Annotated in this window: 32 protein-coding genes; 17 read left to right on the top strand and 15 right to left on the bottom strand. The window is 72.6% G+C overall.

Going from position 1 to position 49,554, the window contains the following annotated elements:
- Positions 1–134 precede the first annotated feature (134 nt).
- On the bottom strand, positions 135–911 hold the full coding sequence (locus ACFCY7_RS20215) for a DUF4253 domain-containing protein (RefSeq protein ID WP_376486929.1): 777 nt from the start codon (positions 909–911) through the stop codon (positions 135–137).
- Between the two features lie 29 nt (positions 912–940).
- Positions 941–7,120: an RHS repeat domain-containing protein gene (locus tag ACFCY7_RS20220; protein ID WP_376486998.1), complete on the bottom strand. Its 6,180-nt coding sequence runs from the start codon at positions 7,118–7,120 to the stop codon at positions 941–943.
- Positions 7,121–7,691: 571 nt separating this feature from the next.
- Here ACFCY7_RS20220 and ACFCY7_RS20225 point away from each other — a divergent pair.
- Entirely contained in the window at positions 7,692–8,357 is a 666-nt protein-coding gene (locus ACFCY7_RS20225) for a response regulator (RefSeq protein WP_376486932.1), read from the top strand.
- Positions 8,344–9,885 carry a sensor histidine kinase gene (locus ACFCY7_RS20230; RefSeq protein ID WP_376486935.1) on the top strand — a complete coding sequence of 514 codons (1,542 nt, stop codon included), beginning with the start codon at positions 8,344–8,346 and terminating at the stop codon, positions 9,883–9,885. The genes ACFCY7_RS20225 and ACFCY7_RS20230 overlap by 14 nt, the downstream gene beginning before the upstream one ends.
- Positions 9,886–9,936: 51 nt before the next feature.
- Here the strand turns inward: ACFCY7_RS20230 and glgP are convergent, their stop codons facing one another.
- From glgP to ACFCY7_RS20260, 6 genes are all read right to left on the bottom strand, one after another.
- Positions 9,937–12,501 carry an alpha-glucan family phosphorylase gene (gene glgP / locus ACFCY7_RS20235; RefSeq protein ID WP_376486937.1) on the bottom strand — a complete coding sequence of 855 codons (2,565 nt, stop codon included), beginning with the start codon at positions 12,499–12,501 and terminating at the stop codon, positions 9,937–9,939.
- A gap of 113 nt (positions 12,502–12,614) precedes the next feature.
- Positions 12,615–13,967, bottom strand: coding sequence for an FAD-dependent monooxygenase (locus ACFCY7_RS20240; RefSeq protein ID WP_376486939.1), 1,353 nt, complete (start codon positions 13,965–13,967; stop codon positions 12,615–12,617).
- A gap of 11 nt (positions 13,968–13,978) precedes the next feature.
- On the bottom strand, positions 13,979–15,085 hold the full coding sequence (locus ACFCY7_RS20245) for a monodechloroaminopyrrolnitrin synthase PrnB family protein (protein WP_376486941.1): 1,107 nt from the start codon (positions 15,083–15,085) through the stop codon (positions 13,979–13,981).
- Positions 15,086–15,109: 24 nt separating this feature from the next.
- On the bottom strand, positions 15,110–16,534 hold the full coding sequence (locus ACFCY7_RS20250) for an MFS transporter (protein ID WP_376486943.1): 1,425 nt from the start codon (positions 16,532–16,534) through the stop codon (positions 15,110–15,112).
- On the bottom strand, positions 16,531–17,961 hold the full coding sequence (locus ACFCY7_RS20255; RefSeq protein ID WP_376486946.1) for a 4-hydroxyphenylacetate 3-hydroxylase family protein: 1,431 nt from the start codon (positions 17,959–17,961) through the stop codon (positions 16,531–16,533). Before ACFCY7_RS20255 ends, ACFCY7_RS20250 begins: the two co-directional genes overlap by 4 nt.
- 139 nt (positions 17,962–18,100) lie before the next feature.
- On the bottom strand, positions 18,101–19,066 hold the full coding sequence (locus ACFCY7_RS20260; protein WP_376486949.1) for an AraC family transcriptional regulator: 966 nt from the start codon (positions 19,064–19,066) through the stop codon (positions 18,101–18,103).
- Between the two features lie 118 nt (positions 19,067–19,184).
- On the opposite strand from ACFCY7_RS20260, the gene ACFCY7_RS20265 reads away from it, so the two are divergent.
- The 5 genes from ACFCY7_RS20265 to glgB all read left to right on the top strand — a co-directional run bounded on the left by ACFCY7_RS20265 (position 19,185) and on the right by glgB (position 28,170).
- Positions 19,185–20,126 (top strand): SDR family oxidoreductase, encoded by a 942-nt coding sequence (locus ACFCY7_RS20265; protein ID WP_376486951.1) that lies wholly within the window; start codon positions 19,185–19,187, stop codon positions 20,124–20,126.
- Between the two features lie 332 nt (positions 20,127–20,458).
- Positions 20,459–22,444: an alpha-1,4-glucan--maltose-1-phosphate maltosyltransferase gene (locus ACFCY7_RS20270; RefSeq protein ID WP_376486952.1), complete on the top strand. Its 1,986-nt coding sequence runs from the start codon at positions 20,459–20,461 to the stop codon at positions 22,442–22,444.
- Entirely contained in the window at positions 22,441–24,135 is a 1,695-nt protein-coding gene (gene treS / locus ACFCY7_RS20275; RefSeq protein ID WP_376486955.1) for a maltose alpha-D-glucosyltransferase, read from the top strand. Before ACFCY7_RS20270 ends, treS begins: the two co-directional genes overlap by 4 nt.
- Before the next feature lie 233 nt (positions 24,136–24,368).
- Positions 24,369–25,712: a maltokinase gene (locus ACFCY7_RS20280; protein ID WP_376486957.1), complete on the top strand. Its 1,344-nt coding sequence runs from the start codon at positions 24,369–24,371 to the stop codon at positions 25,710–25,712.
- A gap of 190 nt (positions 25,713–25,902) precedes the next feature.
- Positions 25,903–28,170 (top strand): 1,4-alpha-glucan branching enzyme, encoded by a 2,268-nt coding sequence (glgB, locus tag ACFCY7_RS20285; protein ID WP_376486960.1) that lies wholly within the window; start codon positions 25,903–25,905, stop codon positions 28,168–28,170.
- Here glgB and ACFCY7_RS20290 read toward each other — a convergent pair.
- The 4 genes from ACFCY7_RS20290 to ACFCY7_RS20305 all read right to left on the bottom strand — a co-directional run bounded on the left by ACFCY7_RS20290 (position 28,157) and on the right by ACFCY7_RS20305 (position 32,046).
- Positions 28,157–30,454, bottom strand: coding sequence for a HelD family protein (locus tag ACFCY7_RS20290; RefSeq protein WP_376486963.1), 2,298 nt, complete (start codon positions 30,452–30,454; stop codon positions 28,157–28,159). The two genes, glgB and ACFCY7_RS20290, sit on opposite strands and share 14 nt — an antisense overlap.
- A gap of 147 nt (positions 30,455–30,601) precedes the next feature.
- Positions 30,602–30,949, bottom strand: a complete 348-nt coding sequence (locus ACFCY7_RS20295; RefSeq protein ID WP_376486965.1) for a thioredoxin family protein — start codon at positions 30,947–30,949, stop codon at positions 30,602–30,604.
- A 5-nt stretch (positions 30,950–30,954) separates the two neighbouring features.
- On the bottom strand, positions 30,955–31,383 hold the full coding sequence (locus ACFCY7_RS20300; protein WP_376486967.1) for a MerR family transcriptional regulator: 429 nt from the start codon (positions 31,381–31,383) through the stop codon (positions 30,955–30,957).
- A gap of 144 nt (positions 31,384–31,527) precedes the next feature.
- Positions 31,528–32,046 carry an Lrp/AsnC family transcriptional regulator gene (locus ACFCY7_RS20305; protein ID WP_376486968.1) on the bottom strand — a complete coding sequence of 173 codons (519 nt, stop codon included), beginning with the start codon at positions 32,044–32,046 and terminating at the stop codon, positions 31,528–31,530.
- Positions 32,047–32,113: 67 nt separating this feature from the next.
- Between ACFCY7_RS20305 and ACFCY7_RS20310 the strand changes: the two genes are divergently transcribed.
- Positions 32,114–33,136, top strand: a complete 1,023-nt coding sequence (locus ACFCY7_RS20310; protein WP_376486971.1) for an NAD-dependent epimerase/dehydratase family protein — start codon at positions 32,114–32,116, stop codon at positions 33,134–33,136.
- Positions 33,136–34,035: an aldo/keto reductase gene (locus tag ACFCY7_RS20315; protein WP_376486974.1), complete on the top strand. Its 900-nt coding sequence runs from the start codon at positions 33,136–33,138 to the stop codon at positions 34,033–34,035. The genes ACFCY7_RS20310 and ACFCY7_RS20315 overlap by 1 nt, the downstream gene beginning before the upstream one ends.
- 140 nt (positions 34,036–34,175) lie before the next feature.
- Here the strand turns inward: ACFCY7_RS20315 and ACFCY7_RS20320 are convergent, their stop codons facing one another.
- Positions 34,176–35,534 (bottom strand): cation:dicarboxylate symporter family transporter, encoded by a 1,359-nt coding sequence (locus ACFCY7_RS20320; protein WP_376486976.1) that lies wholly within the window; start codon positions 35,532–35,534, stop codon positions 34,176–34,178.
- 197 nt (positions 35,535–35,731) lie between these two features.
- On the opposite strand from ACFCY7_RS20320, the gene ACFCY7_RS20325 reads away from it, so the two are divergent.
- The 5 genes from ACFCY7_RS20325 to ACFCY7_RS20345 all read left to right on the top strand — a co-directional run bounded on the left by ACFCY7_RS20325 (position 35,732) and on the right by ACFCY7_RS20345 (position 41,723).
- Positions 35,732–37,450 carry an ATP-binding protein gene (locus ACFCY7_RS20325; protein ID WP_376486978.1) on the top strand — a complete coding sequence of 573 codons (1,719 nt, stop codon included), beginning with the start codon at positions 35,732–35,734 and terminating at the stop codon, positions 37,448–37,450.
- Positions 37,447–38,142, top strand: coding sequence for a response regulator (locus ACFCY7_RS20330; protein ID WP_376486980.1), 696 nt, complete (start codon positions 37,447–37,449; stop codon positions 38,140–38,142). Before ACFCY7_RS20325 ends, ACFCY7_RS20330 begins: the two co-directional genes overlap by 4 nt.
- A 145-nt stretch (positions 38,143–38,287) precedes the next feature.
- Positions 38,288–38,896 carry a helix-turn-helix transcriptional regulator gene (locus ACFCY7_RS20335; protein WP_376487001.1) on the top strand — a complete coding sequence of 203 codons (609 nt, stop codon included), beginning with the start codon at positions 38,288–38,290 and terminating at the stop codon, positions 38,894–38,896.
- A gap of 197 nt (positions 38,897–39,093) precedes the next feature.
- Positions 39,094–39,834 (top strand): tyrosine-protein phosphatase, encoded by a 741-nt coding sequence (locus tag ACFCY7_RS20340; RefSeq protein WP_376486982.1) that lies wholly within the window; start codon positions 39,094–39,096, stop codon positions 39,832–39,834.
- A 116-nt stretch (positions 39,835–39,950) separates the two neighbouring features.
- Positions 39,951–41,723, top strand: a complete 1,773-nt coding sequence (locus tag ACFCY7_RS20345) for a protein kinase (protein WP_376486985.1) — start codon at positions 39,951–39,953, stop codon at positions 41,721–41,723.
- 156 nt (positions 41,724–41,879) lie between these two features.
- On the opposite strand, the gene ACFCY7_RS20350 is transcribed toward ACFCY7_RS20345, so the two are convergent.
- Entirely contained in the window at positions 41,880–43,061 is a 1,182-nt protein-coding gene (locus tag ACFCY7_RS20350; RefSeq protein ID WP_376486988.1) for a helix-turn-helix domain-containing protein, read from the bottom strand.
- Positions 43,062–43,334: 273 nt separating this feature from the next.
- Entirely contained in the window at positions 43,335–44,360 is a 1,026-nt protein-coding gene (locus ACFCY7_RS20355; RefSeq protein ID WP_367821924.1) for an ATP-dependent 6-phosphofructokinase, read from the bottom strand.
- Between the two features lie 312 nt (positions 44,361–44,672).
- On the opposite strand from ACFCY7_RS20355, the gene pta reads away from it, so the two are divergent.
- The 3 genes from pta to pyk all read left to right on the top strand — a co-directional run bounded on the left by pta (position 44,673) and on the right by pyk (position 49,520).
- Positions 44,673–46,763, top strand: coding sequence for a phosphate acetyltransferase (gene pta, locus ACFCY7_RS20360; RefSeq protein WP_376486991.1), 2,091 nt, complete (start codon positions 44,673–44,675; stop codon positions 46,761–46,763).
- The gene (locus ACFCY7_RS20365) at positions 46,760–48,010 is read left to right on the top strand and encodes an acetate kinase (RefSeq protein WP_376486994.1); all 1,251 of its coding nucleotides are present in this window, start codon (positions 46,760–46,762) and stop codon (positions 48,008–48,010) included. The genes pta and ACFCY7_RS20365 overlap by 4 nt, the downstream gene beginning before the upstream one ends.
- Positions 48,011–48,092: 82 nt before the next feature.
- Positions 48,093–49,520, top strand: a complete 1,428-nt coding sequence (gene pyk / locus ACFCY7_RS20370; RefSeq protein ID WP_376486996.1) for a pyruvate kinase — start codon at positions 48,093–48,095, stop codon at positions 49,518–49,520.
- Positions 49,521–49,554: the final 34 nt, after the last annotated feature.

The raw sequence follows: 49,554 nt of genomic DNA on the forward strand, positions 1-49,554 counted from the left end.
ACCGGCTACAACAACAACATCACCCTGACCTCCCCGAAACCGGGACCGCCCACACCCCCAACACAACCACGGCCGCCCGGAGGGATCTCTCCCTCCGGGCGCCCGCCCTTTTCATGTCCGCCTACGCGGACCGCTCAGTCCCACCAGAAGCGCCATGTCCCTCCACGAACCTGCCGGTTCGCCAACTGAGGGGCATCGGTTTCGTCGGGGGCGTACACGTACTGTTCGATCGCGGCTTCGGCCACCGCCAGCGGTTCCTGAGGCGGCCGTGCGACATCGAGGATCACGATGGAACCGGACAGGTAGAGGAGTTCCGCCCCGAACCGGTCGTACCAGGTGTGCAGGAATGCCACATGGTCCGACGTAAGCATCGGACGACCGCCCGGTCCGTCCCAGTTGCGGCCACGTGCGCGGTCAGGCAGGAGACCCGGTACGTGGTAGCCCCTGGAGGTCTCCACCAGGCACAGCCAAGACGGCCTGAAGTCACTCCATGCATCGGACTTCTTGGGGACGGGCGAGACGGACCGTGCCAGGCGCTCGGGGTCGAACTCGTCCCGCCATTCATCCGCTTCCGACTCGTCACCCGCCCCCTTGAGGTGGTCCTCCAGAGCGGCGTCCCTGATCTCGGCGACGAGCGTACGAGGTGCCGTGATCGCCCGGTCGTCGAAGGGCTCCCCCTCCAGAGGGGCCCGATCCACCCAGGCCGAGGGAGATCGGGGGGACAGCACGGGATGGCATCCGGTGCTGTCCCGCAGAGCCAGCAGCCGACGCCACGCTTCCACAGCACCGTCTCCGGCGATCCGGATCCCCAGCACCCGCGAACCGGCACGCGTGACCGCGTCCTGGAGCTCGGGTTCGGGGCCGGCGTGCCCTTCGGCACGCAGGATCTCCGCGAGCTGCTCTCTCTCCATCGTCTTCTCCCTCGGCCTTTCGCTCGATGCTACTGAAGCGACTCGGTGAAGCCCCACCCGTCACCGATGAATCGGACGGTGGTCGCCGTCAGGGGCGTCTTCGAGGTGAATGCCGCCCTCTTGGCGCTTCTGACGGCCGCCTCCGCGTGTTCCTTGCTGCCTTCGGGCATGTGGATGATGACGGCGTCGGCGCCCTGATCGGCCGCCTTCCCGATCCACCGGCCGATGTGCTTCGCCGACGTGTCGGGGCCTACGGTCTTGAACTCCGTGCGCACTCCATCGACCCAGGCATCGAAGCTCTTCCTGCCGTTCACGGAACCCGGGGCGCCTTCGTTATCGGACCGGGCCACCACCGTCTTCCCCTCCATGGCGAGGATGAACGCGATCTCGAACTCCTTGTTGAGGAAGCCGAACTCCGTCGGGTCGTCCCCGTCTTCCACGTCCTCCTTGCCTTCCGACAACGCCGACTCGTCGATGCGCTCAAGCGCCTCCTCGACCATGCCTTCGAGACCCTTGTACTCCAGGCCGAAGAGCTTGACGCCGTAGAGGTTCGCGTACCTGTTGAAGTTGCAGCCCGCCCTCTCGGGGCCCGGCGTCATCCGGCAGGCCAGCTTGTTGGCGTCATCGATCTCGTCGATGTACTTGCCGATGTAGAACTTGTGCTCCTCCATGATCTGTTCGAGCCGCTTCCTGCGCTGCTCCTTGGCCCGCTGCTTGTTCGTCGTGGCGGCGCGGTAGTCCGAGTCCTGGTTCTGGTACGTGGTCGTCTTCGGGGCGGGAGAGTTGTTGTGCCCCTTGACCTCGCCGACTTCCCAGCCGTTGGACGTGTAGGTGCAGTTGGCGACGAGGCAGTCGTCGGGCTTGAGGCCCGTCGGGTCCGACAGCGTCACGGGGTTGTTGTTGGAGTACGTGTACCCGTGGGTCTGCTGCGGGTCCGTGACGTCCATGATCGGGTCGACGGAGACGAAGCGGCCGATGGAGGGGTCGTACTCGCGGGCGCCGAGGTGGGTGAGGCCGGTGTCGGCGTCGTTGGTGCCGCCGACGAAGCCCTTGTCGCCGCGCCAGGTGGCGGGCTGGGTGCCGCGGGTCTCGCCGAAGAGGCCGGTCTTGCGGCGGACGACGGTCTGGACGGCGTCGGCCGAGACCTGGGTGGAGCCGGTGCCGTGGTGGTCGTTGAAGAGGAAGGTGAGCTTGCCGGCGCTGCGCATCGCGACGGCTTGGCCGCCGACGCTGTAGTAGCGGGTGCCGGTGACGGTGCCGGTGGTCTTGTCGAGCTTGAGCTCGTTGCCGCCGGGCAGGTAGAGCGTGGTGCCGGTCGAGTCCGTGCGGAGGAGCCGGGCGCCCTCGGCGTCGTAGACGTAGCTGCTGGTCTTGGTGCCCTGGACGGCCGACGCGAGGCGGCCTTCGTCGTTCCAGACCAGGGTCTGCAGAGCGGCGGCGCCGATCTTGCGGGTCTCGGTGTTGCCCGAGGCGTCGTAGGTGAAGGTCTCCTCGTGGGGGTCGGTGCCGGTCTGGGTGACCTTGGGCAGGTTGTGCTTGCCGGCGGCCGGGGCGGCGTAGGTGCGGAGGGTGTCCGCGGTGGGGCCGGAGGCCGTCTTGTGGTCGGTCTCGGTCTTGCGGTTGCCGACGGCGTCGTAGGTGTACGACGTCCAGTAGGCGTCCGGGCCGCCCACGACCGAGGTCGAGGGAGCCGCGGCGCAGGTCTCACCGGTGTTGGTCCAGGCCTCGGTGATGCGGCGCAGCGCGTCCGTCGTGAAGCACTGGGTGTCGGTGGTGCGTGCGGCGTCCTGGCCGAAGGCCGAGGCGATGGAGGTGATGGCGCCGGAGGGGTCGTAGGAGTACTTCACGTCCTCGATGCGCTGCGGTGCCACCTCCCGGTCGAGGTAGGAGCGGGTGAGCTGGCCGGTGTGCTCGTCGAACTGCCGGGACGACCAGAGGTGCTGGCCGAAGGCCCCGTACTCCTGCTTGACGTTGCGGCCGTAGTGGTCGTACGTGTTCGCGGAGACGATCGCGTCGCTGCCGGCACCGACGGTGTTCAGCAGTCCGGCGCCCGCCGAGTAGGTGTTGGCGAGCTTCTCCGAGGGCAGTCCGCCGGCGGCGGGCTGCATGACCCACATGACCTGGCCGGTGTTGGCGTTGTACGAGTTGGTCCACTTGTAGATGCCCGCCAGTGCCGTCTGGCCCGTGACGGACGGGATGGTCACCTGCTGCAGGACCGGCTGGTAGAAGGCGTTGTAGGAGGTGGTGGCGGACTCGTACGCCTGGCCGTTGACCCAGCGGATCGACTTGGCGGGCTGGCCCTTGCCGCTGGTGGCGGTGTCGTAGGTCCACTCCGCGAGGAGGGTGGTGCCCTTCTTGAGGGCGGTCTTGCGGCCCAGCGCGTCGAAGTCGGTGTGCAGGGTGGTTCCGCGGCCGACGTCGGTGATGTCGGTGACGCGGTTCGCGGCGTCGTAGGTGAGCTTGGAGGTGCCCTTGTCGGGGTCGTTGATCTCGGTCTCGCGGCCGCGGACGTCGTACTTGTACGTCCACGCGGCGCCGGCGGCGTCGGTGACCCCGCTGAGGCGGCCCTGCTTGTCGTAGGTGTAGCGGGTGGTCTCCGACGTGCTGCGGTCCGCCGCGGTGTACGAGACGAGGGCGGTGGGACGTCCGATGCCGTCGACGACCTTGGTGGTGGCGATGCCGCCCTGCGGGGGGATCACCGTGGTGCTGTCACCGTTGTGGAGCGTGGTCGTGCGCTTGGTCTCGTCGCCGAACCGCTTCGAGATCACGGCGGTGACCCGGCCCGCGCCGTCGTACTCGGTGTCCGCGGACGCCGGGTAGTTCAGGTCCTGGCCGGTGACGAGGGCGGGCTCGGCCGCTCCGGTGGCGAAGAACTTTCCGGAGTCGCGCCAGACCTGGCCGCGGGTGTCGTAGAACTTCTCGGTGACGAGCCGGCCGGCGCCGTCCGGGGACGGCTCCTGCGTCTGGCGTTCGCGCAGCAGGCCGTCCTGGAAGGAGTAGGCCGCGCGGTAGGTCGAGTCGTGGGCGAGCACCTTCGTCGTGGTGACGACCGGCCCGTCCTTGCGGACCAGGTAGTCGAAGACGTAGTTCGGCGAGTCGGGGTAGGTGACGGCCGAGCGGGTCGGCTGCCACACCTTGGTGACGCGGCCCAGCGGGTCGTACCCGGTGGTCGTGACCCTGTTGTTGGCGTCGGTGACCTGGGTCGGCTGGCTGCGCAGCGGGTCGTACGCGGTGGTGGTGACGTGGCCGAGCGGGTTCGTCGCCACCATGCCGGTGGGCGCCTCGCCGGTGGCCGGCGTGAACGTCGTGGTGGTCACCTTGCCGAACGGGTCGGCGATGGACAGCGACCGGCCGTAGACGTCGGCGCAGGACTGGTCCAGCGTCACACCGCAGTTCTTCGGGATCGAGGACTGGACGTCGTAGCCGTCGCCCTTGCCGTTGATCTTCTCGGTGCGGGTGAGGAGGCCGGAGCCCGGGACGGTGCCGAGGGTTCCGTGGTCGTAGTAGTTGCGGACGTCGTCGATGACGTCGCCCGGACGGCTGACCGTGCCGCCGCAGAGGACGGAGACGCTCTCGACCCGGCTGACCGCGTCGAGGATGTGGGCCGCGGTGTTGCGGGCGTAGCCGGTCGTCGTGCACTGCTCGTCACCGGGCACGTCGACGTCGCCGGTGTACGACTCGGTGGAGAGCATGCCGTACGCGTCGAAGTCGCGGGTCCGCTCGGTGGTGCGGGTGCCGCCCGTGACGGTCGTGCGGGTGACGTCCTTCTCGACGTTCGTCTTGTACGACACCAGCGCCGGCAGACCGGGCCGGACGCGGGTGGCCACCGCGGCGGAGCGCCACGGGGTGTACGAGGTCGAGGAGACGAGCTTCGACGTGTCGTCGCCGTTGTACGTCAGGCTCTGCCGGACCATGCCCGCGAACTCGGGGCGGTCGGTGACGGAGTCGCCGAAGGTGTCCTTGACGGCCTGGCCGTCGCGGCCGCGGAAGTAGCGGGTCTCGGTCAGGGTGCGGGGGTCGTCGGCGGCGCCCTTGCGGGTCTGGACCCGCTCGTAGCCGCGCGGGACGGAGTGCACCCGGTCCTCGGCCTTGGCGAACTCGTCCTCGCTCTTGGCGTAGGCGGCCCCACCGAGGTAGCCGTACGAGGTCACCGTGTCCGGGGACTCGACCAGGTTGTCGCCCTCGACGACCTGGGTGACGACGTACGAGTTGAACCAGTCGAGCTGGGCGGTGTCCCCCTCCCAGGCCCATTTGACGGGGTAGCAGCGCGTGGTGTTGGTCGCGTCCGGCTCCGGCAGGGTCGCCGGGGTGCAGTCCTGCGGAGAGTAGGAGACCCCGATGGTGCCGCCGGTCTCGGTGTTGATCTGCGACATGCGCAGCCGGACGTAGGGCGCGAGGCCGTCACCCGTCCTGTCGACGCGGTTGGCCAGCTGCTCGCCGGTGAAGGTGACGGCCGGCAGCGCGAGGGTGCCGCCTGCCTTGCCGGTGCGCTGGACGGACTTCAGCCACATCGGGGTGGAGATTCCGTCGCCGGAGGGCGGGAAGTTCTGGTCCAGCGTCCAGGTGTCGACCTCCTTGAGCGCACCGCCGGTGCGCAGCTTGGTGGTGATGCCGGTCAGGCGCTTGCGGGTCCAGAAGCTCGGCGAGTACTGGCCCTTGCACTCGGTCGCCCCGTCCTTGCAGTACAGGTCGAAGGGAACGTCCGGCCAGTTCTTGGCGTTCGTCTCGTCGAAGGTGCCGCAGCCGGTCAGGCACCGCTCGTCGACGCTGAACTGCACCTGGCCCATGGGCTTGCCGGCGTAGACGGCGTCGTCGCGCAGGCCGTAGTCGATGTGGTCGAGCCAGCCGCCCCGGATGTAGGGGGTGACGGTCGCCTTGCCGGTGGTCTCGGAGACGTTGAGGCCGTAGTTGTTCTTCTCGGTGTTCCAGTAGTACGCCATGGCGTTGCCGCGCGGGTCGACGACGTAGTCGAGCTGCCAGCGCCAGGCCTGCTTGCACGAGGCGTCGGCGAACGTGGCGTCGTGGCAGGGCTCACCCGAGTGGTTGCCGAAGACCGGGACCGTCCAGGTGGAGTTGGTGACCGGGCTGTCGTCCGCGGGCGTGATGGTGCCGCCGTCGGTCCAGCCGGGCAGCCGGTTCCGGCCGAAGAAGTACTGGGTCCCGTCGGTGCCGGTGACCTTCCAGTGCTCGCCCTTGCCGTCGACGCCGTCGGTGCCGGCGTCGCCGTTCTCCGCGCCGGTCAGCTTCTCGACGGACTCTCCGGCGTCACCCTGCGGGTGCCAGCCCTTGTCCTTCTCGTAGACGAGTTCCGTCGTACGGCCGTTCAGCGAAAGCGTCGCGTTGTCGTTGAACCAGCACAGGTCGCCCACCTTCGTGGTGTTCGTCCCGCCGGTCTTGTCGTCCTCGCACGACTTGTACTTGCGCTCGATGAAGCCGGGCTCCCAGTCCCAGCCGTCGCCGATCCAGGACGCCTGGGAGTTGGTGGCTCCCGTACGGCCGTCGACCGCCTGGGAGTTGTAGCCCAGGCTGATGCTCGGAGCGGCACCGCCCGGGACGCCCGGGACCTCGATCGGGTAGGTCCAGGTGAAGGCACCGGTCGATCCACCCGCGCTCCAGGCACCCGAGGCCTGCAGGGACGTCGCCTTGAACGTGCCGGTCGGGCCGTCGTCGGCGGCGGTCGCCGCCAGGGCCATGGGTGCCCCGGCCAGCGAGACGACGGCGGACAGCGTGCCCGTCGTCGGATCGTTCTCCGTCTTCAGCGGCTTCCGCGTGCCGCACTCGGGCCTCTCCGGCGTGGTCAGGGCACAGGCCGGCAGCTCCACCAGGCGGAGCCGTCCCGCCCAGTCACCGCCGTAGGCGCCGCGGAAGGAGTCGTAGGCGACCTCGATCCGCGTCGGGTCGGCCGCGGCGCCCTTGGCGCCGGTCCGGACGACGGACAGGACGATTCCCTCGATGCCCGCCTTGCGGGCGGCCCGGCGGTCGCCGAGGGTCACACGGACATCGCCGGCGGCGGGCCGGGCAGCCGCCGCGGCCTCGCCCCCGGCCTTGGCCTTCGGCCGCGGGGCGGCGGACTCCACCCGAACCGGGAGCGACCCGGCCCGACCCCCCTGTGCCAGCGGGACCGTGCCGGTCCCGGCGTCGGGCCACGTGGCCTTCGGCGTCAGGTTCCTCGCGGCCGCGTCGGGGCGCTTCTCGCCGCCCGAACGCATCTCGGTCACGGGAACGGCCTTCGGCTGCCGTACCTCGGGCAGCGCCGGGCCCCCCTCCGCCGCAACGGCCGCCGTCGGCAGTACGCCGCCGAGGACCGCTGCGGCCAATGCGACCGAGAGCCCTCTCCAACTTCTGTGCTTCAACACCCACCCCTTGGATATTCCATATGGAAATTTTCGGGCCAGGCTAGCAGCAGAAATAGGCCATCTCCATTTCACCCAACGCCCCGAAAAAGCCACTCGATGCGTAAAATCAAGGCAAAGTTGATCTTCATGCACAGAGCAGGGCGAACTTCCCAGCAGGCACAAACCTTGCTGCTCAGCAGGCACATACCACGTGCCGTCCGACCGCGAACCAGAGTCGCGCACCGCGGATCCACGCAGCGGACAAGGGCGACTCGAATGGATTCACCGCAGGAATCCCGCGGCAGACGGAAATTCCCGATCGCGAGAAAGCAGGAGAGCCCGGAAAACATCCCCGGAAAACGCGAATAACTCTGTCAGGTCGCCCGTTCGGAACGACCGTGCGGGGCTCCCTCCGCGAGGCGGGGCGTGAACATAGGCTGGCCGCATGATCAGGGTGCTGCTGGCCGACGACGAGACGATGATCAGGGCCGGGGTGCGGGCGATCCTGGCGGCCGACCGCGGGATCGAGGTGGTCGCGGAGGCGGGGGACGGCCGTGAGGCGGTCGAACTCGCGCGGGAGCACCGGCCGGACGTGGTGCTGCTCGACATCCGGATGCCGCGGCTCGACGGGCTGGGGGCGGCGGAGGAGCTGCGCGCGGTGCTGCCCGGGGCGGCGGTGGTGATGCTGACGACGTTCTCCGAGGACGCGTACATCGCGCGGGCGCTGGGGAGCGGGGTGAGCGGGTTCCTGCTGAAGTCCGGGGATCCGCGCGAACTCATCGCGGGGGTGCGGGCGGTGGCCGGAGGCGGGGCCGCGCTGTCGCCCGGGGTCGCCCGGCGGGTCATCGACACGCTCGGGGGCGAGCGGTTCACCCGGGCCGCCGAGGCGCGGGCGCGCCTCGAACCGCTCACGGGGCGGGAGCGGGAGGTCGTCGCCCTGCTCGGGGCGGGGCTGTCCAACCAGGAGATCGCCGACCGGATGTACGTCGTCGAGGGCACCGTCAAGGCGCATGTGAGCGCCGTCCTGGGCCGGCTCGGGCTGCGCAACCGGGTCCAGCTCGCGGTCCTCGCCCATGAGGCGGGGGTGGTCCCGGGGGATGCGGGTGCGTGAGCGTCTCCTCGACCTGGGGCTCTGGCTGCTGCTCTGCGTCCCCGTCCTGTTGAAGTCCGACCCGAACGACGGCGGGAGCTGGGGCCTGGTCGCCGTCGGCGTGACCGTCCTGGCCGGCTGCGTCGCGGTCGGCCGCAGGTGGCCGCTGGCACCGCTGGCGGTCACGGTCGCGGCGAGCCTGCCCGCCTCCCTCGAACTGTTCACCCCCTCGTACAGCCTGGCCCTGATCGCCTTCGGCTTCCTCGCCGGACGGCGGCAGGAGCACACCGCGGCGGCGCTGTGGCTGTTCGGGGCGGTGGCGGCGGTGGGGCTGCTCCTGACGGTGGTCACCCGCACGTCGCTGGGCCAGTGGTTCACGCTGCTGCTCGCGCTGGCGCTCGCCGTCGTCGCGCCCTGGCTGATCGGCCGTTACGTACGCCAGTACGACCGGCTGGTGCGCAGCGGCTGGGAGCTGGCCGACCGGATGGAGCGCGAGCAGGCCGCCGTCGCCGACCGGGAGCGGCTGCGGGAACGCTCCCGGATCGCGGGCGACATGCACGACTCCCTCGGCCACGACCTCGCGCTGATCGCGATCCGCGCCGGCGCCCTGGAGGTCGACCCGGGGCTCGGCCCCGCCCAGCAGCAGGCCGCCGGCGAGCTGCGCCGGGCGGCGGCGGACGCGACCGCCCGGCTGCGGGACATCATCGGCGTCCTCCGCGAGGACGGCGCCGCCGCCCCGACCACCCCGCCGGGCGAGACGGTCGAGGACCTCGTCGCCCGCGCCCGCTCCTCCGGCCTCGCGGTGGCCCTCGCGACGACCCCGGTCCCCGCCCTCCCGGGCATGCCCGGCCTCGCGCTCCACCGCGTCGTCCAGGAGGGCCTCACCAACGCGGCCAAGCACGCGCCCGGCACCGCCGTCACGGTCGAGGTCGCCGAGGACACCGGGACCGTCCTGGTCCGGGTGGCCAGCGGGCCGCCCGGCGCGACCGGCGCGACCGGCCCGGCAGGCCCGGCAGGCCCGGCAGGCCCCGCCTCCGGCGGGACCGGGCTCGTCGGGCTCGACGAGCGGGTGCGGCTCGCCGGCGGAACGCTGGCGCACCGGGTCGGCGGGGACGGCGGGTTCGTCCTGGAGGCCGTACTGCCGCGGAACCCGCCGGCCCCGGCGGCGGCGCCCGCCGCGCCCACCTCGGCACGGGAGCTGGACCGGGCCCGCCGGCAGGTGCGCAAGGGCCTGGCGCAGGCGATCTGGATCCCGCTCGCGCTGCTCGTGGCGCTGGGGGCGCTGATGGCGGGGGTCGCGCTGTGGACCCAGCACCAGTCGTACCTGGAGCCGGAGGACTACGCGGGGATGCGGGTCGGGCAGTCGCTCGGGCAGCTCGCGGACGACCTGCCCGACCGGCCGCTCGACGGCCCTCCGGAACGGCCGCCGGACGAGCCGCCGGGCATGGACGAATGCCGGTACTACCGGTCCACGATGCTCGCCGCGATCCCGGTGTACCGGCTGTGCTTCGTCGACGGGCACCTCGCCGGCAAGGCCGAGGTGCCGTAGGGGGGCCGGCCGGTCGGGCCGCCGGACTCCCCCGGACGCCGCCGGGGCGCGCTACCTCAGGAGCACGCCCGCGCCCTCGCCCTTCGACTCCTCCGGGAGGGCCACGAGGCCCGGTTCGGCGGGGTGCGCGAGGAGCGGGTGGGCGGGCAGGACGCGGACCGTGCAGCCGAAGGAGCCGGTGCGGTCGAGCTCCAGGGTCCCCGCGTAGGGCAGCCTGCCCTCCAGATCGGGGCCGCCCGCGGGCTTGAGGGTGACCGTACGGGTGGCGGCGAGGGTGTCGTCGGCGTCGACCCGGCCGGTGACGGCCTGTACCTCGACGTCGTCGGGGCCGAGCGCGCCGAGGGCCACCCGGACCCGGACGACGGGGGTGGCGCCGAGCTCCGCGTCCGCGAGGTCGTCGGCGAGGCCGTCGCCGACCTCGACGTGGTCGACGGTCACCCGCGGCCAGGCCTCCCTGACCCGCGCCTTCCAGGAGGCGAGGTCGCGCGCCCGGTCCGGGGTGAGGGCCCGGCGGGCGGCGGCGGCGGGGACGTAGAGCCGCTCGACGTACTCGCGGACCATCCGGTCGGCGAGGACCTTCGGGCCGAGGTCGGCGAGGGTGCGCCGGACCATGGCCGTCCAGGCGGCCGGTACGCCGTCGGCGCCCCGGTCGTAGAAGCGGGGCGCGACCCGGCGCTCGATCAGCTCGTAGAGCGCGGCGGCCTCCAGGTCGTCGCGGCGGTCCTCGTCGGCGGCGGCCGCGCCGTCCGCGGTGGGGATGGCCCAGCCGAAGTCGGGCTCGAACCACTCGTCCCACCAGCCGTCGAGGACGGACAGGTTGAGGCAGCCGTTCAGGGCGGCCTTCATGCCGCTGGTGCCGCAGGCCTCCAGGGGGCGGAGGGGGTTGTTGAGCCAGACGTCGCAGCCCGGGTAGAGGCCGCGGGCCATCTCCATGCCGTAGTCGGGCAGGAAGACGATCCGGTGCCGCACCCGGGGGTCGTCGGCGAACCGGACGAGTTCCTGGACGAGCCGCTTCCCGCCGTCGTCGGCGGGGTGCGCCTTGCCGGCGACGACGAGCTGCACGGGCCGCTCGGGGTGCAGGAGGAGCGCCCGGAGCCGGTCCTTGTCCCGCAGCATGAGGGTGAGCCGCTTGTACGAGGGGACCCGGCGGGCGAAGCCGATGGTGAGGACGTCGGGGTCGAGGACGGAGTCGGTCCAGCCGAGCTCGGCGGCGGCCGCGCCGCGCTGCCGCCAGGAGGCCCGCAGCCGTTCCCGTACGTCGGTCACGAGCCGTTCCCGGAGCGTGCGGCGCAGCTCCCAGAGGTCCCGGTCGGCGGGGTCGGGGCCGAGTCCGCCGACCTCGGGGGCGACCCAGGTGGGGGCGTGGACGCCGTTGGTGATCGAGCCGATCGGCACCTCGTCGGCGTCGAAGCCCGGCCAGAGCCCGGCGAACATGTCCCGGCTGACCGCGCCGTGGAGGGTGGAGACGCCGTTGGCGCGCTGGGCGAGCCGCAGGCCCATCGCGGCCATGTTGAAGACGCCGGGCTCGCCGCCGAGCGGCGTCTCGCCGCCGAGGGCGAGGACGCGCCCGGTGTCGACGCCGGGGAGCGCGCCGTCCTCGCCGAGGTGACGGGCGACCAGGCTCCGGTCGAAGCGGTCGATGCCGGCCGGGACGGGCGTGTGGGTGGTGAAGACGGTCCCGGCCCTGACCGTCTCCAGGGCGCTGTCGAAGTCCAGCCCCTCGCCCTGGAGTTCGCGGATGCGTTCGAGGCCGAGGAAACCGGCATGGCCCTCGTTGGTGTGGAAGACCTCGGGGTCGGGGGTGCCGGTGAGCCGGGTGTACGTGCGGACGGCGCGGACGCCGCCGATGCCGAGCAGCATCTCCTGGAGGAGCCGGTGCTCGCTGCCGCCGCCGTACAGCCGGTCGGTGACGCTCCGTTCGCCGGGGGCGTTCTCCTCGACGTCGGAGTCGAGCATCAGCAGCGGGACGCGGCCGACCCGCGCGATCCACAGGTGGGCGTGCAGGTTGCGGCCGCCGGGCAGCGCCAGGGTGATCCGGGCGGGTTCGCCGTCGGCCTCCCTCAGCAGCTGCACCGGCAGCTCTCCGGGGTCGAGGACCGGGTACTGCTCCTGCTGCCAGCCGTCGCGGTCGAGGGACTGGCGGAAGTAGCCGTGCCGGTAGAGCAGGCCGACGCCGATCAGCGGGACGCCGAGGTCGCTGGCCGCCTTGAGGTGGTCGCCGGCGAGGATGCCGAGTCCGCCGGAGTACTGGGGCAGGGCGGCGGCGACGCCGAACTCGGGCGAGAAGTAGGCGACGGCGGCCGGCGCGTGACCGGACCGGCCCTGGTACCAGCGGGGCGCGTGCAGATAGCTGTCGAGGTCCTCGGCCGCGGCGCGCAGCCGGTCCAGGAACTCCCGGTCGGCGGCGAGCGCGGCGAGCCGCGGGGCTTCGAGGGCGCCGAGGATCCGGACGGGGTCGATGCCGGTCCGCGGCTCCGCGGCACCGGGGTCGAGGGACGCGAAGAGCGCCCGGGTGGGCTCGTGCCAGGACCAGCGCAGGTTGTGCGCGAGGTCGGCGAGGGGTCGAAGGGTGTCGGGGAGGACGGGACGCACGGTGAATCGACGGATTGCCTTCACGTTGTCCACCTTCGCAGGCGAGTACGGAGCGGAGCGGTCGCACCACGCTGTGCGACCGGCGTGCCGCCCCGACGTTAGGCGCACCGCGACCGGCGGCGCCACGGCGCACGGGGTCACACGGCGGGCACGGCCACCTCGTACGGGGAGCCCTGGTTCACCGTCGCCGGGTCGAATCCGCCGGTGGCGGCGTACCGGCCGGCGACGGCGGCGAGTTCCTCGGCGGAGATGACGTCGTGGATGTCGGTGAAGCCGTGCGGGGCGCGCGCGTGGGCAAGGTCGATGACGACCTCGGGGCCGCGCTCGCGGTTGGCCCGCTGGAGCGCGGTGGTGACGGGCCGGCGTTCGCGCTCGTAGGCGGCGAGGCCCTCGGCGGGGTCGGCGTGGTGGGCCAGGGCGTGGGCGAGGGCCCGGGCGTCGACGATCGACTGGGTCGCCCCGTTGGACCCGATCGGGTACATGGCGTGGGCGGCGTCGCCGATGAGGGTGGTGCGGCCGTGGGTCCAGCGGTCGAGGGGGGCGCGGTCGACCATCGGGTACTCGTGCGCGGAGTCGGCGGCGCGCAGGATGTCGGGGACACTGACGCCGTCGAACTCCCAGCCCTCGTAGAAAGGAAGGAACGTCTCCACCGGCACGGCCCGGTTCCAGTCGCCCCGCAGCCGCTCCGCCGCGGACGCGCACGTGGCGTCCGCCGGGCGGGCCAGGGCCCAGTTCACGAGGACCTCCCGGCGTCGCCCGGTCGGCCGGCCCATCGGGTAGACCACGGCCTTCTGCCGGTCGTCGCCGGCGATCAACATGAACGCGCCCACCGCCCGCGCCGGCATCCGGGACACCCCGCGCCACACCAGCATGCCGTTCCACGGCGGCCCGCCCTCGCCCGGGTGCAGCGCGGCGCGGACCGCCGACCTGATGCCGTCCGCGCCCACCAGCACGTCCGGTTCGAGCGAGGCCCGGCCCCGCACGGCGCCCTCCCGGTGCTCCAGGAGCAGCCGGGTCCGGCCGTGCGGCAGCGGCTCCACGCCGCGCACCCGGACCCCGGTCACCAGCGCGCCCGGCCCGAGCCTGGCCCGTACCGCGCCGGCGAGCACCTGCTGGAGGTGGCCGCGGTGCACCGAGAGCTGCGGCCAGCGGTAGCCCGCGCCGAGGCCGCGCGGCTCGCGCGAGATGAGGCCGCCGGACCGGTGGTAGTAGCGCAGTTCGCGGGTGCGCAGGGCGCCCGCCTCCAGGGCGTCGAGCAGGCCGAGGGCGTCCAGTTCGCGGACCGCGTTCGGCATCAGGTTGAGCCCGGCGCCCAGCGGGCGGACCGCGAGCGCCGCCTCGACGACCGTCACCCGCTCGAACCCGGCGGCGTGCAGCGCGAGCGCGGCGGTGAGCCCGGCGACACCCCCGCCGGCGATCACGACGTGCGGGCTCTGCCCGTAGGGGTGCGCGTACGGGTGCCGGGCGGCGGACGGGGCGGTGGACGGCATCTCGGCTGCTCCTAGGCGGCGGTCGGACCGACGGGGGCCCCGGCGGGACGGCGTCGCACGGTCGCGCGGCGCACCATGGTCTCGTTCTCCCTGGTCAGGTCCAGGATCGAGCGCAGCAGCGCGACCGGGGCCCCGCCGCTGCCCTCCTCGTACAGGCGCACGTCGTCGTCGTACGCCTTGCGGGCGATGCCGATGTGGCGGGCCCGGAAGGTCTTGAGGATCCGCAGCACCCGGCCGAGGGCCTCCGCGGAGGCGGCGAGCCGCGGCGGGAGCCGGTCGGCGCCCTCCCAGCTCACGGCAGCCGACAGCTTGCTGACGGCCGACACCCCGCCCCGGTGGCGGGCGTGGAACTCCCGCCAGGCCGGCAGCGCGTAGGGCACCGACTCGGCGAGGAAGGCGTCGTACGCCGGGTCCGGGCGGTCGCACTGCCACAGCGTCAGGTCGATCGGCCAGAGCGGCACCTGCGCGGCGGCCGGGCCCAGGTAGTCGCGGCCCCCGACCTCGACCTCCTCGAAGTACGGGCGCAGCGTCAGCGCGAAGTACTCCGGCGACACCTCGGCGACCGTCAGGTCGATGGAGTCGACCATGGCCCGCACCCGGCGGGCGATCCGGTCGAGGACGGTGGCGAAGCCCGGGTCGTACGGTTCGAGGCCGGTGAGGCGGGCGCAGTCGTCGAGGGCCCCGGCCAGGGCGGGGAACACCATCCGTACCGCCTCCTGGAGCAGGGCCTCCGTCGGGTGGCCGGTGTACGAGCGGCGGCGCGGGCCCACCGGGTTCCAGGCCGTGTAGTGGTGGACGGTGTCCCGGGGCACCATGTCCGTGCGGCGGCCGAGGAGTTCGAGCACGGGCAGCGCCTCGGGCACCGCGGCCAGCGGCTGCACCCCGTGCCGCTTCAGCGATCCGAGGAGGATGCCGAGGTCGCGCATCGCCGCCGCCGCGCCGCCGACGCTCCACAGGGCCGCCCGGTCGGGGTCGGGCACGAGGGCGCGCAGCGCGACCGTCAGCGCGGCCGTGTCGCCCCGCTCGTTCATGGCGGGCACGGCGGCGAGCAGGGCGTCGGCGCCCAGCGGGTCGGCGGCGCGTATGTCCTCGGTACGGTGGCGCGGATCGCCGAGCACGTCCCGGCTCCTCTCTTCTTCGGCTCACTCGCCGGTGGTGGTGGACGACGGGACGGGCTTCGGGGACCGCACGGGCCGCAGGGAGAGCAGGGCGGCCAGGGCCGCGAAGGCGGCGCCGGTGAGGAGCGCGGCGCGGAAGCCCGCGGTCTCGGCGGCGGCGCGGGCGGTGTCCTGGGCCTCGGTGCGTGCGGTGGCGACGCCGACCAGGACGGCGAGGCCGAGGACGGAGCCGAACTGCTGGGCGGTGTTGACGAGTCCGGAGGCGAGGCCGGCCTCCTCGGGTGCGGCGTCGGCCGTGGCCGCCACGTTGGTGGCGACCATGACGAGCGGGAGGGCGGCGCCGAGCAGCAGGCTCGGCGCGAGGACCGTGGTCGCGAAGGACCCGTCGGCGGTGAGCGCGAGGCCGAGCCAGAGGGTGCCGGCGCAGAGCAGGGCGAAGCCCAGGGTCGTGGTGCGGTGGAGGCCGATCCGGAAGATGATCCGGCCGGTCTGCGGGGCGACCGCGACGACGACGAGCGAGAGCGGGAGGAGTCCGAGGCCGCCGCCGAGGGGCGCGTACCCGAGGACGCTCTGCAGGTAGAGGCCGACCAGGAAGAACATCGGGAACAGGGTCGTCTGGGCGAGGGCGGCGAGGACGTTGGCCAGGCGGAGCGCGGGGCGGGCGAGGACCTGCGGCGGGACGAGCGGCGCGGCGGCCCGGCTCTCGACGGCGGCGAAGGCGAGGAGCAGCGCCAGGCCGGCTCCCCCGGCGCCGAGGGTGCGGGCGGAGAGCCATCCGGCGCCGGCGCCGCCGACCAGCGCGAAGGCGACGAGGCCGAGTCCGGCGGTCGCGGTGAGCGCCCCGGCGATGTCGAAGCCGCCGCGGAGCGCCCGTGCGGCGCGGGGTTCGAGGACGCGCAGGGCGAGGGCGGCGAGCACCGCGGCGAGGAGCACGTTCAGCCAGAACGTGGCGCGCCAGCCGAGGAGGCCGGTGAGGACGCCGCCGAGGACCGTGCCGAGCACTCCGCCGAGGCCGCCCATCGCGGCGAACGCGCCGAGGGCCTTGTGCCGGGCGGGGCCGTCGGGGAAGAGCAGGAGCAGCAGGGCGAAGGCGGCGGCCGCGGCGAGGGCGGCGCCGGCGCCCTGGACGGCGCGGGCGGCGACGAGGACGCCCGCGTCGGGGGCGAGGGCGCCGAGGGCGGAGGCGGCGGCGAGCAGGGTGAGGCCGCCGAGGAAGACGCGGCGGTGGCCGAGGAGGTCGGCGACGCGTCCGCCGAGCAGGAGCAGCCCGCCGAAGGCGATCAGGTAGGCGTTGGCCACCCAGGACAGGCCGGTGGAGCCGGCTCCGAGGTCCGCGCCGACGGAGGGCAGGGCCACGTTGACGATCGCGGTGTCGGTGATCAGGAGGAGCTGGGTGGCGGCGAGCAGGGCGAGCGCCCCGCGCCGTGGCGCCGGTGGTGCGGCCGTCACCGGGTGGTCTCCAGGCCGTAGCCGTCGAGGCAGGCCTGGGCGAGGCTCTCGCACTCCCCGGCCGACCCGGCCCAGGTCTGCATGGTCAGGTAGACGTGCGGGGCGCCGTGGTAGAAGCGCTCGTACTGCTCGTGGCGGCCGGCGAACTCCGAACCGAGCGCGTCCCAGGCCAGTTTGAGGAGTTTCACGCGGTCCTCGGCGGGGTGGCCGGGCGCGGCGAAGTAGCGGTGGACCAGCGGCCCGAGTTCGGGGTGGAGGAGGTCGCGGCCGCTCGCGGGCAGCTGTACGAGGGCCCCGCCGGCGAGGAGCTTGATGTCCTGGATCGCCCGCGGGTACAGCTCGCCGGCCATGATCCGCTGGGCGAAGGAGATCTCCTGGCCGGGGCGGACGCCGCCGCGGCCGCCGTCGACCTCCTCGTACGAGGCCTCCGCGGCGAGGACGAACGCCTTGGCCTGGGCGACCATGCCGAGGAGCCGGCCGAGGGCCTGGGTGACGGGCGGCAGCTTCTCGGTGCCGTGGGAGCGGGCGACGAGGATCGCGAGGCCGGTGAGGAACGCGAGCTTGGTCCAGAAGCGGGTGGCGGACTGGTGGACGAGGTTCAGGTAGGCGGGGGTCTGCCACCAGACGGCCCCGGTGGTGGCCGGGTCGCGGTAGGTGAGGACCCGTTCCCAGGGCACGAGGACGTCCTCGCAGACCAGCATCGCGTCGTTCTCGTCGTACCGGGAGGACAGCGGGTGGTCGAAGACGGACCGGGACCGCTGCTCGTAGGAGGTGCGGGAGATCAGCTTGAGGCCGGGGGTGTCGAGCGGCACGGAGAAGGTGACGGCGTGGTCGGTGTCGTCGTCGGCGAGCGGTTCGATGGTGCCGACGAGGATTTCGTCGGCGAAGACCGCCCCGGTGCCGATCGTCTTCGCGCCGCGGACGACGATCCCGCCGTCGCGTTCCCCGACGACCCGCAGGGTGCGGTCGTCGTCGCCGCGCCCCTGCGACGGGTTGGTGAGGGTGAACGCGGTGTGCAGGTCGCCCTCCGCGAGCCGCCGGTGGAACGCGAGGGCGTTCTCGGCGCCGTCGAAGGCGGCGCCGGTGAACACGCCGGGCGCGGCCGCGAACCCGGCGGCCCCCGCGGCCATGTAGTCCGGGGTGCGGCCGAGGAAGCCGTAACTGGCCTCGGCCGTGGTGCGGAAGGCCCGGCGGCGGGCGACGAGGTCCTCGTAGGAGCGCGGCACGGTGCAGGCGCGGCGCACCCCGCCCTGGACGAGGACGGGGCGGTGGACGGGGTCGTCCGCGAGGTCGTACAGGCCGGCGAAGGAGGCCGCGGTGGTCCGGAAGGCGGGATGCGCGGTGACGTCCCCGACCCGCTCCCCGTCGAGCCAGATCGCCCGCCCGTCGCGCAGCCCCTCCAGATACTCCTGCCCGGACCTCGTCACCGGCGCCTCGCCTCTCCTCGGGTGTCACGGCACTGCCGGTCCCGAGACTGGACCGGTGCGGCCGGTCCGGACAATGAGCGTCCGTCCAGGGCTCCTTAAGAACCGTCCAGGGGCGCCCGAAGATGTCAGGTCGGGGGCGTCAGGCGGCGCTGGCCTCTCCCGCCCGGTACTCGCCGGGGGTCACGCCGAACCACTTGCGGAAGGCGAGGTGGAAGCCGACGGCGCTCTGGTAGCCGACGCGGGAGGGCACGGCCGACTGCGGGAGCGAGGTCTCGGCGAGCAGCCGGCCCGCCTCCTGCATGCGCCGGGCGGCGAGGTAGCGGGCGGGGGACTCGCCGACCAGGTCGCGGAAGGCGGCGGTGAACGCGGAGCGGGACATGCCGACCTCGCGGGCCACCGAGTCGATGGTCCAGGGTTCGGCGAAGCGGGTCGCCATGATGACGACGGCCCGGCTTATCCCGGGGTGGCGCAGCAGCGGCAGCGAGGTCGCGCTGTCGGCGAGTTCGCGCAGCAGGGGGCGGAGCGCGAGGACGAGCGCCATTTCGAAGGCGCGGAGGGTGATGAGTTGGTCGCCTGGCCCGACGGGCCGGTCCGGTGCGGCGAGCAGCCGGAGGGTGTCGCGGAGCAGGGGTTCCCGGTCGACCTGGGCGCCGTCGAGGACGAGGGCCCAGGGCAGTGAGGTGTAGAGGCCGGTGGCGGCGCTGGCGTCGTAGTGGAGTCCGGCGCACAGGAGGCGGCTCTCGGGCCCGGTGCCGTCGATGACGATCTCTCCGGAGGTGCCGGGCCGCCGTTCGGGCAGGACGGCCTTGAGCGGGAGGCCCTGGCGGTCGGGCCGGTCGGAGAGGCGGTGCGCGGTGCCGGTGGGGAAGACGACGAGGTCGCCGGCGTGCAGGGCGACGGGGGGTTCGTCGTCGGTGGTGATCCAGCAGTCGCCCTCGACGACGTAGTGGAGGACGGCGCAGCTGCTCTCGGCGTCGCCCTCGATGGCCCAGGGGGCCCGGACGTGCCAGCGGCTGTCGAAGACCCCGGTGAGCCGGAGGGGTTTCAGCAGTTCGCTGAGGAGGTCCTCGCGCTGCTCGTGACGGTCGGTTCCCACGGTTGCCATGGACGATCCTTCAACTTCCGCCCCGGTTTGTTAATTGAACGGCCGAAGCCGTCGCGGCGAGCCTGGAACGACGCCGACACGACAGCGGTGACAGCCTATCGAAGGGCCTTCGACACACATGTCCAGTGAGATTCCGATGCGGGTGGCGGTGGTGGGCGCGACCGGCTTCCAGGGTGCCGCGGTGGCCCGGCTGCTCGCCGAGCGGACGCACCGGGTGCGGGCGCTGACCCGGCGGCCCGAGGCGGACCGGCCGCCGCTGCCGGGCGCCGTCTTCGCCGGCGGCGATCTGGGGCGGCCGGCGGAGGTGCGGCGGTTCTTCGAGGGCACGACGCACGCGTTCGTGACGATGCCGCTGGTGTACGAGGCGGAGCGGGTGGAGGCGTACGCGCGGAACGTCGCGGAGGCGGCGCTGGCGGCGGGGACGCTCCGGCTGGTGTTCAACGCCAACACCCGCATCCCGCCGGGACCGACGGACTTCGCCGCCTTCGAGACGCGGCGCCTGGCCGAGCGGGTGCTGCGGGACAGCGGGGTGCCGCTGGTGGTGATCCGACCGCCGGTGTACCTGGACAACCTGTTCTCGCCATGGAACGGTCCCGCGCTCGTCGACGAGGGCGTGCTCGCGTATCCGCTGCCGGAGTCGGCGCGGACGGCGTGGCTCTCCCACCGCGGCCTGGCGGAGGCGGCGTTGGCCGCGCTGACCGTGGAGGGCCTGGAGGGCCGGACGTTCGACATCGGCGGCGAGCGGTCCCTGACGGGCGGCGAGCTGGCGGCCGCGTTCGGCCGCGGTCTCGGCCGCGCGGTGCGGTACGAGGAGCTGGATCCGGTCGCCTTCGAGGACGGCCTCGCGCAGCTCCTGGGCCGGGCGGCGGCCGCCGGAGTGGCCGGGATCTACCACTACATGGCGCGCGGCGCCGATCCGCTCCTGATGGCCGGCGACGACGGCGTCTCGGCCGAGGCGCTCGCCCTCGCCCCGCCCCCGGTGGAGGAGTGGGTGGCCCGCCAGCCCTGGCAGGTGTGGGCGACGGACCCGGTCGGACCGGACGCGCCGCCGCGGCACTGACGCCCGGCCGGAAACAGAGCCCCGCCCCACAGAAGGCGGGGCTCTTTTCTGTCCGGACCGCGTGCTTGCCGCCGCGGCTACGCCCGAGTAGTTAACAAAGCGCCGGATTGCCCGCCCGACGACCGTGGAAGGCTCCTCCGGTACACCCCCGAAACCGTCCCCCCGTGACCCCGTACTTCCCGTGGACCCCCGTACTCCCTGTGGACCCGCCATCCGAGTGAACGCGGACAGGAGCGGCCATGCCCTCAACCCGCCGGCCGTCGGCGGAGCTAGAAAGAGCGCACCACCACCCGCACCCCCGTAACCCGTCAGGTGATGCTGTGAATCCGCTCATGGGACGCATTCCCGTATTGGACGTACGCCCGCTGGTCGACTGCGGCCGCCGCCCCGCGAAGGCGGTCGCCGGAGAGACCTTCGAGGTGACGGCGACCGTCTTCCGCGAGGGCCACGACGCGGTCGCCGCCAACGTCGTGCTGCGCGGCCCGTCCGGCCGCCCCGGCCCATGGACCCCGATGCGCGAACTGGCCCCCGGTACCGACCGGTGGGGTGCCGAGGTCACCCCGGACGCCGAGGGCCTGTGGACGTACACCGTCGAGGCGTGGAGCGACCCGGTGGCGACCTGGCGCCACACGGCGAGGATCAAGATCCCGGCCGGGATCGACTCCGAACTGGTCCTCGCCGAGGGGGCCGAGCTGCACGAGCGCGCCGCGAAGGGCGTCCCGAAGAAGGGCGGCGGCCGGGAGGCGGTGCTCGCCGCCGCGGACGCGCTGCGCGACGTGTCGCGGCCGGCCGCCGTGCGGCTCGCGGCCTCGCTCGCGCCCCGCGTGGTCGAGTCCCTCGACCGCCACCCGCTGCGCGAACTCCTCTCCTCCTCCCCCGCGTTGCCCCTCCAGGTGGAGCGCGAGCGGGCCCTCTTCGGCTCCTGGTACGAGTTCTTCCCGCGCTCGGAGGGCGTACGGAAGGTCAAGGGCCGTACGGTCCCGGGGAACTTCCGCACCGCGGCCGAACGCCTCCCGGCGGTCGCGGCGATGGGCTTCGACGTGGTGTACCTGCCGCCGGTGCACCCGATCGGCGAGACCCACCGCAAGGGCCCGAACAACTCGCTGTCGGCGTCGCCGAACGACGTCGGCGTGCCGTGGGCGATCGGCTCGCCGGAGGGCGGGCACGACGCGCTCCACCCGGACCTCGGCACCTTCGAGGACTTCGACGCGTTCGTGGCGCGGGCCCGGGAGCTGCGGCTGGAGATCGCGCTGGACTTCGCGCTCCAGTGCTCTCCGGACCACCCATGGGTGGAGAAGCACCCGGAGTGGTTCCACCACCGCCCGGACGGCTCGATCGCGTACGCGGAGAACCCGCCGAAGAAGTACCAGGACATCTATCCCATCGCGTTCGACCGGGACATGGACGGGATCGTCGCCGAGACCGTGCGGGTGCTGCGGTTCTGGATGGACCACGGGATCCGGATCTTCCGCGTCGACAACCCGCACACCAAGCCGGTGGTGTTCTGGGAGCGGGTGATCGGCGAGGTCAACCGGGCCGATCCGGACGTGATCTTCCTGGCGGAGGCGTTCACCCGGCCGGCGATGATGCGGACGCTCGGCGCGATCGGCTTCCAGCAGTCGTACACGTACTTCACCTGGCGGAACACCAAGGAGGAGCTGACGGAGTACCTCACCGAGCTGTCCGGGGACACGGCCGCGCAGATGCGGCCGAACCTCTTCGTGAACACCCCCGACATCCTGCACGCCTACCTCCAGGAGGGCGGCCGGCCCGCGTTCGAGGCGCGCGCGGTGCTCGCCGCGACGCTGTCGCCGTCCTGGGGCATGTACGCCGGGTACGAGCTGTGCGAGAACACCGCGCTGCGGGACGGCAGCGAGGAGTACCTCGACTCGGAGAAGTACGAACTGCGGCCGAGGGACTGGGAGTCTGCGGAGCGGTCCGGGGCGACGATCACCCCGCTGATCACCGCCCTGAACCGGGCCAGGCGCCGCCACCCGGCGCTCCGCAGGCTGCGGAACCTGACCTTCCACGACACCGACAACCCCCAGGTGATCGCGTACTCGAAGCGCTCGGGTTCGAACATCGTTCTGGTGGTCGTCAACCTCGACCCGCACCACACCCAGGAGGCTTCACTCTCGTTGAACATGCCGGAACTCGGCCTCGACTGGCACGAGACCGTGCCGGTGCGCGACGAGCTCACCGGCGAGACCTATCACTGGGGCAGGGCCAGTTACGTGCGCCTGGAACCGGGTGTCACACCCGCGCACGTCCTGGTCCTGCGACCGTCCCCGCAGACCGGAGGGTCACCCACATCATGACCGTCAACGAGCCCGTCCCCGACACCTTCGAGGACACCCCCGCCAAGGACCGCGACCCCGACTGGTTCAAGCGGGCCGTCTTCTACGAGGTCCTCGTCCGCTCCTTCCAGGACAGCAACGGCGACGGCGTCGGCGACCTGAAGGGCATCACGTCCAAGCTGGACTACCTCCAGTGGCTGGGCGTCGACTGCCTCTGGCTGCCGCCGTTCTTCAAGTCCCCGCTGCGGGACGGCGGCTACGACGTCGCCGACTACACCTCGGTGCTCCCCGAGTTCGGCGACCTGGCCGACTTCGTCGAGTTCGTCGACGCGGCCCACCAGCGCGGGATGCGCGTGGTCATCGACTTCGTCATGAACCACACGAGCGACCAGCACCCGTGGTTCCAGGAGTCCCGGCGCGACCCGGAGGGACCCTACGGCGACTACTACGTCTGGGCCGACGACGACAAGCAGTACGCGGACGCCCGGATCATCTTCGTCGACACCGAGACCTCCAACTGGACCTTCGACCCGGTCCGCAAGCAGTACTACTGGCACCGGTTCTTCTCGCACCAGCCGGACCTGAACTACGAGAACCCGGCCGTCCAGGAGGAGATCCTCTCCTCGCTGAAGTTCTGGCTCGACCTGGGCATCGACGGGTTCCGGCTCGACGCCGTGCCGTACCTGTACCAGCAGGAGGGCACCAACTGCGAGAACCTCCCCGCCACCCACGGCTTCCTCAAGCGGGTCCGCAAGGAGATCGACGACCACTACCCGGACACGGTGCTGCTCGCCGAGGCGAACCAGTGGCCCGAGGACGTCGTCGACTACTTCGGCGACTTCCGCTCCGGCGGCGACGAGTGCCACATGGCCTTCCACTTCCCGGTCATGCCGCGGATCTTCATGGCCGTCCGGCGCGAATCCCGCTACCCCGTGTCGGAGATCCTGGCGAAGACCCCGGAGATCCCCTCCGGCTGCCAGTGGGGCATCTTCCTGCGCAACCACGACGAGCTCACCCTCGAAATGGTCACCGACGAAGAGCGCGACTACATGTACGCCGAGTACGCCAAGGACCCGCGGATGCGGGCCAACATCGGCATCCGGCGCCGCCTCGCCCCGCTCCTCGACAACGACCGCAAGCAGATGGAGCTGTTCACCGCGCTGCTCTTCTCGCTGCCGGGCTCGCCGGTGCTGTACTACGGCGACGAGATCGGCATGGGCGACAACATCTGGCTCGGCGACCGCGACGGGGTCAGGACCCCGATGCAGTGGACACCCGACCGGAACGCGGGCTTCTCCTCCTGCGACCCCGGACGGCTCTACCTGCCGGCCATCATGGACCCCGTCCACGGCTACCAGGTGACCAACGTCGAGGCGGGCATGGCCTCGCCGTCGTCACTGCTGCACTGGACGAAACGGATGATCGAGATCCGTAAGCAGAACCGGGCCTTCGGCACGGGAACGTACACGGAACTCCCGGCGTCCAACCCGGCGGTACTCGCCTTCCTGCGCGAGGACGGCGAGGATCTGGTCCTCTGCGTGAACAACTTCTCGCGGCACGCCCAGCCCACCGAGCTCGACCTGCGGCGCTTCGACGGGATCCGTCCCGTCGAACTGATCGGCGGGGTGCAGTTCCCGGCCATCGGCCAGCTGCCCTACCTCCTGACCCTTGCGGGACACGGCTTCTACTGGTTCCGTCTCAAGAAGGCCTGAGCGGGAGTCAGTTCCCGCTCGCCCGGAGTGGGACGGTTTCCACCGTCCCACTCTGGGCACTGTGAACCACACACGATTCAGGTCCATCCGGGCCCACTTGGCGGACCCATACGGATCTTCCCTTTCCGACACGTCCCGCACATCCGGACAGCCATAGCCGCAATCCGGGACACTCTGCGCATTTGAACGCACACGAAAATCAACTGCGCGCCCCGGGGAAAGGACGCGATGCCATGCCGGAGACCGCATCCACCACCCGGGCCCCGGACGCCCTCCTACCGTCCCTCGCCCCCCTGCTCCACGAATGGCTGCCACGGCAGCGCTGGTTCGCGGGCAAGGGCCGCCGGGTCACCGGATTCACACTGGACGCGGCCACCGAGCTGCTGCCCCTGGACGGCGCGGGACCCGGCCTCCTCCACCTCCTCGTACGGGTCGAGCAACCCGGCCGGCCGGCCGGCACGCCCGCCGACTGCTACCAACTCCTCCTGGGCGTCCGGACCCAGCTCCCGCCCCGCCTCGCCCCCGCTCTGATCGGGCGGATCCGGCAGGGACCGCTCGCCGGACGGGCCGTGTACGAAGGGCTGCGCGACCCGCGGCTCGCCGGACTCCTCTACGAGCGGCTGCGCACCCCGGGCCGGACCGGCCCCCTGCGCTTCCACGCCACCACCGCACTGCCCGCCGCCCTCGCCCCCCGCATGCTCGACGCCGAACAGTCCAACTCGTCCCTGGTCTACGGGGATTCGTTCATCCTCAAGATCTTCCGACGGGTCAGCCCCGGCGCCAACCCCGACCTGGAACTCCCCCTCGCCCTCAGCCAGGCCGGCTGCGAACGGGTCCCCGCACCCGTCGCCTGGTTCGAGTCCGGGGCCTCCACCCTCGGCGTCCTCCAGCCCTACCTGCGCGACTCCCGCGACGGCTGGCGGCTCGCGCTCGACGCGCTCGCCGACGGGCGCGAGTTCACCACCGAGGCCCGCGCCCTCGGCCGCGCCACCGCCGAGGTCCACCTCGCCCTCGCCGAAGCCCTCCCCACCCGACGGCTCCGCAAGGCCGAGGCCGAGGAGGTCGCCGACGCCATGGACCGGCGCCTCCACGCCGCGGCCCAGGCCGTACCCGCCCTCCTGCCCTACGTCCCCGGCCTGCGGGCCGTCTTCGCCGCGGCCGGCGGCGGCACCGGCGCGCTCCAGCGCATCCACGGCGACCTCCACCTCGGCCAGACCCTCCGCGGGTCCGACGGCGCCTGGGCCGTCATCGACTTCGAGGGCGAACCCGCGAAACCCCTCGACGAACGCCGCAGCCCCCAGCCCACCGTCCGCGACGTCGCCGGCATGCTCCGCTCCTTCGACTACGCCGCCCGCACCCACCGCCCCTGGAACGCCGACTGGGCCGCCCGCTGCCGGGCCGCCTACTGCACCGGCTACGCCGAGGCCGCCGGGACCGACCCCCGGGCCGACCCCGCGCTCCTCCGCGCCTACGAGACCGACAAAGCCGTCTACGAAGTCGTCTACGAAGCCCGCCACCGCCCCGACTGGCTCCCCGTCCCCATGTCCGCCATCCACCGCCTCTCCACCCCCCTATGACCCCCACCCCACCCACGGCGCCCCCCACCCGGGCGGCGCCGTGGCTCGGGAGGGACCCGTTTGGAGCATGTGGGGGGTGGGGGCTGCCTGCGGGAATGGGGAGGGGGCCCGTTCGGCCGAGTTTCCAGTCGTGGCGCGAAGACGTTGCGCATCCGTACCCCCGTTCCCCCCGCCCTTCAGGAGGCTCCCGGTGACCGCCCGATCCGCAGGCAAGACGTCCCGCACCAAGAAGACGGCCACGCCGGACCGGACCGCGGTGAGGAAGGCGCCACCACTCGACCCGGGAGAGCGGGCCCGCCTGCTGGCGGGTGAGCATCACGATCCGCACGGCGTGCTGGGTGCGCACCCGGTGAAGGGCGGGATCGCCGTAAGGGTGCTGCGCCCGTGGGCGAAGGAGGTCGCCGTCGTCACGAAGGACCGGCACGTGGTGCTGCACGACGACGGCGACGGCCTGTTCTCGGCGGTGATCCCGCTGCTGCGCAAGGTCCCGGCGTACGAGCTGCGGGTCCGGTACGAGGACGGCGGGGAGGAGCTCGCGGTGCGGGACCCGTACCGCTTCCTGCCGTCGCTCGGGGATCTGGACCTGCATCTGATCGGGGAGGGCCGGCACGAGGAGCTGTGGACGGCGCTCGGCTCGCGCACGATGACGCACGAGGGCGTCGCCGGCACCCGTTTCGCCGTGTGGGCGCCGAACGCCCGCGGGGTGCGGGTCACGGGCGACTTCACGTACTGGGACGGCACGGGGCTGCCGATGCGGTCGCTGGGTTCGACGGGCGTGTGGGAGCTGTTCGTGCCGGGGATCGGCGAGGGCGCCGTCTACAAGTACGACATCGCCCGCCCGGACGGTTCGCACACCGTCCGGGCGGACCCGATGGCCCGCCGTACGGAGTGCCCGCCGAACACGGCGTCGATCGTCACCGAGTCGCACTACGTGTGGGACGACGCGGAGTGGATGGAGCGGCGCGGCGCGCGTCCGCACCACGAGGCCCCGCTGTCGGTGTACGAGATGCACCTGCCGTCGTGGCGGCCGGGCCTGACGTACCGCCAGCTGGCGGAGCAGCTGCCGGACTACGTGCGGGACCTGGGCTTCACGCACGTGGAGTTCATGGCGGTCGCCGAGCATCCGTTCAGCGGCTCGTGGGGCTACCAGGTGACGGGGTTCTACGCGCCGACGGCCCGCATGGGCACCCCGGACGACTTCAGGTTCCTGGTGGACGCGCTGCACGCGGCGGGCATCGGGGTCCTGATGGACTGGGTCCCGGCGCACTTCCCGAAGGACGACTGGGCGCTGGCCGAGTTCGACGGGCGGCCGCTGTACGAGCACGAGGACCCGCGCCGTTCGCACCATCCCGACTGGGGGACGCTGGAGTTCGACTACGGCCGCAAGGAGGTGCGGAACTTCCTGGTGGCGAACGCGGTCTACTGGTGCCAGGAGTTCCACATCGACGGGCTGCGGGTGGACGCGGTGGCGTCGATGCTCTACCTCGACTACTCGCGGGAGCACGGCGAGTGGCTGCCGAACGAGTTCGGCGGCCGGGAGAACCTGGACGCGGTCGCCTTCCTCCAGGAGATGAACGCGACGGTGTACCGGCGCTGCCCCGGCATCGTGACGTTCGCCGAGGAGTCGACGGCCTGGGACGGCGTGACGCGGGCGACCGACCAGGTGGGGCCGGGCGGCTTCGGCGGCCTGGGCTTCGGCATGAAGTGGAACATGGGCTGGATGCACGACTCGCTCGGCTACGTCGGGAAGGAGCCGGTGCACCGCAAGTACCACCACCACGAGATGACGTTCTCGATGGTCTACGCGTACAGCGAGAACTACATCCTGCCGATCTCCCACGACGAGGTCGTGCACGGCAAGCGGTCCCTGGTGTCGAAGATGCCCGGCGACTGGTGGCAGCAGCGGGCGAACCACCGGGCCTACCTGGGGTTCATGTGGGCCCACCCCGGCAAGCAGCTCCTCTACATGGGGCAGGAGTTCGCCCAGGGCGGGGAGTGGTCGGCCGAGCACGGCCCGGACTGGTGGCTGCTCGACCCGTCGTACGGCGCCGAGGCCGACCACCGGGGCGTGCGGGACCTGGTGCGCGACCTCAACACGGTGTACGCGGCGAGCCCCTCGCTCTGGGAGCGGGACACGGCCCCGGAGGGCTTCCAGTGGGTGGTGGGGGACGCGACCGAGGACAACGTCTTCGCGTTCCTGCGCTTCGACGCGTACGGCTCGCCCCTGCTCGCCGTGTCCAACTTCTCGCCCGTCGTCCGGCACGACTACCGGCTGGGCGTGCCGGACTCCTTCGCGGCCTGGGCGGAGGTCCTCAACACGGACGCCGCCCGCTACGGCGGCGGCGACGTCGTCGGCACCGACCCGGTGAAGACCGAGTCGGTGCCGTGGCACGGCCGCGCGGCGAGCCTGCGCATGACCCTGCCGCCGCTGGCGACGGTCTGGCTCAGGCCGGCGTGACGGCCGGCTCGGCGGCCGGGGTGACAGCCGGAGTGACGGCCGGCTCGGCGGCCGCCGGGCGGATGATCCCGAGCCGCTGAGTGGCCCGGGTCAGTGCCACGTACAGGTCGTTGACGCCGTGCGTGGCGCCGGCCCGGATGCCGTCCGGGTCGACGACGAGGACGGTGTCGAACTCCAGGCCCTTGGCCTGCCGGGGGTCGAGGAGGACGACCGGGCGGGTGAGGTCGGGCTTCGGGCCGTACGAGGCGTCGGGGAGGGCGGCGACGAGTCCGGGGTGGAGGGCGGGCGGGGCGATGACGGCGAGCCGGCCCTCCGCGCGGGCTTCGGCGGCGACCGCGTCGGCGGCCTCCTTCACCGGGTCCTCGACGGTCAGGTCCCAGGGTTCCACGCCGGTGGAGCGCACCGAGCTCGGCGGCTCGAAGCCGGGGTCGTCGGCCCGCCGCACCTCGGCGGCGACGGCCATGATCTCGGCGGGCGTGCGGTAGTTGACGCCGAGGCGCACGTGGTCCCAGCGGTCCTCCACGTACGGGGCGAGGATGCTCCGCCAGGCGCCGACGCCGGCCGGGTCGCCGGTCTGGGCGGGGTCGCCGACGAGCGTCATGGACCGGTTGGGGCTGCGGCGCATGAGGAGTCGCCAGGTCATCGCGGAGAGTTCCTGGGCCTCGTCGACGATGATGTGCCCGAAGGCCCAGGTGCGGTCGGCGGCGGCCCGTTCGGCGGCGGTGCGGTGGTCGGCCTCCTCGTGGCGTTCGGCGAACCGTTCCGCGTCGATGATGTCGTGGGCGGAGAGGACCTCGGACGCGTCCTTGTCGAGCTCCTCCTTGTCCTCGAACTCGTAGGTGCGCGAGGCGAAGGAGACGTCGAGGACGCCCTGCGCGTACTGGATCTGCTTCTGCCGTTCGGCTTCCTCGGCGGCGCGGGCGGCGGAGTCGTCCTCGCCGAGGAGTTCGGCCGCCTCGTCGAGGAGGGGGACGTCGCCGGGGGTCCAGGGGCCGCCGTCGCGCCGGATCGCCGCGGCGTCCGCCTCGGGCAGGTGCGTGGGCTCGGCGAGGTAGTCGGCGAGGAAGTCCTGCGGGGTGAGCGCGGGCCAGAGCGTGCCGATCGCCGCGTACACCTCCGGGTTGGCGGCGATGCCCTTGGCGAGCAGCGCGATGTCGTCGGGGCCGAGGAAGTTGGGTCCGCCGTAGGGGTCGGCGCCGATCCGGTCGGCGAGCTGTTCGGCGAGCGCGTCGAGGATCCGGAAGACGAAGTACGGGCGGGCCAGGTTGTGCGGGAGGGCGGTCTCGCGGGCCTTGTGGCGGGCCTCCAGGGCCATGTCCCAGTCGATGACCAGGTCGCCGTCGTCGTGCGGGACGATCAGCGGCTCGCCGCGTTCGGGGACCTGCTGGCGGTCGCGTACGGCCGCGGCGAGGGCGGTGGCCATGGCGGCGGAGCCCTTGACCGCGGCGGCTTCCGGGGTGTCGGTGCCGGTGGCGCGGACACCGGGGAAGAGTTCGGCGGGGGTGGCGAGGAGGACGCCGGTCTCGCCGAGGGAGGGCAGGACGTTGCCGATGTAGCCGAGGAACGCCGGGTTGGGGCCGACGATGAGGACGGCCCGCTTGGCGAGCTGCTCGCGGTGGGCGTAGAGGAGGTACGCGGCCCGGTGCAGGGCGACGGCGGTCTTGCCGGTGCCGGGGCCGCCCTCGACGACGAGTACCCCGCGGTGCGGCGAGCGGATGATGGCGTCCTGCTCGGCCTGGATGGTCTGCACGATGTCGTGCATCCGGCCGGTGCGGGCGGCGTCGAGCGCGGCGAGCAGCACCTCGTCGGCGTCCCGGCTCTCGTGGCCGGTGCGGGTGGCGTCGGCGAGGTCGAGCACCTCGTCGTGGAGCGCGGTCACGGTGCGGCCGAGGGTGGTGATGTGCCGGCGCCGGGTCAGCCCCATCGGCTCGTACCCGGTGGCGAGGTAGAAGGGGCGGGCCACCTCGGCGCGCCAGTCGACGACGAGCGGGGTGCGGTTCGGGTCGTCCTCGCGGATGCCGAGCCGCCCGATGTGGTGGTCGCGCCCGTCCTTGAACACGAGCCGGCCGAAGCACAGCCCGCTCTCCCCCGCGTTCAGCGCGGCGAGCAGACCGGACTGCTCGGCGACCAGCACGTCCCGTTCGAGCCGCCCCTGGTTGCCGCCGACCCCCGGGGTGCGCAGGGCCCGCTCGACGGCGGCCTCGGCCTGGTCCCTGAGGTCGTCGAGTCGTGCGTACAGATCGGTGATGAATTGCTGTTCTTTCCGAAATTCCTCGGTTGACAATTCGACTCCCGGCGCGATACAGTGCGTTTATTGAACTTCTCCGCGTCTCTCGTATGTCCAGACACGGAATCCATGAATATACGCGACGCAATACCCCGACTGTCAATTCTAGTCGGGGTATTTCTGTATGCGCCTCTCAGTCGACGGTCACCCGGACAGCACGTCCGCCAGCTCCTCCAGGAGCCTGCGCTTCGGCCGCGCCCCCACCAGGGACCGCACCGGCTCGCCCGCCCTGAACACCATGAGCGTCGGAGTCCCGAGGACCCCGTACCTCAGCGCCGTCTCCGGGTTGCGGTCCACGTCCATCTCGACGATCCGCAGCCGCCCCGCCCCCTCCGCCGCGACCGCCCCGAGCACCGGCCTCATCTGCCGGCAGGGCCCGCACCACTCCGCCGTGAACTTCACCAGGACCGGCACCCCCGCCCCGAGCACCTCCGTCCCGAAGTCCGCGTCCGTGACCTCGCCCACGACCTCGCCGTATCCCGTCGTCGCCATCTCCGTCACCCTTTCCCTTCCGTCTCCGTCGCCCCATCGGTCTCCGCATCGAACTCGCACCGGGGCTCCGGGCCGTGCGCCAGCTCCGCCTCGGCCCGCAGCAGCTGCGCGCCCACCTGGGCACGCACCGCCCGGAGCTGGTCGATCAGCCCGTCCAGCTCCGCGACCTTCCGCCGGTACACGGCGATCGACGCGGGACAGGCGTCCCCCGCCGGATGCCCGGCCCGCAGGCAGTCGACGAACGGCCGCGTCTCCTCCAGCTCGAACCCGAAGTCCTGCAAGGTCCTGATCTGCCGGAGCAGCCGCAGGTCCCCCTCGTCGTACGTGCGGTACCCCTGCTCCGTACGCCGGGCGGTCAGGAGGCCCCGGGACTCGTAGTACCGCAGCGTCCGCGTGGTGGTTCCGGCCCGCTCGGCCAGCTCTCCGATGCGCATGTCCCCGACCGTAGGCCTTGACGCCGACGTCAAGGCAAGAGACGGGGGTCAGGGGCGGCACCGGGGCGGGGGCGGGGCGGGGGCTGCGTCAGGGCGAGGGCGGGATCGGGGCGAGGGCAGGATCGGGGCGAGGGCCGGGCGGCGTCAGGAAGGCGGCAGCAGCGGCTTCCGCTCGACCGGGGACGACAGCACGATCGACGTCGTGGTCCGGCCGAGCGCCGAGGTCTGCTCCAGGACGTCTTCGAGATGGATCGTGTCGGTGACGGCGACCTTGAGGATCCAGCAGTCCTCGCCGACCACGTGATGCACCTCCAGGACTTCCGGGCGCGCGGTGAGCTCCAGGGTGCGGGGGTGCTTCAGCGTGTAGCCGCCGTGCGGGTTCACCCGGATGAACGCCTGGATGCCGTAGCCGAGCCGCGCCGGGGACACGTGCGCCCCGTACCCCGTGACCGCCCCGCCCGCCTCCAGGCGGCGCACCCGCTCGGTGACCGCCGCAGGGCTCAGCCTGACCCGCCGGCCGAGCTCGCTGAGCTTGATCCGTCCGTCGGTCTGCAGGAGGTCCAGGATCTGCCGGTCGATGGGGTCGAAAACGACCGCCGACGTTTCCTCGGCGCCGGCCCGCGAATGCCGTGGTTCCTTCGGTGCGGCGGCCGCGAGTCCCATGTTTCCCCCTTCAATCAGCGAGCGCACAACGTAACACTTGACCCCGTAGACAAGGGAGTTGGGATTCATGGACATTCTGGTCATCGGCGGTAATCGCTATTTCGGAAAGCGGCTCATCGCCCTCCTTCGGGAATCCGGGCACCACATCACGGTGCTCAATCGGGGCTCCTCCACCGCCCCCGCCGGAATCGAGCAGATCATCGCCGACCGCAACGACGAATCCAGCCTCGAATCCGCCCTCGCGGGCCGCACCTTCGACGTCGTCGTCGACCAGGTCTGCTACACCCCCCGCCAAGCCGAGATCGCCCTCCGCGTCTTCGGCCCCCGCACCGGCCGCTACGTCATGACCTCGACCGTCGAGGTGTACGAGTACGAGGACTCGCCCGTCCCCGTCACCGAATCCGCGCTCGACCTGGAAACGGTGCACGTCGACACGAGCCTCCCCTGGGACGACCCCGACTTCCTCGACACCCACTACGGCGAGGGCAAGCGCCAGGCCGAGGCCGTCTTCGCCACCGGCTCCCCCTTCGCCTGGACCTCGGTGCGCGTCGCCCACGTACTCGGCGGCACGGACGACTTCACCGGCCGCCTCGACCACTACGCCCGACGCGTCCGCACGGGCGAACCGATCGCCGTCCCCGTCGTGAACCACCCCGCGACGTACATATACGTCGAGGAAATCGCCTCCTTCCTCGCCTGGACCGTCGCATCGCACTTCACCGGCCCGGTCAACGCCCACTCCCACGGCCCCCTCACCACCACCGACATCTGCACCGCGATCGAACAGCTCACCGGCGGCCGCGCCACCTTCCACCCCGTAGAGGTCGGCGAAGTCTCCCCCTTCTCCTTCACCCGCTCATACGGCATGGACAATTCCCGCGCGACCTCCCTCGGTTACTCCTTCACCCACTCCGCGGAATGGCTCGCCAGGGCCGTGGCGGAGACGGTCGGGGGCGGGGGTACGGGCGGGGGTACGGGCTGGGATGCCGCCGGGGACACCGTCGGGTCCGCCGCCGGGGACGCCGTCGGGTCCACTGCCGGGACCGGCTTCGGTTCCGCCGCCGGGGATGCGGCCGGGGCGGTGCTCTGATGCGCTACCGGATGCTCGGGGACGTACGGGTCGGGGCGGTCGGGTTCGGCACGATGCCCCTGTCCATCGAAGGCCGGCCCGACGAGGACCGGGCCGTCGCCACCCTCCACGCCGCACTCGACGCCGGCGTCACCCTCCTCGACACCGCCGACTCCTACCACCCGCCGGGCGGCACCCCCGGCGACGGCGAACTCCTCGTCACCCGGGCCCTGGCGTCCTACCGAGGCCCCACGGACCACGTCCTCGTGGCGACCAAGGGCGGCCGCGGACGCACCCCCGACGGCGGTTGGACGGTCGACGGCCGGCCCGATCACCTCCGCCGGGCAGCCGAGGCCTCGGCACTACGGCTCCGCGTCGACACCATCGGCCTCTACCAACTCCACAAGCCCGACCCCTCCGTCCCCTACGCCGAATCCCTGGGCGCGGTACGGGACCTCCTCGACGCCGGCACCGTCCGCCTCGCCGGCATCTCGAACGTCGACTCCCCCCAGATCCTCCTGGCCCGCGAGATCCTCGGCGACCGCCTCGTCTCCGTCCAGAACCGCTACTCCCCCGCCGTACGCGACAGCGAGGCCCAACTCCGCCTCTGCGCCGACCTCGGCCTCGCCTTCCTCCCCTGGAGCCCCCTCGGCGGCATCTCCCGATCCTCCCTGGACGGCACCTCCACCCAAGCGGAAGATCCGCAGTTCGGCGCCTTCCACCGAGTCGCCCGATCCCGGCACATCAGCCCCCAACAGGTCGCCCTCGCCTGGCTCCTCACCCGTTCCGACACCGTTCTGCCCATCCCGGGAGCGAGCCGGCCTTCGACCGTACGAGACTCCGCACAGGCGGCGGACCTGCACCTCTCCGAGGCCGAGCTCTCCGACCTGAACGCCGCCGCCCCCACGGCCGGCACGTAGGAAAGAGCGGCCCCCACTCCACGAGGGCCGCTCTCCTCCCGAGGCCCGGATCCGGCTCAAGGCCCGGGACTCGCGCTGTGTCGCGGGGCGCGTCTCCGCCCGCCGCGATGCGCCCAGCCGTTCCGCCGGGGCGTGGGGGGTCAGACGCCTGCGCGGGCCTTCTCCTCGCCGTCGTCGGAGCGCTGGTCGGGGACGGCGGTGGCGGCGGGGGCGTGGTCGTCGACGAGGGTTTGCTCGTCGAAGGGGACGTGGCCGGCGAGGACTCGGGCGGCGCGGGTCTTGTCGATCTCTTTGGTCCAGGTGCCGATGAGGACGGTGGCGACGGCGTTGCCGGCGAAGTTGGTGAGGGCGCGGGCTTCGCTCATGAAGCGGTCGATGCCGACGATGAGACCGACGCCGTCGACGAGTTCGGGGCGGTGGGACTGGAGGCCGCCGGCGAGGGTGGCGAGGCCGGCGCCGGTGACGCCGGCGGCACCCTTGGAGGCGATGATCATGAAGACGAGGAGGGAGACCTGCTCGGAGAGGGAGAGGGGGTCGCCCATCGCCTCGGCGGTGAAGAGGGAGGCCATGGTGAGGTAGATGGCGGTGCCGTCGAGGTTGAAGGAGTAGCCGGTCGGGACGGTGATGCCGACGACGGGCTTGCTGACGCCGAGGTGTTCCATCTTGGCGATGAGGCGGGGGAGCGCCGACTCCGAGGAGGAGGTGGAGAGGATGAGGAGGAACTCGCGGCCGAGGTACTTGAGGAGGGACCAGATGTTGATCCCGGCGACGAGCCGGAGGATGGCGCCGAGGACGACGAAGACGAAGAGGCCGCAGGTCAGGTAGAAGCCGATCATGATGACGGCGAGCGACTTGAGGGCGGCGGCGCCGGTCGCGCCGACGACGGCGGCGATGGCGCCGAACGCGCCGACGGGGGCGGCCCACATGATCATGCCGAGGATGCGGAAGACGAGCCGCTGGATGTGGCCGATGCCGCGCAGGACGGGCTCTCCGGCGCTGCCCATGGCCTGGAGGGCGAAGCCGGCGAGGAGGGCGACGAGGAGGGTCTGGAGGACTTCGCCGCCGGTGAAGGCGGAGACGAGGGTGGTGGGGATGACGCCGAGGAGGAAGTCCGTGGTGGTCTCGCTCGCGCCTTCGGCCTGCTTGGCGCCGGCCTCGGCGATCTCCGGGGTGAGGTGGAGTCCGGAGCCGGGTTCCAGGAGGTTGCCGACGACGAGGCCGATCGCGAGTGCGACGGTCGACATGACGAGGAAGTAGCCGAGGGCGAGGCCGCCGACGGCGCCGACCTTGGCGGCCTTCCTGACCGAGCCGACGCCGAGGACGATCGTGCAGAAGATGATCGGCGAGATCATCATCTTGATCAGGTTGACGAACCCGGTGCCCAGCGGCTTGAGCTCGACGGCGACGCCGGGCGCCAGGAAGCCGACGGCGATGCCGAGCAGTACGGCGCCGATGACGGCCAGGTACAGATAGTGGGTGCGGTCCCGTCGTGCGGCCACGGGGTCCTCCTCGTGCTGGTGGATGTCCACGTCCCGGTGGACATCCGCGACTATCCAGCAGCCTGTGACCGGGGTCACGGTTGCGTGCGTTTCGTTCACGACGACCGGGCCGGGAGGGGACGAAGGGGACGAGCGGGAAGGGAACGATTCGGGAACGCAATGCTCCGGCGCAAACTCCGCCGTGCACACTTACCCGCATGCGCCTCCCCCTCCCCCACCCCCGCAGCCTGGCCGGCCAGCTCTTCGCGATGCAGGTCGTGCTGGTGGCCGTCGTCGTGGCGGGGTGCGCGTTCTTCGCGTACGTCACGGACCGGGCGCAGGCCGAGGAGACCGCGCGCCGCCAGTCCACGGCGACCGCGGCGGCGGTGGCGGACTCGCCCGCGGTGGCGGCCGCCGCGCGGTCCGCCGACCCGACGGCCGTGCTCCAGCCGTACACCGAGTCGCTGCGCCGGCACGCGGACGTCGCCTTCGTGGTGATCATGGCGCCGGACGGCACCCGGTGGACGCATCCGGAGCCGGAGCAGATCGGGCGGACGTACCTCGGTCACATCGAGGAGGCGCGGCAGGGACGCTTCTACTCCGAGACGCATCTCGGCGTGCTCGGCCCTTCCGTGCGGACGGTCGCGCCGGTCTACGCCGACGGCCGGGTGGTCGCCCTGGTCAGCGCGGGCATCACCATCGAGAGGATCAGCGAGCAGGTGCGGGAGCAGGTGACCGCCCTGCTCGGCATGGCGGGCGCGGCGCTCGCGCTCGGCGGGGCGGGGACGTACGTGGTGAACGCGCGTCTGCGCCGACACACGCACGGCATGAACGCGAAGGAACTGAGCCGCATGCACGACTATCACGAGGCCGCGCTGCACGCGGTCAGGGAGGGGCTCGTGATGCTCGACGGCCGGCGGCGGATCGCCCTGATCAACGACGGGGCGCGGGAACTGCTCGGTCTGGACGACGGGGTCGTCGGCCGGCCGGCGGCCGAACTCGGCCTGCCCGCACCCCTGACGGGAGCGCTCCTCTCCGCGGAGCCGCGCGTCGACGAGACGCACCTGACGGCCGACCGGGTCCTCGTGGTGAACACCCGCCCGGTGGTGGGCGGGGAGCGGCGCGGCACCGTGGTCACGCTCCGGGACCGGACGGAACTCCAGGCTTTGTCGGGCGAGTTGGACTCCGAGCGGGGGTTCACCGAGGCGCTCCGCTCTCAGGCGCACGAGGCGGCGAACCGGCTGCACACGGTCGTCTCGCTCATCGAGCTCGACCGGGTTGCGGAGGCGGTGGAGTTCGCGACGGCCGAGCTGGAGCTCGCCCAGGCCCTGACCGACCGGGTCGTGGACGCCGTCGGGGAGCCGGTGCTCGCGGCGCTGCTGCTCGGCAAGGCGGCGCAGGCCAACGAGCGGGGGGTCGAGCTGGTCCTCACCGAGGACAGCCGCATCGACGACGGCCGGGTGCCGGCGGCGCTGCCCTCGCGGGACCTGGTGACGATCCTCGGCAACCTCATCGACAACGCGGTCGAGGCGGCGGGCGGCACCCCGCACGCGCGGGTGACGGTCACCGTCGCCGCCCGCACCGGTGACGGCGAACTCCTGCTGCGCGTCGGCGACAACGGTCCGGGCGTCCGTCCGGCCGACCGCGACGCCGCCCTCGGCCGCGGCTGGTCGACCCGCGGCCCCGGCCGCGGCCTGGGTCTCGCCCTCGTCGGCCAGGCCGTGTCCCGCGCCTCCGGCACCTTGACCGTCACGGACGCGGCGGCGGGCGGCGCGGAGTTCACCGTACGACTGCCGTTGCCACTGCCCCGGCCCCTGCCTCTGCCCCTGTCGCCGCAACAGCAGGACGCGGCCGCCCCGGCGGGCGACACCGCGTCCGGCGACTCCGCGTCCGGCGACTCCGCGTCCGGCACCACCCCGGCAGGGGTGATCGCGTGAGCACCGCACCCCTGCGGGTCCTCGTCGTCGAGGACGATCCCGTCGCTGCGGACGCGCACGCGCTGTACGCGGGGCGGGTCGAGGGGTTCACGGTCGTCGGGGTGGCGCATTCGCGGGCCGCGGCGGTGCGGATCCTCGACCGGACGCCGGTCGACCTGATCCTCCTGGACCTGTACCTGCCGGACGGGCACGGGCTCCAGCTGCTGCGGGCGCTGCGGGCGGCCGGGCACGCGGCGGACGTGATCGCCGTGACGTCGGCCCGCGACCTGGCGATCGTCCGGGAGGGCGTGTCGCTGGGCGTCGTGCAGTACGTCCTGAAGCCGTTCGCCTTCGCGACCCTGCGGGACCGGCTCGCCCGGTACGCGGAGTTCCGGGCGGCGGCCGGGGAGGCCTCCGGGCAGGACGAGGTGGACCGGGCGCTCGCCGCGCTGCGGGCCCCGCAGCCGGCCACGCTCCCCAAGGGCCTCAGCGGTCCGACCCTGGAGTCGGTCACCCGCACCCTGCGGGACACGCCGGCCGGGCTCACGGCGGCGGAGGCGGGGACGGCGGTCGGGATCTCCCGGATCACCGCGCGCCGCTATCTGGAGCACCTGGTCACCGAGGGCCGGGCGGTGCGGGCCCCGCAGTACGGGCAGATAGGGCGGCCCGAACTCCAGTACCGCTGGCTCGACGGGCGGGGCCGCGGTTACTGATCGGTTCCGACGTTCCTACGACCCCGCGTGTTGGGCGAACGCACCGTAGCCAGCCGTCACCCTCCGCACCTACCGTGGCCGGGTGCACCAACCCTCCCCACCCTTCGACGCCCAGGCCGCGCGCCGGCTGCGCGAGGCCCTCGGCATGGCCCACGGCCACGTCGCCTACGGCCTGCGCGCCCAGTACGGCATCCTCGTCAACCCCGACACCGTCGCCGCCTGGGAGCGCGGCCGGGCCGTCCCCGGCGAACAGGAGCTCACCGCCCTCGCGGGCGTCCTGTGGTGCTCCCCCGCCGAGCTGATCGCCACCGCCTCCACCCTCCGCGAGCACCGGATGGCCCGCGGGCTGTCCTCCGAGGAGCTGGCCCGCCGCGTCGGCGTGGCCGCCCACGCGTACCAGCGCATGGAGGACGAGGGCAGGTGGCGCGGCACCGAGCGCCAGACGGCCGCCCTCGCCGAGGTCCTCGGCCTCGGCCCGCGCGCCCTCATCACCGCGACCGGCGGCGACGAGTCCCTCGCCGAGCTGCTGCGGGACGCCGCCACCACCCGCTGGCAGGCCTACGTGAAACCGGCCGTGAAGATGCTTCCGCTGCCCAAGCGGACCCTGGAGTCCGTGCTCCAGCGGCTCCACACCGACTACCACGCCCGGATGGCCGCCACCAGCAGCTGGGGCGCGTCGGGCGCGACCGGCGACGAGGGCCGCGCGTACCTCGACGGCATCACCGGCCACTTCTGGGCGGCGGTGGGCGCCTAGGGCCTGTCGTCGCCTTCCCGTCGTCGCCCGAACCCGTTCGCCGGCCGCTCGCCGACCTCTCGCCGACCGGTTCCGGGGCGGCGGGTTCCCGCCCGGCGGCAGGTCACGCGACCACGATCCGTTCCTTGGTCGACTGCCGGTTCCGGAGGCGGCGGGCTTCCTGGATCACCGTGGTCACGGGCCGTAGATTGGCGCCCGTGAGACGACACATAACGTTCGAACGACTCCACAACTTCCGTGACCTGGGCGGCTATCGGACCGCCGACGGCGGGACCGTGCGGTGGGAGACCCTCTACCGCGCCGACTCCCTGGCCAAGCTCGGGGACGCCGAACCGGCGGATCTGCAGAGGTTCCGCGCGCTGGGCGTGGCCACCGTGATCGACCTGCGCTACCCGTGGGAGATCGACGGGAAGGGGCGCCTGCCGGAGACCGAGGGCATCGCCTGGCACAACTTCTCCATCGAGCACCGCCCGTACGACCAGGCGGAGATCGACCCGGAACTCGACCCGTGGCGCTACCTCGCGGACCGGTTCGCCGAGGTCGCCGAGGACGGTGCGGAGGAGCTCCGTGCGGCGCTGGAGGTCATCGCCGCGGCCGACGGGCCGCTGGTCTTCCACTGCGCCTCGGGCAAGGACCGCACGGGGCTGCTCGCCGCCGTCGTCCTCGGCCTCCTCGACGTCGCCGACGAGGACGTCCTCGCCGACTTCGCCCTGACCGAGCTGGCCACCGAGCGCCTCGTCGCCGACTGGCACGCCACCCACCCGGGCCGCGAACTCCGCTGGCCCGGCTACGGCCGCGCCCCCGCCGAGATCATCCGCCTCTTCCTCGCCGACCTGCGCGAACGGCACGGCTCGGTGTACGGATACGTCACCGGTCACGTCGGGCTCGACCCGGCGGTGGTGGTGAGGCTCAGGGCCCGCCTGGTGGAAGGCCCGTAGGCCCCGCCCGGGGCCTCACGAGTCAGTAGGATCTTGCCGCGTTCGCGGTGGAGGGCACGGGGCCGGGCGGGCGCGGGACCGGACAGAGGGCGCCGCGGCGCCGTGGGGGGCTTGCGATGGAACCGCTCGACGACTCGGAGGCGACGCGGGTCGGTCCGTACCGGCTGCTCGCCGAGCTCGGCCACGGGGGCATGGGCCGCGTGCTCCTGGGTGCGGCCCACGACGGCCGGCTGGCGGCCGTCAAGCTGGTGCACGCCCGGTTCGCGTCCGACGCCGACTTCCGGGCCCGCTTCCGGCGCGAGGTCGCCGCCTCCCGACGGGTGTCCGGTGCGTACACGGCGGCCGTGATGGACGCCGACGCGGACGCCGAACTCCCTTGGCTGGCTTCGGTGTTCGTCACCGGCCCCTCGCTGGGGTCGGTGGTGCGGGAGGCGGGTCCGCTGCCCGAGGCGGTCGTGCGCAGGCTCGCCCTCGGACTGGCGACGGCGCTCGTCGAGATCCACCGGGTGGGGCTGATCCACCGCGACCTCAAGCCGGAGAACGTCCTGCTCGCGGAGGACGGGGTCCGGGTCATCGACTTCGGCATCGCGCGGGCGGCGGAGCCCGGGGGCGGCACGGAGCCGACGCGGCTGACCCAGACCGGCTGGGTGATCGGTTCGCCGCCGTTCATGTCGCCCGAGCAGGCGGAGAGCAGGGAACTCACCCCCGCCAGCGACGTGTTCTCGCTCGGCGCGATCCTGGTGCTCGCGCTGACCGGCGACTCCCCGTTCGCCGGCACCTCGACCTTCCGCATCCTCTCCAACGTGGTGCACGGGGTGCCCGATCTGAGCGGCGTGCCCGCCGGACTGCGCGGGATCGTCGAGTCGTGCCTCGCCAAGGACCCGGCCGCCCGGCCCACCCCGGCCCGGCTCATCGAACTCCTCGGCCCGGTCGCGCCCGCCGCCCGCGTCTGGCCCCCGGCGGTCCACACGATGGTCGCCGAACAGCAGTCCCGCATCGCCGCGTTGCTCGACGGTCCCCCCGGCCGGGAGCCCACACTCGCCGTACCACCCGGCCGTCCGCCGGCGGCTACACCGACATCGGCGCCGACACCGGCATCTGCTTCGGCTTCGACACCGGCACCGGCACCGGTCGGCACCGCCGCCGCTACGCCCACCGCCTCGCCCGCCGCCTCAGCCATGACAGCGCCGGCCGCTCCCGCCGCCTCCCCGGCCGCCGGTTCGGCCGCTCCCCCGGCCTCAGCCGCCGCCGCTCCGTCCTCCGCCGCCATGGCGACCGTGACCGCCCCGGCCCGAGGCCCCGTGACCGCGCCGGACGCCCTGCCGCCGGCGCCCCGGCGGAGGCGCGGAAGGACCCTCGCCCTCGTGACCGCGGGAGCGCTCGCCGTGGCGGGGGCCGGCGTCGGCGGGTACTTCCTGCTGAGGCCCGCGGACGACACGTACCGCACGCTGCCCACCTGCGCGGAGTCGACCCTCCGGCTGCCCTCGTACGAGCGGGAGACGAACCGGGACTTCTCCGTCGTCCGCGCCGAAGGCCCGGAGACCCGCTGCTTCTGGTCCGCCGGCAAGCCGGACGACAAGAACGGCAAGGCCGCCGAGATCTGGTGGAACCTCAAGCTCCCCACCGGCACGAGGGGCGCCGCGACGGACCGTCAACGGGCCGACTTCGCCCAGCAGTCCACCGGCGGCCGGGCCGCGGACCTCGCCTTCGGCGACGAGGCGTACTGGGCGCCGCCGTCGTCCTACGAGGACTGCTCGCTGCAGGTGCGCGACGGCAACCTCGTCGTCCGCGCCGCGGTCTCCTTCGGGGACGACGTGGCAGACCCCGCCAAGACCTGCGAACCGGAGGCCGTGCAGGTCGCCGAACGCGCGCTCGCGGCCCTGCGCTGAGGACACTTGCCCCTGAGGCCGGTCTCGGCTGAGGCCGGTCTCCGCCCAGGACACCCGCCCCCTAGGACAGCCTCCGCCCAAGACACCCGCCGACGAGGCGGGCCTCCGCCCAAGGCACCCGCCCCCGAGGACGCCCGCGTCGCCCGCCCGGCCCGCTCAGTCCCGCCGGTCGAAGTCGAAGAGCTGGCCGGCGGCGTCCGGTGCGCAGGGTGCCTGGGCCAGCCGGGCCCAGGCGGCCGTGCGGTCGCCGGTGACGGTGACGCAGCTGCCGGGCGTGGCGGAGTCGACCGGGACGATCCGGTAGCCCTCGACGGGGGTGCCGTACGGCTCCAGGGTGAACTCCTCGACCCGGCTCGGGTCGCCGCACTCGGAGTCCTCGAAGGCGGCGCCGGGTATCCGGCCGCCCGAGGGTATGCCGGAGCAGCCCGGGCCGTAGTCGGGGTGGTCCGAAACGATCCTCCACCTGCCCCCGCCGGTCTCCGTCAGCGAGTAGAGCGGGACGCCCGCCCCCGCGCACGGCACCTGGTGGATCTGTCCGGTCCTGGCCCCGCGCCGCTCGCCGAGGCAGTGGTCCGTGCCGACCACCCGGATGCGTACGTCCCCGGCGGCCGGCGCCGTGACCGTACGGGGCGGATGCCCGCCGTGCCCGTCCTTCAGGACGGCCACGACACTGACCCCGGCGAGCACGAGCCCGGCCAGCGCGACCGCCGCGACGAGCGTCCTGCGTATCCGGGACCGGGGACCGCGTGCCCCGTCCGCCTCCTCCACCGGCGACTCGCCGGGCCAGGGAGGCACGGCCGGCAACGCGTCCGAGCCGCCCGAGCCACCTGAGCTGCCCAAGCCTCCCGAGCCGCTCAAGCCTCCCGAGCCGCCCGAAGCTTCCGCCGCGCCCGGCACCGCCGGGCCTCCCGAGACCTCCGCCGCCTCCTGACCTCCCGCCGCCCCTACCGCCTCGGGATCCCCTGCCGTCTCCGGGCCCCCTACCGCCTCGGGACCCCCCGCCGCTTCCGGCACCCCTGCCGCCCCCGCTCCCGCCCCCGCCGGCTGTCGGCCGCCGCGCGCCAGGTGTCCGCGTACGGTCCGCCAGGTCTCCAGGTCCTCCGGGGTGACCCCGCAGGCGCGGGCAAAGGCGGTGAGGAGCTCGTCGCGGGGCAGGGTGGGGCGGGCGAGCATGTTGGCCACGGTCGAGCGGGGCAGGACGTCGCCGTGTGCCTGCGCGCGGGCCGAGAGGTCGCGATAGGTCAGGCCGGACCAGTCCTTGAGGGCCTGGAGCCGCGCGAGGAACTCGGCGGGGTTCCGTGCCTCCCGCGGGTCTGGGGCCCGTTCCCCCGGCGTCATCGCGTCTCCCCCTTCCGCCGGACAGGGTTGGGACATGTCCGGGACAGGCCCAAGCCTTGTTGATCTCGGGCCCGGACTCAAGAGTGGAACCCGGCGATTCCGCCGGGGCGGGTGACGCCCCCGCACAGCCGAGTGGCCCCGACCGTCCACGGGGGGACGGTCGGGGCCACTCTCGGATGTCCGGGTCCCGGTCCGGATCCGGGACAGGTCGGGACGGAGGTCCCGACGGGCCGGGCCAAGGCCCCGGCCAAAGGCCCCGTCGGGCGGCCGACGTCAGAAGACGGACTCGGCCTCGCGCATGCGGTCCGCGGGGACCGTCTTGAGCTGGGTGACGGCCTCGGCCAGGGGAACCATCTCGACGTTCGTGCCGCGCAGGGCGGTCATGCGGCCGAAGTCGCCGCGGTGCGCCGCCTCGACCGCGTGCCAGCCGAAGCGGGTGGCGAGCACCCGGTCGTACGCGGTCGGCGTGCCGCCGCGCTGGACGTGGCCGAGGATGACGGGGCGGGCCTCCTTGCCGAGGCGCCGTTCCAGCTCGACGGCGAGCTGGTTGCCGATGCCCTGGAAGCGCTCGTGACCGAACTGGTCGATCTCGCCCTTCTTGTAGTCCATGGAGCCCTCGGCCGGGTGCGCGCCCTCGGCGACGCAGATGACGGCGAACTTCTTGCCGCGGGCGAAGCGCTCCTCGACCATCTTGACGAGGTCGTCGACCTGGAAGGGGCGCTCGGGGAGGCAGATGCCGTGGGCGCCGCCGGCCATGCCGGACTCCAGGGCGATCCAGCCGGCGTGGCGGCCCATCACCTCGACGACCATCACCCGCTGGTGGGACTCGGCGGTGGTCTTGAGGCGGTCCATCGCCTCGGTGGCGACGCCGACGGCGGTGTCGAAGCCGAAGGTGCGGTCGGTGGAGGAGATGTCGTTGTCGATGGTCTTCGGGACGCCGACGACGGGCATGCCGGCGTCGGAGAGCATCCGGGCGGCGGTCAGCGTGCCTTCGCCGCCGATCGGGATGAGGACGTCGATGCCGTACTGCCGGGCCAGGTCGGGGGCGGACTCGGCGGCCTCGCGCAGCCGGTTCCGCTCCAGGCGGGCCGAGCCGAGGATGGTTCCGCCGCGGGCCAGGATGCCGCTGACGGCGTTGAGGTCGAGGGGTCGGTAGTGGCCGTCGAGAAGGCCCTTGAACCCGTCCTCGAAGCCGATGACTTCGTCGTCGTGGCCGGTCAGCGCCCGGTGCACGACCGACCGGATCACTGCGTTCAGGCCGGGGCAGTCGCCGCCTGCGGTGAGAACTCCGATGCGCATCGTGCTGTGTCTCCTGCTCGGTCGCGGTCCGTGGTGAGCCTCGGCAATTCTCACACGGCGGACCTGACGGCCGTGCTCGTCGTCCTTCCGCGCGTCCCTCCGGGTGACCCTCCGGAGGCCTTTCGGAGGCCTTTCGTCCCGGGCTTCGGGGCCCTTCGCCCGGCGGGCGACTTAACCATCGGCGGAGGTATTGTCAAGGGGGTGATGCCGCCCTATCGGGGCTTTCTGAGCACTGTCGATTGACGCACGGGCCGCGAAGTGCCGCGAGGCACCGCTCGGCCCCTTCCGCAGGACTGGACAGGAGACCACGGCGTGACGCGCAGCGTGTACGTGACCGGGATCGACCGCGGTGACGGCCGCCAGGTCGTCGAGCTGGGAGTCATGGAGCTCCTCACCCGCCAGGTGGACCGGGTGGGGGTGTTCAGGCCGCTGGTGCACGACGGCCCCGACCGGCTCTTCGACCTGCTGCGCGCCCGCTACCGGCTGTCGCAGGACCCCGCGACGGTCTACGGCATGGACTACCACGAGGCCTCCGCGCTCCAGGCCGAGCGGGGCACCGACGAACTGGTGTCCCGGCTCGTCGACCGCTTCCACGCCGTCGCCCGCGACTACGAGGTCGTCCTCGTCCTCGGCACCGACTTCGCCGCCACGCAGCTCCCCGACGAGCTCGCGCTCAACGCGCGCCTCGCCAACGAGTTCGGCGCCTCCGTCATACCGGTGGTCGGCGGCAAGGGCCAGACGGCCGAGTCCGTACGGGCCGAGGCGCGCAACGCCTTCCGGGCGTACGACGGGCTGGGCTGCGACGTGCTCGCGATGGTCGTCAACCGGGTGGCCGGCGAGGACCTCGCGGCGCTGGAGCGGCTCGCGACCCGGGTCCCCGTGCCCTGCTACGTCCTGCCCGACGAGCCGGCGCTCGCCGCGCCCACCGTCGCCCAGATCACCCACGCGCTGGGCGCGTCCGTGGTGCTCGGCGACGACGCGGGCCTCGCGCGCGACGCCCTGGACTTCGTGTTCGGCGGCGCGATGCTGCCGAACTTCCTCAACGCGCTGACGCCCGGCTGCCTCGTCGTCACCCCGGGGGACCGGGCCGACCTGGTCGTCGGCGCGCTCGCCGCGCACTCGGCGGGCACCCCGCCGATCGCCGGCGTGCTGCTCACCCTCAACGAGCGGCCCAGCGAGGAGATCCTGACCCTGGCGGCCCGCCTCGCGCCCGGCACCCCGGTCATCTCGGTCCCCGGCAACAGCTTCCCGACCGCGACCGAACTGTTCGCCCTCGAAGGCAAGCTGAACGCGGCCACCCCGCGCAAGGCGGAGACCGCCCTCGGCCTCTTCGAGCGGCACGTGGACACCGCCGACCTGCTCAAGCGGATCTCGGTCGCCCGCAGCGGCCGGGTCACCCCGATGATGTTCGAGCACGAGCTGCTGGAGCAGGCGCGGGCCGACCGCCGCCGGGTGGTGCTCCCGGAGGGCACCGAGGAGCGGGTGCTGCGCGCCGCCGACGTCCTGATCCGCCGGGACGTGTGCGACCTGACGCTGCTCGGCGACGTGGAGACGATCCGCAAGAAGGCCGCCGACCTGAGCGTGGACCTGGGCGAGACGCAGCTGATCGACCCGCAGACGTCGGAACTGCGCGACTCGTTCGCCGAGAAGTACGCGGCGCTGCGGGCGCACAAGGGCGTCACCGTGGAGCTCGCGTACGACGTCGTCTCGGACGTCAACTACTTCGGCACGCTGATGGTCCAGGAGGGTCTGGCCGACGGCATGGTCTCCGGTTCGGTGCACTCGACGGCGGCGACGATCCGCCCGGCCTTCGAGATCATCAAGACGAAGCCGGACGCCTCGATCGTCTCCTCGGTGTTCTTCATGTGCCTGGCCGACAAGGTCCTGGTCTACGGCGACTGCGCGGTCAACCCGGACCCGAACGCCGAGCAGCTCGCGGACATCGCGGCCCAGTCGGCGGCCACCGCGGCCCGCTTCGGCGTGGAGCCGCGGATCGCGATGCTCTCGTACTCGACGGGCACTTCCGGTTCGGGCGCGGACGTCGACAAGGTGCGGGAGGCGACCAAGCTGGTCCGCGAGGCCCATCCGGAGCTGCGGATCGAGGGGCCGATCCAGTACGACGCCGCCGTCGAGCCGTCCGTGGCGGCGACGAAGCTGCCGGATTCGGAGGTGGCCGGGCAGGCGTCCGTGCTGATCTTCCCGGACCTCAACACCGGCAACAACACCTACAAGGCCGTGCAGCGCTCGGCCGGCGCCGTGGCCGTCGGCCCGGTGCTCCAGGGTCTGCGCAAGCCCGTGAACGACCTCTCGCGGGGCGCGCTCGTCAGCGACATCGTCAACACGGTCGCCATCACGGCGATCCAGTCCCAGGTCCCCTCCCAGGGTCAGGAGCTCCCCGCATGACCGCCCAGCCGTCTCCCGCGAGCGCGCCCACCCGCGTCCTCGTCCTCAACTCCGGTTCCTCGTCGCTGAAGTACCAGCTGCTCGACATGAGCGACGACAGCCGCCTCGCCCAGGGGCTCGTCGAGCGGATCGGCGAGGCGACCTCGCGGCTCGTGCACACGCCGCTCCAGGGCGGGGGCGGCGAGAAGCGCGAGACGACCGGTCCGATCGCGGACCACGCGGCCGCGCTGAAGGCGGTCTCGGAGGAGTTGGCGGCGGACGGGCTCGGCCTGGACTCCCCCGAACTGGCCGCGATCGGCCACCGCGTGGTGCACGGCGGGCTGCGGTTCACCCAGCCGACGGTGATCGACGACGAGGTGCTCGCGGAGATCGAGCGGCTGGTGCCGGTGGCGCCGCTGCACAATCCGGCGAACCTCACCGGCATCCGTACGGCGATGGCGCTGCGGCCCGACCTGCCGCAGGTGGCGGTCTTCGACACCGCGTTCCACACGACGATGCCGGAGGCGGCGGCCCGGTACGCGATCGACAGGGAGACCGCCGACGCGCACCGGATCCGGCGGTACGGGTTCCACGGCACGTCGCACGCGTACGTCTCGCGCGAGACGGCGAAGCTGCTCGGCAAGGCGCCGGAGGAGGTGAACGTGATCGTGCTGCACCTGGGGAACGGCGCGTCCGCCTCGGCGGTGGCGGGCGGCCGGTGCGTGGACACCTCGATGGGGCTGACGCCCCTCGAAGGCCTGGTGATGGGCACCCGCTCGGGCGACATCGATCCGGCGGTCACCTTCCACCTCAAGCGGGTGGCGGGCATGTCGGCGGACGAGATCGACGTGCTGCTGAACAAGAAGTCCGGCCTGGTGGGGCTGTGCGGCGACAACGACATGCGGGAGATCCGCCGCCGTGTCGACGAGGGCGACGAGCGGGCGGCGCTCGCCTTCGACATCTACATCCACCGTCTGAAGAAGTACATCGGCGCGTACTACGCGGTGCTCGGCCGGGTGGACGCGGTGGCGTTCACGGCTGGGGTCGGCGAGAACGCGGCCCCGGTGCGGGAGGCCGCGATCGCCGGTCTGGAGGAGCTCGGGCTCGCGGTGGACGCGGACCTCAACTCCGTACGTTCCGACGAGGCGCGGATCATCTCGCCGAACTACGCGCGGGTGGTCGTGGCCGTGGTGCCGACGGACGAGGAGCTGGAGATCGCGCGCCAGAGTTACGCGCTCGTTCACGGCACCGAGAGCTCGAACGAGTGAACGCCTGAGCGGGCCCGCGCCCATTTGTACTTTCCGCCAGACGGAATATTCCGCAGTGAAACAAACCGATAGGATCCGCCTCATGCGCCGTTCCAAAATCGTCTGCACGCTGGGCCCCGCCGTCGACTCGTATGAGCAGCTGAAGGCTCTCATCGAGGCCGGCATGAACGTGGCCCGATTCAACTTCAGCCACGGATCCCAGGCAGAGCACCAGGAGCGGTACGACCGCGTCCGGCAGGTCTCCGCGGACACCGGGCACGCCGTCGGCGTCCTCGCCGACCTCCAGGGCCCCAAGATCCGCCTCGAGACCTTCGCCGAGGGACCGGTCGAGCTGGTGCGCGGTGACGAGTTCACCATCACCACCGACGACGTCCCCGGCGACAAGTCGATCTGCGGCACCACCTACAAGGGACTGCCGGGCGACGTCTCCAAGGGCGACCAGGTCCTGATCAACGACGGCAACGTCGAGCTGCGGGTCGTCGAGGTCGACGGCCCCCGCGTCAAGACCATCGTCGTCGAGGGCGGTGTCATCTCCGACCACAAGGGCATCAACCTGCCCGGCGCGGCCGTCAACGTGCCCGCCCTGTCGGAGAAGGACGTCGACGACCTCCGCTTCGCCCTGCGGATGGGCTGCGACATGGTCGCGCTCTCCTTCGTCCGCGACGCGAACGACGTCAAGGACGTCCACAAGGTGATGGACGAGGAGGGCCGCCGGGTCCCGGTCATCGCCAAGGTCGAGAAGCCGCAGGCCGTCGAGAACATGGAGGCCGTCGTCGCGGCCTTCGACGCGGTCATGGTGGCCCGTGGCGACCTCGCCGTCGAGTACCCGCTGGAGCGGGTCCCGATGGTGCAGAAGCGCCTGGTGGAGATGTGCCGCCGCAACGCCAAGCCGGTCATCGTCGCGACCCAGATGATGGAGTCGATGATCACCAACTCCCGTCCGACCCGCGCCGAGGCGAGCGACGTCGCCAACGCGATCCTGGACGGCGCGGACGCGGTCATGCTGTCGGCCGAGTCCTCGGTCGGCGCCTACCCGATCGAGACCGTGAAGACGATGTCGAAGATCGTCGCCGCGGCCGAGGAGGAGCTCCTCTCCAAGGGCCTCCAGCCCCTGGTCCCGGGTAAGAAGCCGCGCACCCAGGGCGGCTCCGTCGCCCGCGCGGCCTGCGAGATCGCCGACTTCCTGGACGGCAAGGCGCTGGTCGCCTTCACCCAGTCCGGCGACACGGCCCGCCGCCTCTCCCGCTACCGCACGCAGCAGCAGATCCTCGCCTTCACCACCGACGAGGGCACCCGCAACCAGCTCACCCTGAGCTGGGGCGTCGAGTCCTTCCTCGTCCCGTTCGTGGAGACCACGGACGCCATGGTCGACCTCGTCGACGCCGAGCTCCTCAAGCTCCAGCGCTACAACGCCGGCGACACCATGGTCATCACCGCCGGCTCGCCCCCCGGCGTCCCCGGCACCACCAACATGGTCCGCGTCCACCACCTCGGAGGTTTATATAAATAATGAGGCTCGGCGTAGGAAGTTTTTTGTGTTGATG

The sequence above is a fragment of the Streptomyces sp. NPDC056361 genome (assembly GCF_042262805.1).
Taxonomy (GTDB): Bacteria; Actinomycetota; Actinomycetes; order Streptomycetales; family Streptomycetaceae; genus Streptomyces.

Coding starts and splice junctions, on each gene's coding strand:
- ACFCY7_RS20215 (WP_376486929.1), bottom strand. CDS start 911: ATGGAGAGAGAGCAGCTCGCGGAGATCCTGCGTGCCGAAGGGCACGCC.
- ACFCY7_RS20220 (WP_376486998.1), bottom strand. CDS start 7,120: ATGCGTTCGGGCGGCGAGAAGCGCCCCGACGCGGCCGCGAGGAACCTG.
- ACFCY7_RS20225 (WP_376486932.1), top strand. CDS start 7,692: ATGATCAGGGTGCTGCTGGCCGACGACGAGACGATGATCAGGGCCGGG.
- ACFCY7_RS20230 (WP_376486935.1), top strand. CDS start 8,344: ATGCGGGTGCGTGAGCGTCTCCTCGACCTGGGGCTCTGGCTGCTGCTC.
- ACFCY7_RS20240 (WP_376486939.1), bottom strand. CDS start 13,967: ATGCCGTCCACCGCCCCGTCCGCCGCCCGGCACCCGTACGCGCACCCC.
- ACFCY7_RS20260 (WP_376486949.1), bottom strand. CDS start 19,066: ATGGCAACCGTGGGAACCGACCGTCACGAGCAGCGCGAGGACCTCCTC.
- ACFCY7_RS20265 (WP_376486951.1), top strand. CDS start 19,185: ATGTCCAGTGAGATTCCGATGCGGGTGGCGGTGGTGGGCGCGACCGGC.
- ACFCY7_RS20270 (WP_376486952.1), top strand. CDS start 20,459: ATGGGACGCATTCCCGTATTGGACGTACGCCCGCTGGTCGACTGCGGC.
- treS (WP_376486955.1), top strand. CDS start 22,441: ATGACCGTCAACGAGCCCGTCCCCGACACCTTCGAGGACACCCCCGCC.
- ACFCY7_RS20280 (WP_376486957.1), top strand. CDS start 24,369: ATGCCGGAGACCGCATCCACCACCCGGGCCCCGGACGCCCTCCTACCG.
- ACFCY7_RS20295 (WP_376486965.1), bottom strand. CDS start 30,949: ATGGCGACGACGGGATACGGCGAGGTCGTGGGCGAGGTCACGGACGCG.
- ACFCY7_RS20300 (WP_376486967.1), bottom strand. CDS start 31,383: ATGCGCATCGGAGAGCTGGCCGAGCGGGCCGGAACCACCACGCGGACG.
- ACFCY7_RS20305 (WP_376486968.1), bottom strand. CDS start 32,046: ATGGGACTCGCGGCCGCCGCACCGAAGGAACCACGGCATTCGCGGGCC.
- ACFCY7_RS20310 (WP_376486971.1), top strand. CDS start 32,114: ATGGACATTCTGGTCATCGGCGGTAATCGCTATTTCGGAAAGCGGCTC.
- ACFCY7_RS20315 (WP_376486974.1), top strand. CDS start 33,136: ATGCGCTACCGGATGCTCGGGGACGTACGGGTCGGGGCGGTCGGGTTC.
- ACFCY7_RS20325 (WP_376486978.1), top strand. CDS start 35,732: ATGCGCCTCCCCCTCCCCCACCCCCGCAGCCTGGCCGGCCAGCTCTTC.
- ACFCY7_RS20335 (WP_376487001.1), top strand. CDS start 38,288: ATGGCCCACGGCCACGTCGCCTACGGCCTGCGCGCCCAGTACGGCATC.
- ACFCY7_RS20345 (WP_376486985.1), top strand. CDS start 39,951: ATGGAACCGCTCGACGACTCGGAGGCGACGCGGGTCGGTCCGTACCGG.
- ACFCY7_RS20350 (WP_376486988.1), bottom strand. CDS start 43,061: ATGACGCCGGGGGAACGGGCCCCAGACCCGCGGGAGGCACGGAACCCC.
- ACFCY7_RS20355 (WP_367821924.1), bottom strand. CDS start 44,360: ATGCGCATCGGAGTTCTCACCGCAGGCGGCGACTGCCCCGGCCTGAAC.
- ACFCY7_RS20365 (WP_376486994.1), top strand. CDS start 46,760: ATGACCGCCCAGCCGTCTCCCGCGAGCGCGCCCACCCGCGTCCTCGTC.
- pyk (WP_376486996.1), top strand. CDS start 48,093: ATGCGCCGTTCCAAAATCGTCTGCACGCTGGGCCCCGCCGTCGACTCG.